Raw genomic sequence first — 55,928 nt, forward strand, 5'->3', positions numbered from 1 at the left:
CGGTCGTGAACGGAGACCGGCATCGCTTTCGGCCGTGAACGGAGGTCGGCAGCGCCCTGACAAGAATCTGACAGGAAGGCAACCCCGCGGTCTCTGGGGCCCTCTAACCCGGCGCAGCCGCGGCGTCCCGCCGTGGCCCGTCCGTCCTGTAATTGAGCTCACGGCGAAGGCCCTGGAATCCAATAAATCGGCTGAATAATTGATATCGATAGTGTCGCGAATGGTTTCGCGAATAAATTGCAGAATTGCGTTCGATGCGCGGCGTCAATCACGGGTGATGTGGCGTCAACCACGGGTGATGCTGTGGGTCACGGTAAGTGCGGTGGCCTTCGGATTCCTCGTCGCGCTGGAGATCGCCGCGCGCCACTACGGCCTGCCCGGGCCGATCACCAATCAGGCGCGAGAGGTGATCTTCGCTCCCAAATCGGGGCCGCTGCTGTACGCCAGTATGGCGTTGATGATGGTGGTATTCACCTGGCGGCAACGGTTCATCGCGGCCGGTGTCGCGATCGGTATCGACGTCGTCTTCTCGCTGGTGCGGTGGGCGGCCGATGCCAGGGTGGCCGTCGGCCATTCCTTCGGCAACGGCGCGTTGTGGGTGATTCTGGGCTGTGCGGTCATCGCCGTCACGCGCCGCACCGGCCGGGAACGTGTCCTGCTGCTGAAGGGCGTCGGGCTGGGCCTGCTGCTCGTGGCCGGCCGCAAGACGGGTGACACCTGGCTACTGATCACGTCAAAGACCCGCCCGACGGTGCTCGACCAGTACCTGGCGACCGCCGATCACGCGCTGGGCGATCCCTCGTGGCTGATGGGCCGGATCGTCAGGGCCACAGGGCCGGTCGGTACCCATGTGCTCGACTGGGTCTACATTCAACTCGCGCTGGCCGCGGTCGCCGTCGCGCTGTACCAACTGCGCCATGTGGCGGTCGAGCGCCGCTTCCCGCGCCACCATCTCGTACGCACCTTTCTGGTGGTCGGCCTCCTCGGGCCGGCCATCTACATGCTCTTCCCGGTGGTCGGACCGATCTTCGCCTACGGCGGCGGCGCCTTCGGTACCGGCGGCGAGCATTGGGCGCTGGCCAGCCTGTGGCCGGACACACCACCGCCGGTCAGCTCCCCGCACCCGATGCCGTACGACGAGATCACGCCCCGCAACTGCATGCCCAGCCTGCACACAGCGTGGGCCACCGCGATCTTCATTCATTCCCGTAAAGGGCCGAGAATTCTGCGATTCATGGGCGTGTTCTGGCTGATTGCCACGCTCGGTGCGACGCTGGGATTCGGTTATCACTACGGCGTGGATATCGTCGCCGGTGTGGTGTTCGTGTTCACGATCGAGGCGGCATTGCGTGCGCACGACCGTGGCTGGGACCGGTCAGGAATTCGGCTGGTCATTCACGGGGCGGCGGTCTTTGTCGCGCTCTTGGTGGCGTATCGCTATCTGCCGATGGAGATGGCCGAGTATCCGTGGGTGTCCGGCCCTCTTCTCATCCTGGCGATGGCCTCAGTGGTCCACGGCTACGTCCGGACCACAAAACGGTGGGAGGCCAAGCCCACCGCACCGGCGCGGCAACCGGAACCGCAGCTCGAACTGGTCTGAGGCGTGAACTGGTGTGAGGCGTGGTGCATCAGGTCCGGTAGAGGTACTTCCTCAGTCCTCGTCTCAGCCCTCGCCCCAGTCCTCGCCCCAGTCCTTGCCCCGGTCCTCTCTCCTGTCCTCTCCCATGTCCTCCGCCCGGGGCCGCCGCGCGCAGCAGGCGGAGCAGACGGGTGCGGCGCGGAATGCTGTGGCGGGCGGTCTGGTCCACCGCCTTCTCCAGCGCGTCGCAGTCCGCCCACGCGGAGGCCGCGGCCGTGGTGTCAGGTCTGCGGCCCGCGTACTCGACCTCGTTGACCAGGGTGGCCAGGGCCGGCAGGCGCAGGCCCGCGGTGTCGCCCACGCGTTCCGCGCCGAACGCGGCGATCTCCTGCGCCGTGTGCGCTCCCGTGGCGGGCAGGCCGATCTCCGTGAGGCGCTCGATGATCTGCTGCCAGGCACCGAGGACCCTGCGCCGCTCGTCCGGGTCGTTGCGCCGTCGGCTGCGCCTGTTGTGCGGCAGCCACAGCGCGTACAGCACATAGGCCGTGGTGAGGAGGAGCAGCGCGAGCGGGACCGTGAGCCAGATGGGCAGACCGGAGCCGGGCGCGCCCCCGGTGGCGGGGGCCGCCTCGTCCGGCGTGCGCGGCGGCGTCGACGGCCTCGCCGGTTCGGCGGTCTCCTCGCCCGCCTTCTGGTGTTCCTCGGGCTGCTCAGCCGTCCCGGCGGAGGAACCGCTCGGCGCGGCCTCGCCGGGCGTCGGGTGGAACGGCACCCAGCCGACACCGGCGAACTTCACCTCCGGCCAGGCCAGCACGTCCCGTCCCCGCACCTGCCAGGTGCCGGCGCCGGTCCGCGTACCCGGGCGGAACCCCACGGCCACCCGGGTGGGAAGGCCCAGGGCGCGCGCCAGTACCGCGAACGAGGCGGCGAACTGCTCGGACGTGCCGCGCCCGCCGTCCGCCAGGAAGAACTCCAGGCTCCGGTAGGTGTGGCCGGGCAGCGCCCCGGGGTCGAACCCGTAGGTCGTGCGCAGCCAGTCGGCCAGCCGCACGGCCCGCTCGTACGGGCGGGTGCTGCCCTGGGTCACCTGTTCGGCGATCTTCCTGAAGGACCGCACCGAGGGGATCGGCTGCCCGGCCGCGTCGACGCCGGGAAGCTTCACCAGCGCCGGGTCGTCGGCGGTGGCCGCGTACCGCAGCCGCTCGGCGTCGTACCCGGGGAGGTGCGAGGTCGCGGTGTAGGCGAAGCCGCGCGGGACCGCCACTCCCGTGGAGAGCACTCCGCTGTCCGGGTCGACGGACAGGGAGGTGCCCTCGGGCGCGCTCACGGACGAGGGCCGGTCGGCGGCGGGGAGCCAGATACCGGGCAACGACTGCACGGTGAAACGCTGTTCGAGCGTCTTGGTACGGCCCGGGTCGGCGCCCTTCTCCGCCGGGACCCGGCCACCGGTACGGGTCAGCCCGGCGCCGCTGGTCCAGGTCGTCCCGTCGTACCGGTCGAGGACCGCCAGCCGGTAGTTCCCGGGGGCCGCGCCCGAGGTCCGTACGGTGAAGACCTTCTCGTCGCCGTTGCGCATCCAGGCCGCGACCTGGTCCAGCGGGCTGGTCGACTGAGGCCGTACGGTCGGCGGCGTGACCGTCTCCCGGAAGTCGTGGGGGGCGCCGATACCGGGAACGTACGGGCCCAGCAGCGCCGCGACGAGGCCGGGCGCGATCACGACCGGCAGCCGGAGCGCCATCGCGCGCAGCGGAAGCCGGGCTCGTGAACGGACCAGTACGAGGAGCGCGGCGGCCCCGGCCAGCGCGCCCGCGGCCGGGTAGGCGGATCCCGGGCCGTCCGCGCCGAGCACCAGCGGGAAGCCGAAGGCGAGGACCGGGGGGAGGGCCGGGAGCAGCGGGGTGCGGGTGCGCAGGGCGAGTTCCGCGGAGACGGCGGCGGCCGTCCAGACGACGGCGTGCGGCAGCACCAGCAGTTCGGGCTCGCCGGGCGCGGGCAGGATGGTGGAGAGCAGCGCGTGCGGGGCGTCGAGCAGCGCGGACCACGCGGCGCGCAGCGCGGGCCCGCCGGGCAGGCCGTCGCTCACCTCGTGGAACAACGTCGCGCTGACGACGACGGCCCAGGCGACGACGGTCAGCAGCGCGGACGGCCAGAGGGGCAGGGTGGAGCGGCCCTCGCGGCTCTCGCGACCCTTGCCGTTCTCGCGGCCCTCGTCGTTCTTGTCGTTGTTGTTCCCGTCCTTCCCGGTCTTCTCGCGGGTGGGGCGGCGGCCGAGCAGGCCCGACAGCACCGCCGACAGGACGATCGGGGCGAACACGGCCACCGCCAGCACCGGAAGCAGCTCGGACGGCGGGAAGACCCGCTCGAACCCGTACCCCGCCGCTCCGCACATGGCCGCCACGGGCAGCAACGACCACAGCCGTCGGGCCCGGTCCGGCTCCCGGTCGGGCTCCCGGTCGGACTCTCCGGCGGTGTGGCTTGCGCGTGTGGGCGTCGCCAGGTCAGGGGCCGGCGCCGAGGTCGGGGTCGAGGGTACGGCGCCTTGGGCGGGCGGCGAGGCCACGGCGGCCGTGGTGCTCATCGCGCGGCCTCCCAGCGCCATCCGGCGAGCAGTTCGTCGAGCGACGCGACGCGCAGCTGCGGTACGCCGGAACCAGGGCCGGACCCCTCACGCGTGGCCGTGGCCGTGGCTGCGGCCTCGGCGCCGACGCGCAGCATGGTCGCGCGGTCGAAGCGGCGCCGTACCCGGTCGACGGCGCCGAGCCCCAGGGTGTCGCCGGTGCCGGTGACGACGACCAGCGTGCCGCCCCCGCGGTGGTTCTCCAGGCCGTCGAAGGCGGTGGCCGCGGACGTCAGTTCCGACTGGTGCACGACGGCCAGCCCGTCCAGGAGCGCCTCGCCGTCGCTGCCCGAGCCCTCGGTACGCAGGACCGGTCCCGCCTCGCTGACCAGGTGCACGGGGAAGTGGGAGCGGGCGGCCGCGTGCGCGACGGAGGCCGCGCAGTCCACGGCCAGCTCGAAGTCGTCCTCCGAGGCGTAGGCGCGGTGCCGGGTGTCCAGCACGAGCGTGGTGTGCGGGAGCGACACGTCGACCATCTGACGGACCATCAGCGTGCCGGTGCGGGCCGTCGACCGCCAGTGGACCCGGCGCAGGTCGTCGCCGACCACGTACTCGCGCAGCGCGTGGAAGGCCAGCGAGCCGTCGTCCGCGGTGTCCGAGGTCGGCCCCTCCACGTGGTGCGCCTGCCCGGACGGCAGCACGGGCAGCGGGCAGATCCGGGGCCGTACGAGCAACGTGGCCGAGTCGCCGTACGGGCGCATGCGGCGGGCCAGCCCGAGGGGGTCGGCGCGTTCCAGCCGCAGCGGCCCCACCTGGACACGGCCGCGGCGGGCGGTCGGCAGCGCGTACCGCAGTTCGTGGGCCGTGCCGGGGCGCAGCGGCGGTACGTCGACGGTGATGTCCCGGTCGCCGCAGCGGTCGGCGACGCGCAGGCCCCGCCGGGTGCGGCCCCCGGTGTTGGTGAGGACGAGGACGCCCTCGGCGGGATCGCCCCGGCCCACCTTGCTCGGCGCGATCCGCCGCTCGGCGCCCAGTACGGGCGCGGGCAGGGTCCACAGGACGGCGGCGGCGACGGTGAGCAGACAGGTCAGGCCGAGCGCCGCGGCCTCGCCGTACCCGAGCGCGTACCCGGTGATGGTCAGCACGGCGCCGCCGGCCAGCGTGCCCCACCCGGTGGCGGACAACAGCATCAGACGCGTGCCCCGCTGTCCAGGGGCACCGTGGCCAGTACTTCTTCGATCACGTCCGTGCCGGTGCGGCCGCTCAGCTCGGCCTCCGGGGTGAGGATCAGCCGGTGCGCGAGGACAGGCCCGGCCAGCGCCTTCACGTCCTCGGGGAACACGTACGGCCGGGACTGCGAGGCCGCCCGCACCCGGACCGCGCGCAACAGGGCGACGGAGCCGCGCGGCGAGGCGCCGAGACGTACGTCGGGCAGGGAACGGGTCGCCGCCACCACCCGCACCAGGTAGCCGTACAGCGCGTCGGCCACCTGCACCTCGGCGGCGGCCTCGATGAGTTCCGCGATCTCCCGGGCGGTGGCGACGGGGGTCAGTGACTCGGGGGTGGCGGCGTCCGTGCCCTTCCCAGTGAGGACCGCGACCTCGGAGGCGTGATCGGGGTAGCCGACGGTGATCCGCATCAGAAAGCGGTCGAGTTGGGCTTCCGGCAACGGGTAAGTGCCGCCCATGTCCACCGAGTTCTGGGTGGCGAGCACCATGAACGGGCGGGGCACCGGGTGCGTGGTGCCGTCGGCGGTGACGCGGCGCTCCTCCATCACCTCAAGCAGCGCGGACTGCGTCTTGGGGGAGGCACGGTTGATCTCGTCGCCCAGCACGATGTTGGCGAAGACCGGACCGGGGAGGAACTCGAACGCGCCCGTGTTCTGCCGGTAGACGGTGACGCCGGTGATGTCGGAAGGCAGCAGGTCCGGAGTGAACTGCACCCGCGCGAAGTCGGCCTCGATGGAGGCGGCCAGACAGCGGGCGAGGGTGGTCTTGCCGGTGCCGGGCACGTCCTCGATCAGGAGATGCCCTTCGGAGAACAGGCTGGTCAGGGCCAGTTCGATGGTGTCGCGTTTCCCCTTCACGACCCGCTCGACGTTGTCGGCGAGGGCGTGGAAGCACTTGGCGAGGCGGGCGGTGGTGTCGGTGCTGTCTGTGAGGGGATTGGTGGGGGGACGGGTCATTCGCATTCCCAGACTTTGGGGTTGAGACGGGCGTGGACATAGGCGTCGAACGTGTATCCGCTGATGCCCAGGTAGGTGATGCGGGCCCAGATGTTGGTCGTCTCACCGACCTGCGTGAGTTCCTCGCCCTTTGTGAAACAGCCGACGGTGACTTGGGGGCTCGACATGCCGGGGATGCTGCTTGCCCGTTCGCCGGCCGCGGTGGTGGGCAGCGTACGGATCCCGACGGTGGAGGGGTTGTTCTGATTGTTCACGATGTTCATCTTCTGGGGGCGTGGGATCAGGTCGAGCGTCCCGATCGCCGCGCCGCCCGACCCGGCGGGGTTGCGTGCCGTCACCGACACCGCATAAGTCTCGCTGTTCTTCAGGTTCGCGTACGCGTGACTGGTCTCCCCGGTCTCCACCGTTCCGTCGGGTCCGCTGACGGTGTACGTCACCGGGCCGCTGATGTCCTGCGGCGGCTGCCAGGTCACCGTGCCGCCGTGTCCTCCCTCGGCGGGAGTCACGGTGAACTCCCGCAGCGCCCCCGGCGCGATGCACGGCCGCGCGCGTGCCGACGGCGCGGACTCCTTGCTCGGCCTGCCCCCGGCGTACTCCGCGACCACGGTGAAGCTGTACTGCTCCTCGCACGAGCCGCCCTTGACCTCGAAGGTGAACGGGCCGTCGGGTCCGATCTCGTCCGGGGTGACGGTCTGGTCCGGCGCAACTCCCTTGAGGACATAGCGCTGTGGGGTCGCCCCCACCGCCTCGGCGAAGGTGATCCGGATGGCGCCCGACCGCGACTCCGCCTGCGGTGACCCCGGGGCCCCGGGCTCCGGGCAGCCGGTCTCCCACTGGGCTTCGCAGTCCTGGGTCGGCGTGGGTGAGGGGCTCGTCTCCGTCGGTCCGGGCTCGGATCCCGGCCCCGGTGTCTGTCCGGGCGGGCCGTTCGGAGGTGTGACGGTCGCGCCCGGGGCCGTCACCGTCACTCCCGGAGCGGGCGCCGCGGGCGGAACCTGCGCGGCGGGGCCGCCCGTCGGGACGGTGTCCTCCGGCCTGTCCCCGGGCTTGCGCGCGGACGGCACATCCTTCTCGTACTTGCCGATGTGCCTGACCTCGCCGTCGGCGTCGATCACCGCGGCGGCGGCACCGTCCTGGTCGTTCACCCACAACAGGCCGTCGCGTACGAAGAGTTCGAGCTCGCCCGCCCCGTCGGTGATCTGGACCGGTTCGGCGAGCGCGGAGAGGGACGTGTCGTACACCAGCAGCCTGCCGACGGACTCGTCCGGTACGTAGACCCGCTTGCCGAGCAGTTGGGGTGCTCCCAACTCCTGGCCCTGTACGCCCTGTACGGGTATACGGGCGCGCAGGGTGTGCCTGCTGCGGACGTCCACCACCACCAGATCCCCGCTGTCGGCCCCGCTGTCGGCCCCGCTGCCGGCGGCCAGCACCGGCACCTCGGAGCCGTCGGTGCCCGCCGGGACCAGGACCTCGGCCGGGTCGGCCCCGGCGAACGCGTCGCCGAGGTCGAAGGTGTTCCGTACGCCCGTGACCGTCAGCACCTTCATCGCGGCGGCGGTCCTGTCGGTCACCACGGGCCGGCCGTCGGCCAGGGTCAGCGTCAGATCGTGGCCCGCGTCGGCGACCTTGACCGCCGTGCCCTTCCTGCCCTTGACGAACGGCACCACCGTGCCCTTGTCCGGCAGCGGCACCCACAGCGTGCCGTCCCCGTCGACCACGGCGGCTCCCGGCTTCCCGCCCAGCCCCACGGGCGGGTTCTTGGCCGTCGTCATCGCCGGGTCGATCCGCTGGACGGTGCCCTGCGCGGGGTCGAGGACGTACGCGTACGCGCCGCCGGAGACCAGTTGCAGACCGGCCGCACCGTAGTCGGCGGACTGTTCGGCGGTCAGCTGGGAGGCGTCGATCCGTACGACCCGGCCGGTCTGTTCGTCCAGTACCAGCGTGGTCCTGCCGTTCTGCGCGACCGAGACCGGGTGGCCCGCCATCCCGTCCGGCAGGGTGGCCTTGCCGTCCACAGCGCCGGTCAGGCCGTGGGCGTGGGCGACCTCGCCCTTCGCGCTGCTCGCCAGCCAGGCGCCGATGTCGGCGAGCGCGGGCCGGGTGCCGGACGCGCCGGCTCCGACGGCGAGCGAGGTGCCGATGAGCGCGCCGACCGCGCCGACCGCGACGTAGCCGGTGACGCGGTTGCCGGTCGGCCGCAGCCGTGCCCGGGCAGCCGTGGTCAGCGCCGCACAACGTTGTCGGACCCCCGGCCGTCGCCCTGGAGCGGGCGTTTTGGTGTTCGCGGTGGTGGAGCTGCGCGGACGCTGGTCAGGCGTCCTGGTCTTCCTCGGCATTCCTGCCCCCCGGGTGCCGGAACCCAACTGTGCTTGTTGGAAGGGTAGTTGACGATCGGAGAGGTGTCAGTTGCAACTAGGACACGTGTGGTGCGGTGAAGGCGTCCCCAGCAGCGCGGGGTGCACCGTGACCGCCGCGTCGTGGGAAGCGCGTGTTCAGACGTGACTTTTCAGCGGCCGGGAGGCGGGCCCTCGCCCTTCCCGTCGAGGATGCCGAAGAGGGTGACGTCGAGCGCGCTGTCGAGGCGGTCGCGCAGGTCGAACGGTGCGGGCTCCACCCGGATCCAGCGCAGGACCGTGGAGAAGTAGCAGGCGGCCAGCATGGTGCCGACCTGGTCGGCGTCGACGCCGGTCCGGAGCTCTCCGCGCTGCCGCCCCCGCTCGACGATCTTCGCCAGTTCGATTTCGAGGGACCGGTCGTGCAGGAGGCTGCCGACCCGGGCGGCGGCGTCCATCAGGATGGTGGTCTCCGGCCGGGAGGCGATGTTGAGCTCGGCCATCTCCCGTAGGTAGCGGCGCAGTTGGTCGCCTGTCGACAGGTCCCCCAGCTGGGACGAGCCGATGAGCTCCGCGACGCGCGCCCGGCGGTGGGCGCCCCACTCCTCCAGGAAGCCGACCTTCTGGGAGAAGTGGTTGAAGACGGTGGCCCGGGCGACATCGGCGGTCTCGGCGATCTGCTCCATGGTCGTCGTCTCGTATCCCTGGGAGACGAACAGGTCCAGCGCGGCGGCGTAGAGCTGATCGCGCACCTGTCGGCGTTTGCGCTCGCGGCGTCCGGTCGGCCGGGCGTCCGCTGCGGCTGTGGCTGCTGCCTCCGGGATCTGCATGGCCCCCAGTACAGCACGGGCGTGCACGGGTATTGACCCGCCCGGCCCCTTCTCTTTAGATTGCCATCCATTGGTGGACTCCAGTCCATCAATGGACTGGAGTCTCGCACCTCGGAGTGCTTCGCGGGAGTGCACCGCAGGAGTGCGTCGGAGGCGTTCGGGACCCGGTCCGGGATCTGGAACACATGCGAACTGGAGGCAGCGTGGCTTCCCTGATTTCTCCCGTGGGCCTGGTCGACCTGGGCCGTGGCTGTCATGCCTGGATTCCGCAGGCCGGCGGCTGGGGGATGAGCAATGCCGGGCTGGTCACCGGCAGGGGCGAGTCCCTGCTCGTCGACACCCTCTTCGACCTGCGCCTGACCCGGACCATGCTGACCGTGATGGCGTCACTGACGGACACCGCGCCCATCTCGACCGTGGTCAACACCCACGGCAACGGCGATCACTGGTTCGGCAACCAGCTCGTGGCCCACGCGGAGATCATCGCGGCCCGCGGATCGCTGACCGACATGCGGCAGGCGGGCCCGGCCGAGGTGCGGGCCCTGCTGGCCGCGGACAGCGGCGCCGGGCGGTTCGCCCGCCGGATCTTCGACCGCTTCGACCACCGCCATGTCCGGCCCGTCCTCCCGAACCGGGTGTTCGACGGCGAGACGGTCCTCGACATCGGCGGGACGGAGGTCCGGCTGATCGACGCGGGGGCCGCGCACAGCGCCGGGGACACGATCGTCCATGTCCCGGGCGCGCGGACCGTCTACACCGGTGACATCGTCTTCGTCGGCTCCACCCCCATCGTGTGGGACGGTCCGATCGCCAACGGGCTGGCCGCCTGCGACCTGTTGCTGGGCCTCGACGTGGACACCGTCGTGCCCGGACACGGCCCGGTCACCACCAAGGAGGCCGTCCGGACCGTCCGCGACTACCTGTCGTACGTCCATGAAGAGGCCACCGCCCGCTTCACCGCCGGGATGCCGGCCGCGGACGCCGCGCGGGACATCAAGCTCGGCCCCTTCGCCGACCTGGAGGAGAGCGAACGCCTCGCGGTCAACGTGTACACCGTCTACCGCGAACTCGATCCCGGCCTGCCCTCGCTCGACGGCCCCGAGTTCTTCGGCCGCATGGCCTGCCTCGCCCACCCCTGAGCCGCGTCCGCCGGGCGGACCGCCGCGTTCGCCCGGCCTTCCCCTTCCCCTTCCCTTTCCGCAGCCGCATCCCCTCGGCTGTGAGCCGCCGCACCCACCAAGGAGGAGACATGGTCTCCAGCCCCGCCTACGATCCGCCCGCTGCCGACCCATCCGCCGCCCCGACCGGCAAGCCGGCCGCCGTCCAGCACCGGGGCACGATCGTCGCCGGCTGTCTGGCGGTCTGCCTCGCCCAGATCGGCCTCGTCCTGCCCGCCGCGATCAACGGCGTCATGCAGCGCTCCCTGCAGACCTCCGGCGCCGAACTCACCTGGATCACCGACGCGTTCCTCGTGCCCGCCGCGGTCCTGGCACTGACCTTCGGTGTCGTCGGTGACCTGTACGGCCGCAAGAAGCTCCTGGTGGGCGGCGCTCTCCTGGCCGCGGTCGGCTATCTCGTCTCCGCCACCTCCGACTCGGCGGCGCAACTGATCACCGGGCAGGCGCTGTCCGGCATCGGCGCCGCGGCCCTCTTCCCCGCCTCCCTCGCCGTGATCATCGCCGGGACCCCGACACCGGCGGCGCGCGCCCGAGGCCTGGCCTCCTGGACCACCGCACTGTCCCTGGGCGCCCTCATCGCTCCGCTGCTGTCCGGAACGGTCGTCGAACACACCTCCTTCCACTGGGCGTTCGCGGCCACCGGCGTCCTGGCGGTCGCCACCGCGGCCGTGGCCTGGTGGCTGACCGCCGAGTCGAGCGCACCCGATGGCCGCTCACTGGACTGGCCGGGACAGATCACCATCGCCCTCGCCATGCTGGCCCTGCTCTACGGCATCATCCAGGGCCCCACCGACGGTTGGGGGTCGGTGACGGTCGTCGGCTGCTTCGTCGTCGCCGCGGTGATGCTGGGGGCGTTCATCGCGGCCGAGTCGCGCAGCAAGTCACCGATGCTGCGCCTGGAACTGTTCCGCAACCCCGCGTTCGCGGCCTCGGCCGCCATGGCGGTGATCGGCATGTTCGGCTTCCTGGGCGGCGCGTACGACCTGAGCATCCGGCTCGGCGTCATCCATCACCAGAGCCCGCTGCGGGTCGCGGTGTCGTTCCTGATCATCCAGGCCGTCACCCCGCTCATCTGGCCGTTGTTGGTCCGCCTGCTCCAGAAGGTGGGGCCGGGTCCGATGCTGGTCGCCGGCTTCGTCTCGCTGGCCGTCGCCCAACTGTGGCTGCGTGCCGTGCCGATGCACGAGACCGGCATACCCGCCCTGCTGGGGCCGCTCGTGCTCAACGGGATCGGCTTCGGACTCGTCGTCGCCGCCATCACCGCAGCGGCCGTCAACGTCGTACCGCTCCACCTCACCGGCATGGCCGCCGCGACCACCAGCCTGGTCCGCGACCTCGGCCAGACCCTCGGCCCGGCGATCGTCGGCGCCGTCGCCCTCGCCACGGCCACCGACCAGCTGACCGGCAGCCTCCGCTCGGCGGCCCTCACTCCCGCCGAACAGGGCACGGCCACGGCCGTCCTCGACGGAGGCGGCCCCCTCGCGCTGCACACCGCCGACCTGGGCCCGCTCAGCGCCAAGATCGCCCCGCTCACCGAACGGGCCCTGACAGACAGCTACGGCGATGTCCTCCTGCTCACCGCCGCCGCCTGCGCGACCGCCGCCGTTATCGCCGCCGTGTTCCTGGGCATCAGGCCGCGCGCCGCCGCCCCCGCCTCGACGGAAGGGAGCCGGGCATGAGGTTCGCGACGTTCCTGCACGGCGGCCGACGGCAGTCGGGAGTCGTGGTGGACGACAAGGTCCACCCCTTCGAAGTCCCCGCCGAACTCCAGGAGTTCATCAAGGCGGGAGAGGACATGCTGCGTACGGCGGCCGAGGACGCCCTGGCCCGGACAGCGCCCCTGCCGCTGGCCGACGTACGGCTTCTGCCCCCTCTCCAGCCGCCCACGGTGCGGGACTTCGTGACCTTCGAGCGCCATGTCGAGGGCATGGCGCGGGGACACGGCGACACCGTCCCCGAAGAGTGGTACGCGGCCCCCACGTTCTACTTCGGCAATCCCTACGCGGTGATCGGCGCCCACGACGACGTGCCCGTCCCGCCCGGCTGCGAGCGCTTCGACTTCGAACTCGAAGTCGCCGCCGTCATCGGCAAGGCGGGCCGCGACCTCAGCCCGGAGCGGGCCCGCGAGCACATCCTCGGCTACACGATCTTCAACGACTGGTCGGCCCGCGATCTGCAAGGCCGCGAGATGCGCGTCGGACTGGGCCCGGCCAAGGGCAAGGACTCCGCCACCACCCTCGGCCCCTGGCTGGTCACCGCGGACGAACTCGAACCCCACCGCACCGCCGACGGCTTCCTCGACCTCGGCCTCACCGTCGAGGTCAACGGAGAGACCGTCGGCCACGACCGGCTCGCCAACATGGCGTGGACCTTCGAGGAGATGGTGGCCTACGCCTCCCGCGGCACCTGGGTCCGGCCCGGCGACGTCCTGGGCTCCGGAACCTGCGGCAACGGCGGCTGCCTGGCCGAACTCTGGGGCCGCCACCTAATCCCGGAACCGCCGCCGCTCACTCCCGGAGACACGGTCACCATGACCGTGCAGGGCATCGGCTCCATCAGCAACACCGTCGTCGACGGCGTACCGCCCACCCCCGTACCGCCCGCCCGGCGCAGACACTGACCGGGGCGAGGCACGCGCATGACACGCCCCCGGATGGTCGATCCGGGCTGTTCACGAACTATTGGGTCGTACCGTACGGAACGTGACGAAACTTCATATTGCCTACCTGGCTTGTACCGCGGCGATCATCGGGGCGGGGCTCGGGGCCGCCCCGCCGATTGCCGCCGACCAGCACACGACCCACGTGGTCTTCCCAGGAGAGTCGATCCAGAAAGTGGTGGACGCCGCCGAATCGGGAGACACCGTTCTCCTGACCCCCGGCACGTACCGCCAGAGCGTCAAGGTGAGCACGCCCGGACTCACCCTGCGCGGCATGGGCCGCGGCACAGTGATCAGACCGGCCGTGAAGAAGGCGGTCAACAGCTGTGCCGAGGTCGGCAACGGCATCTGCGTGGTCGGGACGAAGGACCGCAGCGTCGAGGGTGTCACGGTCGCCTCCCTGACCGTGACCGGCTTCACCGGGTCCGGAGTGCTCGCCCAGGCGACCGACGGTCTGACCGTGCGGAACGTGACCGCGGTGAAGAACGGGGTGTGGGGGATCGCCCAGGAGGGTTCGGTCCGCGGTGTGTTCCGGATGAACACCGCCCGGGACAACGGCGACGCGGGTCTGTTCCTCGCGAACACGATCAAGGCCGAGGCGGGCGCCGCCGACACCGGGGGAACGGTGATCGAACGCAACCGCCTCGAAGGCAACCGGATCGGCATCACCGTCCGGCGCCTGCGGAACCTCACCGTCTCGGACAACCACATCACCGGCAACTGCGCGGGCGTCTTCGTCGTCAGCGACGAGAACAAACCGAGGGCCGGCGCCCTGACCGTGCGCGACAACCGCATCGCGCGCAACAACAAGTCCTGCCCGAAGTCCTCACGGCTGGAAGCACTGCAGGGCTCCGGCATCGTGCTGACCGGCGCCGAGGACACCCTGGTGACGCGGAACCGGGTCACGAACAACGTCGGCACCTCCCCGCTGTCGGGCGGCATCGTCCTGTGGAAGAGCTTCGTGGGCGCCACCAGCGAGCGGAACCGGATCACCGGCAACGTGCTGGAGGGCAACGGCCCGGCGGACCTCGTCAACACGGACACGGCCGGCAAGGGCAACACCTTCGAACGCAACACCTGTCGGGCGTCCCAGCCCGCGGGACTGTGCTGACCGCCGGTGGTCACGCATGAACTCGACGAAGGAAGACAGCGCATGACGACCACTCAGACCGTGCCGCCGCCGGCCATGCGGCTCAGGGAGCTGGTGTTCGGGGCGGCATGTGCGGCCGCCCTCCGCGCGGCCGCCCGGCTGGGGGTCGCCGACGCCCTCGGTGACAGCCCGCTGGCCGTGGCGGACCTCGCGGCGGCGGTGAAGACCGAGCCGAAGCCGCTGCGGCGGTTGCTGCGGGCCCTGTCCTGCTACGGCGTCTTCGCGGAGCGGCCGGACGGGACGTTCACGCACACCGGCATGTCCCGGCTGCTGCGCGAGGACGACCCGAACAGCCTGCGCGACATCGCGCTGTGGTGCACCGAGCCGTGGACCTGGGACGCCTGGCCGAAGCTGGACGAGGCGGTGCGCTCCGGCCGCAATGTCGTCCAGGACCTGTACGGCAAGGAGTTCTTCCCCTACCTGAACGAGGACGCCCCGGAGTCGGCCGACGTCTTCAACCGCGCCATGACGACCTCCAGCGTGCAGTCCGCGCGGGACGTCGCCGAGTTCCTCGACCTGTCGGGGAGCAAGTCGGTCGCCGACATCGGGGGCGGCCAGGGGCATGTGGTGGCGAGCCTGCTGGAGAAGTACCCGGCGCTCCACGGCACCCTGCTCGACCTGCCGCGCGTGGTGGACAACGTCGACCCACGGCTCCGTGAGGGAGGCGCGCTCGCGGACCGGATGCGCCTCGTGCCCGGTGACTGCCGTACGGCCGTCCCGGTCCAGGCCGACGTGTACGTCATCAAGAACATCCTGGAGTGGGACGACGACAGCACGACCCGCACCCTGCGCAACGTCATCGAGGCGGGCGGTCCCGGCGCACGGGTCGTGGTCATCGAGAACCTTGTCGACGACACGCCCTCGATGCGGTTCAGCACCGCCATGGACCTGCTGCTGCTCCTCAACGTCGGAGGGGCCAAGCACACCACCGACAGCCTGGTCGGCAGGCTGACGGACGCGGGGCTGGTCATCGACGACATCCGCCCGGTCAACCCGTATCTGCACGCGTTCGACTGCACCGTCCCCGGCTGACGGCTGACGCCTGATGCCTGACGGCTGACGCCTGACGCCTGACGCCTGATGCCTGACGGCTGACGGCTGACGGCTGACGGCAGACCACCGGTCGCCGGGCACGCAACCCTCGCGTGCCCGGCGATCAGGGGATGGGTACCTCGTACCTCGTACTGTCCGCCGTCCGGACTTCCGGACTTCCGGACTTCCGGACTTCCGGACTTCCGGATCAGTCGGACAGCATCGGCACGCGCCGGCGTTCCGTGGCGGCCCGCTCGATACGGTCCCGGATCAGGGCCATCTGGACCTTGGAGTTCCGGTTGATGTTGTCCGTCATCCAGTCGTCGTCGACCGGAGCGTCCGGCTTCATCTCGAAGTCCTGCGTCCACACCATCCGGGTGCCGTCGAGCACCTTCTCGTACTCCCAGACGATGTTCATGTAGGCGAAGGGGCCGGTCTCGACGCGGCGGGCCCGCACACTGAGCGTGTCGCGGTCCGTTTCCCGTTCCGAGACCCAGCTCCACACCTTGCCGTTGTCGTCGGGGTGCATGGTCAGCCGGAAGGTGGTCTTGTTCCCCTCCCTGGACATGATCTCGGCGGAGGCGTACTCGCTGAACAGCCCCGGCCAGCCCGCGACGTCGTTGGTGATGTCCCAGACCAGGTCGACCGGCGCGGCGATGGTGATCTCGTTCTGCGTGTGTCCGGCCATGTCACGCACCCGCCAGAAGCGCGCTGTTGGCGAGTTCGAGGAACTGCCGCGGGCTCTTGCTCTTCTCCGTGTCGGTAGGCATCGGCGTGCCGTACCGGTTCTCCAGCTCGCCCACGATGCCGAGCAGACCGAGCGAGTCGATACCGAGGGCGCCGAAGTCGGATTCGTACCGCTCCTGGAGTTCCTCCGGGGTGACGGTGACTCCGGCGGACTTCTTCATGAGCTCGGACAGCTCTTCCACGGTGATGCGGTCACTCATGCGATGTCTCTCCTTGTGTGGTGGGTGACGTGTGGGTGGGTGACTTGTTGGGCGGGTGACGTCTCGCTACGAGGCGTCGTCGGCGCCGAGCCGGAGCACGAGCGCCGAGTTCGACCCCATGAGTCCTCGGCTGAGGACCAGTGCCGTGCGCGGCTCGGCGGCACGGGCGCGGGTGGTGACGAGGTCGAGGTCGTGGCAGACGTCGAAGACGTTGGGGGTGGGCGGGATCACGCCGTGCTCCATCGCGAGCACCGCGGCGGCGACGTCCAGGACGGGGGCCGCCCCGTACCCCCGGCCGAAGGCGGTCTTCGGCGCCGTGACGGGGACGCGCCTGCCGTGCGTGCCCAGGGCGTCCGCGATCGCCAGCGCTTCGGCCCGGTCCGCCTCCGGTACACCGAGGGCGTCGGCGAAGACCACGTCGATCTCCTCGGGCGCGCAGCCGGCCTCGCGCAGGGCGCCCCGAATGGCCTGGGCCAGTCCCTCCCGGGACTCCTCCCAGCGGGAGGCGCCGGTGAACGTCGCCGCGTGTCCCGCCAGGATGGCCCGCACGGGCACGCCCCGCTCCCGGGCCGATTCCTCGGCTTCCACGACGAGCATCGCGCCGCCTTCGGCGGGCACGAATCCGCAGGCCGCGGCGGTGAACGGGCGGTAGGCCCGCTCCGGGTCGTCGATGGTGCTCAGCTCCTCGTAGCCGAGCTGGCAGACCATCGAGTAGGGGGCGAGCGGCGCCTCGGTCGCGCCGGCCACCATCACGTCGGTGCCGCGCCGCACGGCCCGTACCGCATGCGCCAGGGCGTCCAGGCCGCCGGCCTCGTCGGCGGCGACCACCGCGCAGGGGCCCTTGAAGCCGCGGCGGATGGAGATCTGGCCGGTGCTCGCGGCGTAGAACCAGGCGATGGACTGGTACGGCCCGACGAAGCGGCTGCCCTTGCCCCACAGCTGCTGGAGCTCCCGCTGACCGAACTCACCGCCGCCGGAACCGGCCGCGGTGACCACGCCCACCGAGAACGGCGAGTCGTCGGTGTCGGTGTCGGTGCCGGGCCCGCCGAGGCGGGCGTCGTCGAGTGCGAGGTCGGCCGCGGCCATCGCGAAGTGCGTGAACCGGTCGGTCTGGACGAGGTAGCGGCCCTCGATCGCCGACGGCGGGTCGAAGCCCCGGATCTCGCCGGCCACCCGCAGCGGCAGGTGCTCGCAGCCTTCCCGGGTGACCCGGTCCAGGACGCTGATGCCCTCGCTGGTGGACTTCCAGAAGGTCTCGGTGCTGGTTCCGTTGGGCGCGACCACACCGATTCCGGTGACGGCCGCGCGCCGAGGACGTGCTGCGCTCATCGTGTCGTCTCCCTCGGCAGGGTCATGATCACCGCGGACTGGAAGCCGCCGAACCCGCTGCCCACGGAGAGCACGTTGTTCAGCCGTCGCTCGCGGGCGACGCGCGGGACGTAGTCCAGGTCGCACTCGGGGTCCGGGGTCTCGTAGTTGGCGGTGGGCGGGACGACCTGGTGGGCCAGAGCCAGCGCACAGGCGACGACCTCGATCGCGCCGATCGCGCCGAGGGAGTGGCCCACCATGGACTTGATGGAGCTCATCGGGGTGTCGTAGGCGTGCGCGCCCAGGACCCGTTTGACCGCGGCCGTCTCGTGCCGGTCGTTCTGCACGGTGCCCGACCCGTGCGCGTTGACGTAGTCGATCGCCGAGCCGTCCAGCCGGGCCTGGCCGAGGGCGTCCTCGATGGCCCGGGCCATTTCCAGGCCCTCGCTGGTCAGACCGGTCATGTGGTAGGCGTTGCCGAAGGTGGCATAGCCGCTGAGCTCGCAGTACACATGGGCGCCGCGGGCCCTTGCGTGTGCCAGCTCCTCCAGGACGAGTACGGCGCCGCCCTCGCCCATGACGAACCCGTTGCGGTCCGCGTCGAAGGGGCGCGAGGCGTGGGCGGGGTCGTCGTTGTTCGGGGAGGTGGCCTTGATCGCGTCGAAGCAGGCCATGGTGATCGGGGAGATCGGGGAGTCCGAGGCGCCTGCTATGCAGATGTCGGCCCGGCCCTCCTCGATGGTGTGGAAGGCGTACCCGACCGCGTCGAGCCCCGAGGTGCAGCCGGTGGAGACGGTCTGCACCGGCCCGCGTGCCTCGAACCGCTCCGCCACCGTCGAGGCGAGGGTGCTGGGCGAGAACGCCCGGTGCAGATGCGGTCGGGCCTCCCGGTGGTCCACGTCCCAGCGCGTGCCGCCCTCGCTGACCAGCACGTAGTCCTGCTCCAGCCGGGTGGTTCCGCCGACCGCGGTACCCAGCGAGACCCCGATGCGCCACGGGTCCTCCGCGGCGAGGTCGAGACCGGAGTCCCGTACCGCCTCGTCCCCGGCGACCAGGGCGAACTGGATGTACCGGTCGCAGCGTGCGATCTGCTCCGCGTCCAGCCCGAGGGCCGCCGGGTCGAAGTCGCACTCGGCGGCGATCCGCGAACGCAGCCCGGCCGGGTCGAAGAACGTGATGCCCCGCGTCGCCGTCCGCCCGTTGGACAGGAGATCCCAGAACGCCGGTACGCCGATGCCGCCCGGCGCGACGACGCCTATGCCGGTGACCGCCACGCGCCGCGTCATGAACGGACCTGACGTCGCTGGGCCGCCCGCCCCGCACCCGCGTGGGCCGGCTCCACCGCGATCGGTACGCCGTCGGCGTCCTCGGTGTCGACGTGGCCGAGCGGCGGGCTCGGGGCGAGCGGGCCGAGATGGAAGACCATGCGGGCCTCCACATCACCCACGTTGCGGAAGCGGTGCCGCAGGTGGGCGGGGATCAGGAGCCCCTGCTCGGGCCCCAGCGGGTGGGCTTCGCCGTCCAGGTCCACCTCGAAGTGTCCGCAGACGACGTAGACGAACTCCTCGGAGTACGGGTGGTAGTGCTCGGCGATGCGGTCGCCGGGCTGCACGATGGCCACGCCCATGAAACCGCTGGTCGAGCCGACCGTGGTGGGGGTGAGCAGCGCGCGCAGATCGCCACCGCGCCGAGTGTTGGGCTCGGCCTCGCTGAGATCGACTATTCCGGGATGACGTTTGTTCACGACGTTCCTCCGAACAGGTGATGTGTCGACAGGTGCCATCACGCGTCGGGCGCGCGGCGGTCGGTGACGAGGTCCATGCGGGAGGCCGTGAGGAGACGGGCGGGGTCGCCGTCCCCCGGCGCCGAACCGTCCGCCCCGAGGGCTCCGCCGTCGAGGAGCGCCGTCAGCTCGGCCGCCCGGCCGCGATCCGTGAGACCGAGGACGAGGCCGGGGTCGGCGTCGAGCCCGCCGCGTACGTCGACCAGCCGCACCACGACGTCGTCGCGCTGGAAGATCGTGCTGCGCAGCACCGGTCCGCGCGGATCGTCCGCCGCCTCCTCGTCGTACCGGGCGAGCAACTCGGCCAGTCGCATACCGCGGCCCTCACGGGCCGGGTAGTACAGCGCGTGCCGCACGGCGTCCGTACTCTCCTGGCCCGCCGTCACATGGTGGACGGCGGGCAGCGCCGCGCGGGTGAAGAAGACCCGGGCGGACTCGGGGTCGTCGAGGTCCCGGTCCTGCTCCAGGTAGGGGTTGATGGCCTCCTCGACGGCCCGTACCTCGGGCTGCCGGGCGACGTGGCGCAGCGCGGCGAGCAGATCGCCCCGCACCTCGACGGCGCGGACCACGCGGTTGCCGTGCATGAACAGGGAGGTGCGGCACAGCCGGGTGGTGTCGTCGACCCGCGGCTCCGGCGGCGCGTAGTCGGCGAGGATCTTGGCGACGGTGTCCTCGCTGCCCGGCTTGACCGTGAAGGTGAGCGCGTGGCGGATCAGCCCGTCACCGATCCGGGGCGACGCCTGGAGCCGGCGCTCCCCGGGCGCGGTGTCCGCCGCCGGGCCGCCGGTCTCGCGGACGACGCCGAAGCGAAGCGACCTGGTGTCCCGGACGCAGCTGTGCAGCGGCTCCACCATCCGCACGTGTTCCTCACTGTTCACCCAGGTGAGGAACGGCGGGGCGCTTTCCCACTCACTCGTGATGAGCCATTGGGAGGGATTCTCGATGGACTGGCACAACTGGTCACTGACATGTCCGGGGACGGAGGCGACCTGGTTGCACAGACCCTCGTACGCCTCCAGGAACCGCTGCTGGGCCCCGTCGTGGACGTCCACCAGCAGGACGACCCGGAGCCGGGAGCCGTCGAACACGGACTGGGAGACACACTGCGACGCATGCTGCGTCAGCGGTTCCGAAACACGTTCAGACGCGGTGGTCATCCTGCGCACATCTCCTTCGTGGGGGCAGAGACGGACGAACTCGGCCACGTCGGTGTGACGTCGGCGTGCCTCGATCCTGAGCCCGCCCCCGCGAGTGCGCGACTCGTGTGCGCTGGGCCAGTGACCTGCGGGCCTGGTGGCCGGGGCCGGTTCAGGCGAGGTGGGCGAAGACGACGAGGTTCTCCGTGTAGTCCTTGGCCGTACGGTCGTAGTCACCCGCACAGGTGATGAGCCGGACCTGGGCCCGGGCCGTGTCGCCGTACACGCGCTTGCTGGGGAAGTGCTCCTTGTCGAACGTCTCCACGCTGTCGACCACGAAGGAGGCCTTGCTCCCGTCGGCTCGTTTGACGGAGAAGGAGTCGCCCTTCGCCAGTCCTCCGAGGTTCGCGAACACGGCGGGCGACTTCGCCGTGTCGACGTGCCCGGCGATGACCGACGTGCCCGTCTCCCCGGGGGACGGCCCCTCGGCATGCCAGCCGACGAGGTTGATGTCGTCGGCGGGAGGAGGTTCGAGCTGTCCGTTGCGACCGATGGCGAGAGCCATGAAGGGGGCGTCGACGAAGATTTTCGGAATGAGCAGGCGCAGGGGCTTCGACCGAGGCAGATGCTTCCCCGCCGCCCGTCTTTCAGGCTGCCTTGCCGATTGCCCCGCCGGCTGACCGGCAGGCGGAGCCGACGCGGAGGCGTGGGCGGCGCCTGATGCGCCGGAGGCGCCGGACGGCGTGTCGTTGCCGCCGAACAGGCTCACGGCCAGGACCAGGGCGGCCGCGGCACCGATCACCATCACCTTGGTACGGGACCCCTGCTCGGTCGGGTCGGGCTCGTTGTTGACGGGTCTGCCACCGGGTTTGTCTGCGGGGGAAGAAGGACGGACTGCCATCGGACACCACCTCACCGGGGCACGGCAGCAAATCGGACGGGGGACGGGGACGGGGACGGGGGACGGGGACGGAAGCGGGACGGAGGTGGGACACGGGGAAAGCCGGCGTGGCCGCCACGCACCACGCGCGTGGCGGCCACAACGGCTATCGCACCGGGCACGGATCAGGCCACGCTTCCGGCGGTCTTCTTGCGGCGCGCCGCGTACAGACCCGTTCCGACGACCGCCAGGACGGCGAGCCCGCCCGCGGTCACGGTCGACGCGGCCAACGCGCCGCCGCCGGTGTGCATTCCGCCACTGGGCTTCGCGCGGTCACCGCTCCAGGAGCCCTCGTCCTTCTTGCCGCTCCAGGAGTCCTCCTCCTGCTTCGTGCTGCCGGACTCCTTGCCCTGCTCCTTCTCCTGGTAGCCACCCGAGTCCCGCTTGGTGTCCTTCGCGGTGCCCAGGTCGCCCTCGTCCGCCGCGGTCAGCGCACCACCACCCGTGTGCATGCCACCGCGCGGCGAGTCGTGGGTGGCCTCCTTGTCGTACTCCTTCTCCTTGCCGCTGTCCTTGTCCTGCTCCTTGCTGTACGAGGAGTCCGTGCTGTTGTCCCATTCGTCCGCGGCCGCGTAGGCACCGGGTGCGCCGAGAACGAGGACGGTCGAAGCCGCCGCAGTGGCGAGGAGCATGCGAGCAGAGCGCATCTGACGTTCCTTCCGTCGGCGGCCGGGCAGCTGGTGCTTCGTCAGCTGGTGTGGCCCGCCCCCGACGTGAACCACCGTCAGTCAGCTGTCCACCCGCCACCACTCAAGACGATCACACGGGTGAACCCGCCCGGGATCTTGGGCGTGTCGCGCCTCCTGCTGGCCGATCTCGGTCACGTTCCCTTCGCCGCAGATCCGGTTGCCCGGCGGCGACTGTGGTGGATGCAATGTCCGGCATGGCTACCGAGGCGCGCCCATCGCCCCTTGGAGGGGAGCGGACTGACGGGTCATTCGTCCTCCGGATCGGCGCTCTCGCTCCGCTGACCCGGCCCGGCCCGGCCCGGCTGGGCAGAGGCGGGCCGGCACTTGCTCGCCGGCCTGGGCGTGGCCGCCCCGGCGGGGGAGTATCACAGCGCCGTCGCCCGCGCCGCCGCCACCAGGGCCGACGCCCTCGGCCTGCCGTGCCTCTGCTGCGTTCCCACGGCACGGACCGGGTACGTACGGTACGCACCGTACGTACCGCCGAATCCTGGCCGCGCGTCGCGGTCGAAGGCACCCGCGGGCAGATCCAGTTCTCCCGCATGCCAGGCATCAGCGTGTGGCAATGGGCCGGGACGCCCATCCAGGTCGTCGACCGGGACCCGGCGAAGCCCGATCGCTTTCGGATCCTGCACACCGGCTGAGCCGATCGCGATGGCTCAGCCGGTGTGCAGGCCCCTGGTCCCGAGTCCCGAGGAGGACTCTGCGCCTGAACGCGGGAGGGCTCAGTGCTTGAGCGTGAAGGTGAAGTCGCCGGAGAGCCTGCCGCTCAGCCGGACCGCCGAGACGAGATTCCCCTCCGTGATCAGCCTCTCGACCTCGGCCCGCGAAAGACCGAAGCCTTCAGCGATGAGCCGCACCGGCCGGACGGGTATCCGCGCCGCGAAGCGAACCGATACGTCGATGGCGTAGTTCGCGTCGGCCATTTCCTTCACCTCCTTCACCTCCTTCACCTCCTTCACTTCCTTCACTTCCTTCACGTCGGTCACCTCGCGGTCCTGGTGATCCGATCCGCCGGTGTCGAGACGCCAGGCGTTGTCCCAGTCGAGGGCGATGCGATTGCGGCGCCGTACGACCGGATCCTGGAGCAGCTCGGCCGCCAGGCCGGGGTCGTTGTCATGCAGCCGGTCCAGCAGTCCGGGCCGTATGGAGCGCACGTTCATCCGTTCCATGACCGTGAGCTTCGTGGTCTCCCCGCAGGCGGTACAGAGCGCGAGGAGCCAGACATCGAGGACCTTGTGGTTGGCGTTGACGCGGAATTTGCCGCTCGTCCGGAAACGCTCGGACGCGCACGCGTGGCAACGACGGAGAACGAGGGGCAGGCAGGTGGGCATGACCACCCAGTTTTCGAGCACAGAAGTACACCGGTTTCAGTGAGAAGTCCGCAGCAAAAAGCAGCGCGGCGCACATGCGCGACGCGCGACAGATCAGCACTCGGGAGGTCTCACACGGTGTACAACGGCACGTCCTTGCCCAGACGACTTGGTCCGGCAGCACGGTAATGGCGCACGGCGGCGCTGCTCCACCGGTTTTCGAGGCCAGTGGTTTTCGAGCGCCTCACACGGTCACGGTCACGGTCACGGCCACGGTGACGGTGACGGTGACGGTCATGGTGACCGTGCGGGCAGTTCCACAGTGATACGGATCCCGCCGGCCGGGCGCGGGGTGAGGGTGAGCGTTCCGTCGTGCGCCTGGGTGATGGTCTTGACGATGGCCAGGCCGAGGCCGACGCCCGCGTGGTCGGTGTGGATGCGCTCGGTGCCGCGCTGGAAGGGCTCGGTGAGGGTCGAGACCAGCTGGGGGGTGAGCTGCTCGCCGGTGTTTTCGACGGTGAGCACCACCGTCGTGGAGCGGACGCCGGTGGTGACCCACACGGTGCCTTCCTTGGGCAGGTTGTGGACGATCGCGTTGTGCACGAGGTTCGTGGTCAGTTGCAGCAGGAGCGAGGGCGATCCGAGCGCGGGGGTGATGCCGCCGGAGGTGTCGAGGGCGACGCCCCGCCCTTCCGCGAGGGGGAGGAGGGTTTCGGTGGCCTCTTCCGCCAGGAGGGACAGGTCGACGGGTTCGAGGGTGAAGGACCGTTGTTCGGCGCGACTGAGCAGGAGCAGTGCTTCCGTGAGGTCGATGGCTCGGGTGTTGACGGTGCGGAGGCGGCCGATGATTTCGCCGGTGTCGTGGTGCGGATCGGTGCGGGCGACATCGAGCAGGGCCTTCGAGATCGCCAGCGGGGTACGCAACTCGTGCGAGGCGTTGGCCGCGAATCTGCGCTGTTCGGCGACGTGCGCTTCGAGCCGTACGAGCATGGTGTCGAAGGCGTCGGCGAGTTCGCGGAACTCGTCCCTGCGGCCCGGCAGCCGGATCCGGTGGGAGAGCGATCCGTTCGTGGCCATGCGGGTGGCGCTGGTGATCCGGGCCAGGGGGGCGAGCATGCGGCCGGCGAGGAGCCACCCGCCCACGAGGCCGAACACCAGCAGGAACGCCATGACTGCCGCCGCCCTCGGAGCGAAAACCTGGAGGAGGACGGACCGGACGGGAAAGACATCACCCGGGGGCTTGTCATCGGGGTTGTAGAGCATCGCGCGTTCGGGGACATAGCGGAGGAGGAACACCCACACCGCCGCGAGCAGCAGGGCACCGGTGAGCATGAGGAACGCGGCGTAGCTGAGGGTGAGTTTGAGCCGAACGCTCACCCCGGGCGCTCTACCCACGATCGCGTCCGTCACGGTCGCCTCCTTCCTGCCCGGTTTCCTCCTGCCCGGTTCCTTCCCTCCCGGTTTCCTCACGTCCCGTGCCGGGTGCTGTGTCGATGCGGTAGCCGACGCCTGGCACGGTGGCGATGATCCAGGGCTCGCCGAGCCGTTTGCGCAGGGCCGAGACGGTGATGCGTACGGCGTTGGTGAACGGGTCGGCGTTCTCGTCCCACGCCCGTTCCAGAAGTTCTTCGGCGCCGACGACACCGCCTTCGGCCGCGACGAGGACTTCGAGCACGGCGAACTGTTTCCTGGTCAGCGCGACATAGCGGCCGTCGCGGTAGACCTCGCGGCGGAACGGATCCAGCCGCAGCCCCGCGATCTCCCGTACGGGCGGCCGGTAGTGCACGCGCCGGCGGTCGAGTGCTCTGAGCCTGAGCACGAGCTCGCGCAGGTCGAAGGGTTTCGTGAGGTAGTCGTCGGCGCCGAGCCCGAACCCGGAGGCCTTGTCGTCGAGCCGGTCGGCGGCGGTGAGCATGAGGATCGGCAGACCGCTGCCGGAGGCGACGATGCGCTTGGCGACCTCGTCACCGGACGGTCCGGGGATGTCGCGGTCGAGGACGGCGATGTCGTAGGTGTTGATGCTCAGCAGTTCCAGCGCGGTGTCGCCGTCACCGGCGATGTCGGCCGCGATCGCTTCCAGACGCAGGCCGTCGCGGATGGCCTCCGCCATATAGGGCTCATCCTCGACGACCAACACACGCATGCCATTGAGGGTACGAGTCGCTGCATATCGTCGGCATACGGAAACCCGCATACGTGCAGGCAACACCGCGCTGCCTTGCTCGTGGGGCGTGATCCCCCTGGGGGATACGAGGGATCCCTCAGGGGGAAATGATCTACGCCCGGCCTGTCATCAGGACGTCGGAACGCCCGCCTGTGCCGCGAGGCGGTCCGGGTTGGTGGTGAGCCAGCCGTAGTCGATGCTGTTCCAGAACCCGCACTGGTGCCGGTCGGCGTACACCCTGGACTTCAGGGCCTCGCTGTCGTCACCGGGCAGCAGAGACATGTACGTGCCGCTGCCGTAGGACGGCCAGGCCGCCAGTCCCGCGGTCGTGGGGTTCGCGTGTTTCACGAAAGCGCCCCAGTAGCCCACCATCGCCGTGGACAGCTGCCGTTGCTCCGGAGTCTGCGACTTCGAGGTCTCCATGGGCCACAGGTAGCCGAGCTCGCTGGCGTGCGGGGCGCCGGAGTCGAAACCGGGCGGAGTCGTCGCGAGGGTGGGCGGGTGCGGGTCGTCGAACTGGTAGAAGTACGTCCTCGGTTGCCGAGCCGCGTACTGAGCCGTGAGGTTCTGGTACTCGCAGCCGCCCAGCCCGTAGAAGACGCTGCTGTCGTCCCACAGCGCGCTGATGGCGTACGTGCCGGCGTACGGGCGGTCGTAGGCGGTGTAGGGGTAGTGCGCGAGTACGGCGTCCGCCGTCCGCGGCCCGAACTCCAGCCTGACCGCCCGCTCGTACTGGTCCTTCGTCGCGTTCGCGAACGGCAGGGCCCATTGGCGTACTTCGTCACGGGTGCTGCCGATGAGGAGGGGAACGTGGTGGATCCGGCCGGTCCGTACGGCGACGCTCGGCGGGAGGGGCAGTTCGGGAACTCCGGACACGGGCAGGATGCCGGTCAGGATGCCGCCGGTGAACCCGCTGCCGGCGCCCAGCAGTTCGCTCGTCGGCTTGGCCCGCAGGCAGGACACGGCGGTCGTCGCAGGGTCGGAACATCCGGCGGCCACGGCGTAGTCCTTGCCCCTGGCGAGGGCCTGGGCGGTCGTGTGGCTCGGGCAGCCGCCGCTCTGGATGATCGCGCCCGCGAACAGGCCGCGGGCCGGAGGTGAGGCCAGCAGCGCGCAGACGGAGTGGCCGCCGGCCGACTCGCCCGCGATGGTCACGCGGCCCGCGTCACCGCCGAAGGCGCCGATGTTGCGCTGCGTCCAGCGAAGCGCCGCCTGCTGGTCGAGCAGGCCGTAGTTGCCCGCGCCCCGCCGGCTCAGCCCGGGCAGGTCGAGGAATCCGAACACGCCCAGCCGGTAGTTGATCGTGACGACCACGACGTTCTCGGTCTTCGCGATCTGCGAGCCGTCGTAGAGGTCACCCGAACCGCCGGCGAAGCCCCCGCCGTGGATCCAGAACAGCACCGGCAGCGGGCGGTTCGTCCGCCGTTCGGGGGTGTAGACGTTGAGATAGAGGCAGTCCTCGCTCATGCCCGGGCCGTTGCCGTTGCCGTTGCCGGCGGCCGACTGCGGGCAGCGCGAGCCGTAGGAGGTGGCCGACCGTACGCCCGGCCAGGCGGAGGCGGGCGCGGGCGGTTGCCAGCGTCCGGCACCGGTCGGCGGGGCGGCGTACGGGATGCCGAGGAACCGGCTCACCCCGTCCGCCGCGGCTCCCGCGAGGGCGCCCGTGTCGGTGGAGACCGTCAGGGAGCGAGGGGAAGGGGTCGCGGACGCGGGCACGGCGGATACGACGTTCAACAGGGCGAGCAGGCTCACCAGGGTCGCAAGCCCTCGTAGGACGACGGAGCGCACGGAACCTCCCAAGAGGCGGCAGCGGGCCGGAAGGCCACATGCTCCGCCGCCCCCGGCGGCCGGACAACACGACTGTTCCGCTCAACAGACCTGCGCCGTGCCCTCAGATACGTCATCGGCACGCGATGCCCATACATCAGTCTGGTGTATATGCATGCATTTGGTATATGTCCAGACATGCGGGTTCCCTCCGAAGAGGTCGGCTGGAGTACGGGAGGAGGAGTCAGTTCCCGGTTGGGCGCGTCAGGTCACGCACCGCCGAGTCCAGGTGCGTGTTGACGGCGTCCAGAAGGGCCTGCTCGTCCCTGCCCTGGAGCAGGGCCAGCAGTTGCTGGTGCTCGGCGACGAGCAGGTCCTGCTCCGGATAGAGGTCCATGAGGTTGGCCAGGCAGATCCGGGTCTCGGCGAGGAGGGTGGTGAACATCCTGCTGAGCCTGGGGCTCTCGGCGGCTTCGACGAGGGCGCTGTGGAAGGCCAGGTCCTGCTCGGCGATGAGGCGGGTGTCGCCCTGGCCGGCCAGGGCGCGCATCTCCTCGACCACGGCGGCGAGCCGTTCCAGGCGGTGCGGGGACTTCCCGCGGTGCAGCAGGGTCGCCGCCTCGCGTTCGATCGCACGCCGCGCGGTGTAGATGTCCTTGATGTCGGCGGCGTCCAGCTCGACGACGAACACGCCCCGGTTGGGGATGTTGACCAACAGACCCTCTTGAACCAGACGCTGGAGTGCCTCCCGCACGGGGCCGCGGCTGACGCCCAGCCGGGCCCCCAGCTGCGGCTCGATCATCCTGCTGCCTGGCGCGAACGCGCCGGAGACGATCTGTTCCCGCAGCCGGTCCGCGATGAGGGCGGGGGTGCTTCGCAGGTTGACCGGGGTGAGCTCGTCGAGTCCTGGCTGCGACACGTCTCCTGATCCCCCTCGTGGTTTGCCCCTTGTGGCGGTCCGGACCGTACTCATGACGCCGAGCGGTCCCGCACGGGTGTGGCGATGTACTTGTACTCCAGGAACTCCTCGATGCCGACCCGGCCGCCTTCCCGGCCCAGGCCGGACTGCTTGACCCCGCCGAAGGGTGCGGCCGGGTTGGAGACCAGGCCGGTGTTGAGGCCGACCATGCCGACCTCCAGGCGTTCGCTGACGTCCAAGGCGCGGTCGAGATCCTGGGTGAAGAGGTAGCCGACGAGTCCCCAGTCGGTGTCGTTGGCCAGGCGTACGGCCTGGTCCTCGTCGTCGAAAGCGATGACCGGGGCGACGGGGCCGAAGATCTCGGTGCTGAGCATGTCGCTGTCCGGGCTGACCTGGGCCAGGACGGTCGGCGGGTAGAAGTGGCCGGCGTCCTGCGGGGCGGCGCCGGCGGCGACGACCTTGGCGCCCTTGGCGACCGCGTCCTCGACGAGGGAGGTCACCTTCTGCTTGCTCGCGGCGTCGATGAGGGGTCCGACCTGGACGCCGTCGCGAGTGCCCGGGCCCACGGTGAGGGCGGCCATGCGCGAGGCAAGGCGCTCGGCGAACTCGTCCGCGACGGACCGGTGCACGAACAGGCGGTTGGCCGCCGTGCAGGCTTCGCCCATGTTGCGCATCTTCGCGGTCATCGCGCCTTCGACGGCGACGTCGAGGTCGGCGTCCTCGAAGACGATGAAGGGGGCGTTGCCACCGAGTTCCATGGAGGTCCGGATGACGGTGTCCGCGCACTGGGCGAGTAGCAGTCGGCCCACGGCGGTGGAGCCGGTGAAGGACAGCTTGCGGATGTTGCCGCCGCGCAGGGCCGGTTCGACGACGTCCTGGGCGCGGGTGGTGGTGACGACGTTGAGGACGCCGTCGGGCAGCCCGGCCTCCTGGAGGATGCGGGCCAGCGCGAGGCTGGACAGGGGGGTCTGGGGGGCCGGCTTGAGGACCATCGTGCAGCCGGCGGCCACCGCGGGGCCGATCTTGCGGGTGCCCATCGCCAGGGGGAAGTTCCACGGGGTGATCAGCATGCAGGGGCCGACGGGCTGCCGCATGACCATGATGCGGTTGCGGCCGTCGGGCGTGGTCGTCATGCCGCCGTTGATGCGGACGGCCTCCTCGGAGAACCAGCGGAAGAACTCGGCGGCGTACGCCACCTCACCGCGTGCCTCGGCGAGCGGCTTGCCCATCTCCAGGGTCATCAGCATCGCCAGCTCGTCGGTTCGCTGCACGATCAGCTCGTAGGCGCGGCGCAGGATCTCGCTGCGTACCCGCGGCGCGGTCCGGGCCCAGGAGTCCTGGGCGGCCACCGCTGCCTCGACGGCGTGGGCGCTGTCGGCCGTGCCACCGTCGGCGATCTCGCACAGCTGTGTCTCGGTGGCGGGGTTCTCCACGGCGAAGGTGCGGCCGTCGGCCGCCGGCACCCACTGGCCCGCGATGAACAGCTGCCGGGGAACGTCCGCGATGACGTCCGTCTTGGTGTCGTTGGTGTCGGCCATGTTCGTGTCTCCAGAACTCAGGAAAGCGAAGGGGGTTGGGGGTCGTCCAGCAGTTGTGCCAGGTGGGTGGCGCCGGGGCGGTCGTCTCCGGCGAGGTGCTCGATCTGCATCTGGCAGCTGAACCCGTCGGCCAGGACAGGCGTCTCGGGAGCGGCCGCTTCCAGCCGGGGGCGCAGTGCCTGGTCGGCGACGGCGAGCGAGACGTCGTAATGCTCGTTCTCGAAGCCGAAGTTGCCGGCCACGCCGCAGCAGCCGGTGGCCTCGGTGACCTTCTCGATGCCCAGGTCGCGCAACAGGTCGCGCTGCTGTCCGGCGCCGAAGACGGCGTACTGGTGGCAGTGGGTCTGGAGCACCACCTCGTCAGGTACGTGCCGGGGCTTCCACCCTGTGGCGACGCGCTCGGCGAGCGCTCCGGTGAAGGTCTGCACCCGCGCGGCGACCCGGCGTGCCGCGTCGCTGTCCACCAGCTCCGGCAGGTCCTTGGCGAGGGCGGCGGCGCAGCTGGGTTCCGTGACCACGATCGGTCCCTCGGTCGCGTCGAGGGTGGCGGCCGTACGGGCCAACACACGGCGGGCGACGCCGAGTTGGCCGGTGGTGATCCAGGTCAGGCCGCAGCAGACGTCACCTCTCGCCTGCGTGGGCAGCCCGGCGTCGGCGAGAACTCGGGAGGCGGCTCCGGCCAGTTCGGGCCGGAAGGCCCGCGTGAAGGAGTCCACCATGAGGATTGCCCCTGGTGCTTCCGCCGTCTCCGACACACCGCGCCGCCATGCGTGCCGCCCGTGGAACGCGGGCAGGCTCCGCTTCGGCGTCACTCCGCCCAGGCGGGCGATCCATGGCCCGAGACGGCTGCCCATCACCGCGTTGACCAGTTTCGGCATGCGGCCGGCGAGCGCCGTCCACAGCGGGAGCCAGCCGAGCGAGTAGTGCGACAGGGGACGCGGGCGCCACTTGTAGTGGTGGTGCAGGAACTCCGACTTGTACGTCGCCACGTCGACGCCGACCGGGCAGTCGCTGGAGCACGCCTTGCACGACAGGCACAGGTCGAGCGCCTCACGGGTCTCACGGGAGCGCCAGCCACCGGGGAGCGCACCGCGCAGCATCTCCTGCAGGGTGCGGGCCCGGCCTCGGGTGGAGTGCTGTTCGTCGCCGGTGGCCCGGTAGCTGGGGCACATGACCCCGCCGGTGTGGCTGCGGCAACGGCCCACGCCCACACAACGGTTGGCGGCCGCGGTGATGCCGTCCGGGTCCTCCAGGAGGGCGAACACCGTCGAGGGTGTGGTGGTCCGGCTGGTGTTGAGGGCGAGGTCCGCGTCCAGGGGGCGGGGGTCGACGAGGATGCCCGGGTTGAGCAGGCCCTCGGGGTCCCAGGCGTGCTTGAAGGCCGCGAAGGCGGCCAGCATCGATCGGTCGTACATCACCGACAGCAGTTCGCTGCGGGCCCGGCCGTCGCCGTGTTCGCCGGAGAGGGTTCCTCCGTGCCGTACGACGAGTCGGGCGGCCTCGGTGAGGAAGGCGCGCATGACGGTGCGGCCCTCGTCGGTGTCGGGGCGGAAGTCGAGCCGTACGTGGACGCAGCCGGCGCCGAAGTGGCCGTACAGCACGCCGGTGAGCCGGTGCTCGGCCATGAGGGTGCGGAAGTCGCGCAGATAGCCCGCCAGTTGGTCGGGGGCGACCGCCGCGTCCTCCCAGCCGGGCCAGGACGCGCTGCCGTCGGTGAGCCGGGCGGCCAGTCCCGCGCCGTCCTCGCGCACTCGCCACAGGGAGGCCCGCTCGGTCTGGTCGGTGATCAGTCGGCCGGAGACCATGCGGCCCGCGGCCTTCAACTCGTCCAGGAGGCGCTCGGCCTCGGCGGCCACCTGCTGCGGGTCGTCCCCGTCGAGGTCGACGTACAGCCAGGCGCGTCCCTCGGGCAGCCCCGTCACCGAGGCGGCGCCCCGGCGGTGGCGCATGGTGGCCACGATCGCCTCGTCCAGGCCCTCGACCGCGGCCGGGGAGAACTTCAGGATCAACGGCACATCCTCGGCCGCGTCGACGACATCGTCGTAACCGAGGGCGATGAGCAGCGCGGCAGGCGGCTTCGGCATCAGGCGGACGGTGGCGGAGACGACCGTGGCGCAGGTGCCTTCCGTGCCGGCGAGGACCCGTACGACGTCGAAGCCGTTCTCGGGCAGCAGGTGCTGGAGCTGATAGCCGGAGACCTGGCGGGGAATGCGCCCCAGCGCCAGACGGATAGTCGCCAGACCCGCGTCGACGATGCCACGCAGGTCGGCCGTCAGCCGTGCCACCCGCTCCCGGCCCGCCTCGTCCACGGCGTGCAGTCCGTCGCGGTCGGCGGTGGCGCGGGTGCCGTCGGCCAGGACCAGGTCGAGGGAGACCAGGTGCTCCCCGGTGCGGCCGTAGCGCACGGAGTGGTTGCCGCACGCGTCGTTGCCGATCATGCCGCCGATGGTGCAGCGGCTGTGCGAGGACGGGTCGGGGCCGAAGACCAGCCCGTGCGGAGCGGCGGCGTCCTGGAGGTCGTCGAGGACGATGCCGGCCTCAACGCGCGCCGTCCGGGCGGACGCGTCGATCTCCAGGACGCGGCGCATGTGGCGGGACAGGTCCAGGACGAGGCCGGTGCCCACGGCGTTGCCGGCCATGCTGGTGCCCGCACCTCGGGTGGTGACGGGCACGCCGAGGCCGTGGCAGACCTTGTGCGCGCCGGCGACTTCGTCGGCGCGCACGGGGAACACCACGGCCAGTGGCGGTACCCGGTAGTTCGACGCGTCGTAGGCGTACTGGGCACGTCGGCCGCCGGAGGTGTCGACCCGCAGGGACGGCACCTCCCTGCGCAACGCCGTCACCAGCTCTTCCACGGTGGTCATGACGTAGCGGCCGTGCCCTTGCCCACGGCGGCTCGCCAGGCGGCGAGCCCCTCGTCGACGGCGGTCTCGTCGATGACCAGTGCCGGGATCATGCGCACGACGTTGTTCCAGGGTCCGCAGAGCAGCAGAAGGAGGCCCTCCTCGGCGGCTGCCTGCTGGACCCGCGCGGCGGTGGCCGGGTCGGGCGAGCCGTCGGCGGTGACGAACTCGTTGGCGAGCATCAGGCCCAGGCCGCGGACGTCGGCGATGCCTGGCGTCGTACGGGCGACTTCCTCCAGGCCGGCGCGCAGCCGCTGCCCCATGGTGTCGGCGTTCTCAACCAGCTTCTCGTCCCGGATCACGTCCAGGGTGGCGATCGCGGCCGCGCAGGCGACGGCGTTGCCGCCGTAGGTGCCGCCCTGCGAGCCCGGGTGCACCTTGCTCATGAGCTCCTGGGAGGCGGCGATGCCGGACAGCGGGAAGCCGCTCGCCAGGCCCTTGGCGATGGTGATGACGTCGGGGCGGACGTCCTCGGCGTGGTCGTGGCCCCAGAAGCGGCCGGTGCGGCCGAAGCCGGTCTGGATCTCGTCCAGCACGAGGACGATGCCGTGGCGGTCGGCGCGCTCGCGCAGCCCGCGCAGGAAAGCGGGGTCGGCCTGGATGTAGCCGCCCTCGCCGAGGACGGGCTCGACGACGAAGGCCGCCGTCTCCTGCGGGGCGGTGACGGTCTGGAGCAGGTAGTCGAGCTCGCTGAGCGCGAAGCGGGTCGCGGTCTCCTGGTCCCAGCCGTAGCGGAAGGCCGTAGGGAACGGGGCGATGGCGACGCCCGACATCAGCGGGGAGAACCCGGTGCGGAACTTGGTGCCGGACGTGGTCATCGAGGCGGCCGCGACGGTACGGCCGTGGAAGCCGCCGTGGAAGACGACGATGTTGGGGCGGCCGGTGGCCTGCCGGGCCAGCCGCAGCGCCGCCTCGACGGCCTCACTGCCGGAGTTGGAGAAGAACAGGCTGTCCAGGCCGGCGGGCAGTACATCCCCGAGCCGTTCGACGAGTTGCTGGAGCGGCTGGTGCATCACGGTCGTGTACTGACCGTGGATGAGCCTGCCGATCTGTTCTTGCGCGGCGGCGACCACGCGCGGGTGACAGTGACCCGTGCTGGTGACGCCGATGCCGGCGGTGAAGTCCAGGTAGCGGCGGCCGTCGGTGCCGTAGAGGTGGACGCCCTCGCCGCGCTCGGCGGTGACGGGGGTGGCTTGGCGCAGGTGCGGGGACAGGCTGGTCAAGGCGGACTCCTTGTGCGGGGCGGACTGCGGGCGTGCCGGGCACCGGGGACACGTGGACGGCGCCCGGCACGGTCGGCGGCGAGGGTCAGCCGTTGAACTTTTGGTGGACCTCGTTGACGGTGGCGGCCAGGTCGCTCAGGTCGCGGCGGACGGCGTGAGCGATCGACGGGTCGTCCTTCTCGTCGAGACGGTTGATCCACACGCGGGTGATGTCGAGCCGGCCGGCGGGCACCATGTCGTGGAAGTAGCTCTGCGCCACATGCACCCAGCGGTCACGGGTGACGCCGAGGGACTTCTCGAAGTACTGGAAGTGGTTGAGGGCCGGCTTGTAGGCGCCGGAGTCCTCGGCGGTGACGATCGCGTCGAACTGGATCCCGAGGCGGCGCTGGGTCTCGCCGATGACGACGCGGTCACAGTTGGTGAGCAGGGCGAGGTTCCAGCCGGCCCCCTGCAGTTCGAGCAGGGCCTGGCGGGTCTCGGGGAAGACCGGCCAGAACGGGATGCCGGCCGTCAGGACCCGGAACTGGTCCTCCACCAGGTCGAGCTTCGCCTCGGCGGCCGTGCGCTTCAGAGCCTCCGCCAGGACGTCGCTGTAGCGCATGGCGGGGTACTCGCTCTGTACCTGCGGCTCGTGGCGGTTGTAGACGTCCAGCAGCTCCCAGCCCTTGCCGGGCGCGACGAGCTCGATGCCGGTGGCGATGCCGTGGCGCCAGTCCACGAGGGTGCCGAAACAGTCGAAGGTGACCCAACGCTTCTCGCTCATTGATCTTTCTCCGGGTTCTTGGGGTTCTCGGAAGGGAGGAGCCGGGGCGGGGTCGTGACCGCAAGCCGACCGGCATTGCCAACAGTCGGATCGTCTACGATTCCGCGCCCCGCGTCTTTCGTCAGCCGGCCAGAAAAGGCGGCGCCGACTTTCAACACGTGCACATGGTTCGCCGTCGCTGCTGCACGTGGCAGAGCTGCGCCTGCTGATCGGCGCCGCGGCCCTGTACCTCCTGGCCCGGCGCCGCCGCATGGGTCATGTGCCCTGGCAGTGGCGGGAGTTGAGGGCCGTCGCCCTCGGCTCCGTGGCCGTGTCGGGCTTCTCCGTCTGCTACTTCCACGCCGTCGAACTGTCGGGGGTGGCCACGAGCACGGTGATCGCCGTCGGCGGGGCCCCGATTCTCGTGGGCCTGATCGCCCGCTTCGTCACCCGGCGGCCCGTCGTCCGCCGTTCGGGTTCCTCGCCGTGGGCCTGAACTACTACTCCCCCGACCTCGCCTTCACCTTCCTGCTCAACTCCTCCGGAGCGGTGGCGCTGTTCGTCTGGCTCGTGGTCGCCGTGTCGCAGCTGAGGCTGCGCCGTCGGTACGAGTGCGAAGCCCCGGAACGGCTGGTGCTGCGCATGTGGGGCTTCCCGGTCCTGACGTGGGTCGCCATCGTCGGCATCCTTGCCGTCCTGGTCACGATGCTGTTCGACGACTCCGCGCGACCGCAGCTGCTGTGGTCGGTCGGTGTGGCGGCTCTGGTGCTGGTGTGCGCGTGGGTGCAGCAGACGCGGCACGGTGCAGCTCTGGTGGAACTGCCGGACCCGGAACGAAAGCCGGTCCGCTGACGTTCCTGACCGCTGACCGCCGTCTCCTCGCGAGGCGGCGGTCAGTCGTCTGTGAGCGCCCTGACCGCACTGTCCAGGTGAGCACGCATCAACTTCCGTGCCACAGCCGCGTCCTGAGTCTCCAGGGCATCGAGGATCCGGCGATGCTCGTCAGCGAGGTCGGCACGGCGCGGGTAGTGGGCCTCCAACTGGACCAGGCACATCCGGACCTCCTCCAGCAGACCGTGGAACAGCCGGTCCAGCCGCGTACTTTCCGCAGCTTCGACCAGCGCCGTGTGAAAGGCGAGATCGGCCTCCGCCACCTCGCTCCACGGGGCGTCGGCGGAAAGGTTCTGCAGATGCTCCATGGCCTGCCGCACCTGCCGCAGGCGCTGCGGTGACCGGCCGGGCGCCGACAGATGGTCGACCACATGCAGCTCTACGGCTTCCCGCGCGAAGTAGACGTCGCGCACGTCCGCACCGCTCAGCTCCGGTACGACGGCCGAGCGGCCGGTGTCGCGGCGCAGCACTCCGCGCTCCACCAGATGCTGTACAGCGGTGCGTACGGTGGGACGGGCGACGTTGAATTGCTCGGCCAGCCCGACCTCCGGGAGTTTCGAGCCGGGCGGCAGGTCACCGCTGAGGATCTGCCGGCGTAGCTCCTCGGTCAGTGCCTGCACGGCGGTGACGCGTTGCAGCACGGTGCATCCCCTTACTCCGGCCCGCGAGCGAACAGATTGTCACACAGTCTTACATGCGGGGGTATCGCGTATCCGGGCATGCTTGATGCGCCCCGGCCGTGCGTTCTGCGGGGCGCATCCAGCGGCTGCGGTCACGGCGAGGCGGGGCTTTTCACCTGGGAGGTGTCGGTAGCCGGATCCGTCGCTCGGTGCCGGCCTTTGGGGCTGAGGTCTTCGAGGGTGCGTCCCTTGGTGGCAAGTCCCAAGGACAGCACGGTCAGCACGCCCACCAGAAGGACGGCCGAGGTGACGCCGAAGACGGCGTTCAGGCCGCCCTGGGCCGCCGCGGCCGTGAAGGCGAAGGGAGCGATGATGCCGCCGATACGGCCGAAGGCCGAGGCCGTGCCCTGCCCGGTGGTGCGGATCTCGGTCGGGTAGGTCTCCGGCGTGTAGGTGTACAGCAGGGCGTAGACGCCGTTCATGAACAGCGAGAGTGCGGCGCCGAAGCCGACGATGGCGCCCTCGGAGTGGGACAGTGCCATGCCGAGTGCGGAGAGTGTGGCGCCGGAGAGATACAGGGCGATGGACCGCTTGCGGTCCAGGTACTCCGAGAGGAAGGCGGCGCTGAAATAGCCGGGGATCTGGGCCAGGTAGATGTACAGCACGAAGCTGAAGGACTTCACGACGGTCATGCCGCTGTCGGCCAGGAGCTTGGGCATCATCGTGAAGAAGCCGTAGTAGGCGAAGGTCAGGCAGAACCACATCACCCAGGCCACGAAGGTCCGTTTGGCGAAGGGGCCGCTCCACAGTACGGCGAGCTTCTTGCCCATCGAGGCGTGAGCGAGGTGGCTGGTCGCCGACGGGGCGTCCGGCTCGGCGGGGACGGGCGGCAGGGCCGTGCCGGTCTCCTTGCGCACCGACTCCTCCAGCGCGGCGACGACCTGCTCCGCCTCCTCCACACGCCCCTTGGACAGCAGGTAGCGCGGGGATTCGGGCATGGAACGCCGCCACCAGATCACGGCGAAAATGGGCAGCGTCAGGATGATCTGGGCGTACCGCCATCCGTCGTCGAACGGCGAGATCACGTACCGGCCGATGAGCGCGGACAGGACGTAGCCGAAGGAGAAGAACCCGGCGACGGCGCCGATGAACCGGCCCCGGTAGCGCCCGGGCACGAATTCGGACAGGTAGGGAGCGATGATGGCGCTCTCCGCACCGATGCCTGCCCCGGCCAGGACTCGGAAGGCGAACAGCACCCAGTAGTTGGGGGCGAACGCGGCGACCAGCGTCATGCTCGTGTACACGACGAGCGAGCCGAGCATCACCTTCTTCCGGCCCAGCTTGTCGCCCAGCGTTCCGGCGGTCAGAGCCCCGAACAGGAACCCGATGAGCAGCGCGCTGGCCAGCAGGGAGATCTGGCCGGCGCTCAGTGACCACTGCTGGGCGACCACCGGCAGGATGAAGGCGATGATCGCCGCGTCGGCTCCGTCGAAGGTGTAGCCGAGACCGCCGATGATCAGGAGTTTGCGATGGGTACGGCTCAGCGGCAGACGCTCAAGCCGTGCGATGTGGTTCATGTTCGGTCCTCGAGATCGGGGGCGCTGAGGCTGTGGGGGAGCCGAGCCCGAACGAAGGGAGAGAGGAGGTGTCTGAACCGACGGCGCGGAGCGCCGCTGGTGGGAAGGACCGTAGAACCGCCGGAAGTCCTGAACCATGTGCATCGGTTCCGAGTTCTGCTGCTGCCCTTTGGGCATCTGACGAAGAACTCCCGGTCGCCTGCGCATGGCCTTCCAGCGGCGTCGGGCCAACCCGAATCCGGGACCTGTAGCCACGCGGTGCAGCGCCGGCCGAGCGCAGTGCTCACGGCCTCCCAGCGCTCGGCCAGCACGTCCACCATGAGCAGCCCGCGGCCGTGCTCGTCGTCCGGCAGGGCGGACTCCCGCGAAGCCGTGCGCATCTCACCGGAATCGCGGACGTACAGCGTGAGGCACCGGTCGGACAACGTCATCAGCACATGGAGCTCGCTGCGGCCGTGCACGACGGCATTGGCCGTGAACTCGCCCAGGATGGCCATCGCGGCATCTCGCGTGTCGTCCGGGAGTGGCCACCGGCCGAGCGCGCAGGAGGCGAAGAAGCGTATCGGGCCGAGCCATCGGGCTTCGGCCGGGAAGGCCGCGAGGGCGGCGTCCTGATGCAGGACGCCGCCCTCGGGCAGGGAGGTGGACACGCACGCGGTCGGCCGGGAAGGGGTCGATCCCGGGGCTCGCGCGGACAGCAGTGCGGTGGTCATGACACAGCTGCTTCCGTCTCCGGCATCAGCTGCCGTATCTCCTTGGACGAGGCAGCGGACAGGCCGACCCTGTCGACCACCACCTGGCCGTCCTTGACGACGAGGTGGACGCGGCCGCTGTCCTGCAGGACCGAGATGTCGTCGAGCGGGTCCCCGTCCACGACAACCAGGTCGGCGATCTTCCCGGGCGCGAGTGTCCCGAGGCCGTCGAGACCGAGCAACTCGGCGTTGGTGCGGGTCGCAGCCACGAGGGCGTCCATCGGCCCCAGCACGGACGCCTTCAGCTGAAGCTCCAGGGCCTTGAAGGGCTGATGTGCGCCGAGGACGTCCGAGCCCGAACCGATGCGTACGCCCTTGTCCCTGAGGATGCGCAGGGCCTCGTACGCCCGCTCCAGCACATGGGCGGCCTGGGCGGCGCTGTCTGGCGTGAGCCCGTGTTCCTGGCCGTCGCGGACCAGGAGATCGAACGTGGCGATGGTCGGTACGGCGAACGTGCCGGCGGCGGCCATCGCCTCGGCGGCCTTCTCGTCGACCAGGTTGGCATGCTCGATGCTGCGCACGCCGGCCGCGACGCAGGTCCGGATCGACTCGGGGGTGTAGCCGTGCGCCATCACATAGGTGTGCCTGGCCCGGGCCTCGTGGACTATGGCCGCGATCTCCTCGGTGGTGAACTGCGTGTGCGTCACGTGGTCCGTCGGGGAGGTGCAGCCGCCCCCAGCCATGATCTTGATCTGGTCCGCTCCCCGGCGCAGCACTTCGCGAGCGCCCCACTGGCACTGCGCGACGCCGTCGACGACCACTCCCGGGTGGTACAGGCCGTCGCTGCGCCGCTGCCGGTCCTGCGCCTCGGCCGGGCGGAAGTCGCTGTGCCCGCCGGTCTGGCTCAGGGGGCCGGTCGCGAGGAACATCCGGGGACCGGGGACGAGACCGGTCTCCACCGCCTGCTTGAAGCCGTAGTCGGTGAACCCGGCGTCCCGCACTGTGGTGAAACCGGCCGCCAGGGTTTGGCGCATGTTCTCGAAGGTCTTCGCGGCCAGCACGGGGCGGGAGACGGTATCCACCAGGTTGAGCATCTCGGTGGCCGCGAGGTGCGTGTGGGCGTCTATCAGCCCCGGCAGGACGGTGCGGCCACCGACATCGATGACCTGGTTACGGCCGGTGTCGACCGGGGACCGGCCCATTCCCGTGATGCGTCGGCCCTCGACACGAATCCACCCTGCCTGGACGGGATCCGTACCGCTTCCGTCGATGGTCCGGGCATTGACCAGGTAAAGGGTGTCCACGGCGGGCTCCTTGGCGGCTGTACCAGCAGGCTGCTGTTCACGCTAGGAACCACGTACGGCAGGGACCATGGACATCCGTTGCGAAGAACGGACCCCGCCATACGGCAATCGTTCAGAGCCGGCGCACTCAGTCGGCCTTCGACTCGATCAGCCGCAGCAGCTTGATGCCCAGATGCAGGGCGAGCCGGTCCAGCCCGTCGCTCAGATCCATTCCGCACAAGGAGGCGGCTTTCTCCAGGCGGTAGTAGACGGTGCCCCGGTGCACGTGCAGACGCGCCGCCGTGGTCTGGTTGTCACAGCCGGAGTCGAGATAGGTCTCCAGGGTGTCGATCAGGTTCGCCTGGGAGGGCTGGGCCTCCTTCAGCAGCGACACCCGCGGGTCCATCAGATCCCGCAGGAGATGGTCCGGGGTACCGATCAGGACACGCAGCGCGCCGAGCAGGTCCCACGAGCACACCGGTCCTGTCTCCGGCCAGACAGTGGCGGCCCGCGCGGCCAACTGCGCATGTTCGTACGACAGGTGGGCGTCATGCAGATCTGACTGCGGGTCACCGATGCCGATGACGAGCTCGGGGAGATCGTGGCCACCGGCGAGCAGGTGATCGACGATGCGTTCCGTGTGCCCGGGCTCCGCAGGGGGCGGGACCGCCGCGAGGATCACGGCTCCCTCCGCGTCGAGACAGCGCAGGGCCCCACGAGGCAGGCCGCCATGATCACGCCACAGCCAGTGCTCCAGAGCGTCCGTGCCGGACCCTCCGCCGACAGGCCGCAGGAACACGACGGCGATCGGCCAGCCGACAGGGAACCGTCCCTGCTCACCCAGGCGATCGGCGGCCTTGCCGCGCACGGCGGCGGATCCCCGTACGAGGTCACCGAGCAGGTCGGCGTCGCTGTGCCGGGCTTGCTGATCCAGGTACAGGACCCGCCCCACCTCAGCTGCGGCTTCCATGACCGCATCCATGCGGGTTTCGTCCAGCTCCTGGTGGACGTCGAGGAGGCAGATGTACCCGCAGGTGGTCGACGCCCAGCGGGCGGGAACCACGACCCGGCCGGCCAGCTCGCGTTCCGGATCCGCCGGAATACGCACCGGGGCGGTCGCCGTGTCGATGCCGTACCGGCCGAACCACTCGCGTACCCACTCCGGGGTCGACCGAAGAAGCAGCGCCTGTCGACGCACCGTATCGATCTCCGCATCGTCGTGCGGACCGAAGACCAGGGAGTTCAACCGGGTGTCGGTGAGTGATGTCGGCACACCGACCTCGGCGGAGATGCCGTTGATGACGTCCTGCAGCTCCTGTAGCACGGCGGCCTCCCACAACGTCCCGAGAGCGAGAGAGAACGGCGTCTGCTCCTCCCACCGCTAGGAACATACTGTCAGACAGACTGACACTGCGAGGATGTCGATGTGGCGATCGGGCAAGGCGTCCGTAGCGCGTTTGGTCACTGCGACGGCCCACGCTGCCCCGGGTGATCTTGGCGTGAGTACAGGCGCGGTCCGAAGTGCTGCGTCTGAAGCGGGCGAGTCGTCGACCGGCGGGCTGCCGTCGAACGGGCTGGATGGGAGCCGCCCGGGGCAGAGAACGGTATTCACCAGGCCATCGGCGGTGGCGCCTCCCACGCCACCCTGACGTCCAGGCCAGGGACCGGCCACACCGGCACCTGTGCGAGCACGGCCCGCAGGGCCATGTCCGAGGTGCCTCCGCCGGCCGGGGCGAAGTGGTCGTGGAAGGCAATGACCAGCCGGGGGCGCTCGTTCAACAGCACGCGCGTGTTGCGTTCGAGGCCGGCCATCCGCCGCGGGCCTGAAGGCGCTCGTGCAGCGGCTCCTGCAGGTCCTCCAGCAGGACATCCGTAAGGGGAGGAGCTACCACATTCCGGAACTCGGTGCCGCATCGCTGCGGCTTCCCGTCCGAGGCATCCCGGACGAAACCCGGCACCTGTCATGCCCCAGCCCCACCCCTCCGGCGCGAACCGGCTCCCTCCAGGTGGAGCAGGCAGCGAGCAGACAGCGCCCGTGGCGGAGGCACGCGAACGCCCACGGCGTGGACCAGTCCAAAGGCCGGCGCCCGCGTCGCTCATCGACGCAGGCTGGACAAAACCTCAGCTCCACGGGTTGATCCAACTCGACTTCACCAGAGGGATCTTCTCTTGGGACACAACTCCCGCTGCCTGTGCGGGCAACGCGGTCCCGGCACAGCGCATCCAGGTCATGGCCTGGATCTCGTCCGCCAGCAGACCCGTCGCCGCCGACACGCGTTGAGCAGTCGCGGTCGCCGCCCACTACGAAGAGTCATCCTGAGGCGGCCCCGTTGAAGTCCGCTTCCTCCGGCAGGATCTCCAGGTCGATGTCCTCGCGATCGAGGAGCGGGCCCAGCGCCAGGCCGCGCTCCGGCGGCCAGAACTCGGGCTTCGCGCCGGGAACGGGGTCGTCCCCGCCTTCCAGCCACAGCCCCTCGCCTCCGCCGGGCGTGAAGAACGACACCATGTGCGCCTGTTCGCCGGTGAGGTTCCGGAACCGGTGCCGCGTACCCCTGGGTACGAAGACGAAGTCACCGGAGTTCGCCGTGAAGGTCCGGTCGCCGTTCAGGAATTCCAGCGCACCCGAAATGACGTAGAAGGATTCGTCAGCACTCTTGTGCACGTGCGCTATCGGCCCGCCGCCCGGAGGCACCCAGCAGACCGTGAAGCCGAGTGCGCCGTTGGTCGAGTCGGCCGTCGCCATGGTCTCGTAGACGTCCCCGGACATCCACTTGACCACGCCCTTCTCGGCGGGGACGTGCAGGACGCGCGGGCTGTAGTAACTCATGTTGTTTCCTCGGGAGTTGGAAGTAATGAGAGGTCAGTGGACGCCGAACTGCCGTGCCTGCCGCGTCGCGGTGCGGACGCCTTCGGCGAAGGGCTCGCCATGGCCGGGCAGCAGCAGGTCCGCGTCCGCCGTCAGTTCGTCGAGGCGGTCGAGGGCGGTGAGTGCGGCCCGGCTGTCGTGGGTGAAGCAGCGGCTCACGATCGTGGGTCCGGTGTGGTCGGAGAAGCCGTCGGCGGTGACCAGGGCGTCGCCGGTGAAGAGCAGCCCGCGGTCGGGGAAGGCGTACGCGGCGCTGCCGGGTGTGTGGCCGGGCAGGACGACGGCCCGCGGGGCGCCGGGGACGTCCTTCAGCACCTGGTCGGCGCCGAAGACCCGCGCACCCCGCACCGCGGGTGCGGTGAAGGCGCCGGAGCGGGCCAGCCCGAGGGGGAGGGCGAGCGCGGAGGGCCTGCGCAGCAGATACGGGAGCATCGAACGCTCCGGCTTGGCGTGCCGCATCGCGCTGCGCGGGCCGTCGCGCAGGATGGCGGCGTCCCGCTCGTGGATCCAGAGGTCGGCGCCGGCTTCCTGGAGGGAGTGGGCCAGCCCGGTGTGGTCGGGGTGGCCATGCGTCAGGAGTACGGCACGGACATCGGCCAGGGAGCGGCCGAGGCCGGTCAGCAGCGTGCGCAGCTGCTTCAGATGGGCGGGCGTTCCCGCGTCGACCAGGACGAGACCGTCGGGGTCCTCGATCAGGTAGAAGTTGACGCCATGATCGCCGAGGCGGTGAACGCCGGGGGCGACCTGCGTGGGCGCGGGACGGGACATACGAGCCTCCGGCGACCGAACAGTATTCGATACAGTCGACTGTAACAGAATTGGAGGGTGTGCCGATGGCAGCCGGAACGCCACGTCGGTCCTACAACTCCGAGGGCCGGCGCGAGGCCGCGCGCCGCAACCGCGCGGCGGTGCTGGAGGCATGCCGCGAGCTGCTCTTCCGGGAGGGCTACCACGCCACGACCGTGCGTGCGGTGGCCGAGCGGGCGGGTGTCTCCGCCGAGACGGTGTACAAGTCGTTCGGCGGCAAGCCGGGCATGGTCAAGGCCCTGTGGGACATCACGCTGGCCGGGGACGACGAACCGGTTCCGATGGGGGACCGCCCCCAGGTGCGGGAGATCCTGGGGACAAGGGAGTTGGGCGCCAAGCTCCGGCTCTACGCCGCGTACGTGCGCGGCATCCATGAACGGGTCACCCCGCTGTTCGCCCTGCTGACCCAGGCCGGGCCGGACGTCGGAGAGGTCCTGGAGACCGCCGAGCGGGAACGGCTGACCGGCGTCACCGCGTTCGTCACGCACCTCGACGAGTCCGGCGCGCTCGGCCCGGAGGCGGATCCGGCCCACCTGATGGACGCCGTCTGGGCCCTGGCCGGTCCCCAGTTGTACACGCAGCTCACTGCGGGACGGGGCTGGTCGGCCGACACGTACGAGAAGTGGCTGGCCGACATGCTGACGGCCATGCTCGTGCCCCCTCCGCCCCAGCCGCCCCAGCCGCACCAGCCGCTCCGGACGCGGTGAGCGCCCACCGCATCTGCCGCGACGACGAGATGGCAAGCGGGGCCGTTCACTTGGCAAGAAGGGACGGGCGGATTGGAAGCATCCGCCAGGCGTATCAGGTCTGTGCCGCGCCCGTGGTGTGCGCGGGCACGGGGTCCGGCAGTGGCTGTTCGGTCCATATGCACTTGCCGTCGAGCGTGTAGCGGACGCCCCAGCGCTGGCTGAGCGCGGCGACCAGTTGCAGTCCGCGCCCGCCTTCGTCGGTGTCCCGGGCGCGGCGCATGCGGGGAGTGGTGAGGCTGCCGTCGGAGACCTCGCAGATGAGGCTGCGGCTGCGGACCAGGCGCAGTCGCAGGGGTCCCCTGGCGTGGCGCACCACGTTTCCCACCAGCTCGCTGGCGAGCAGTTCCGTCGTCGTCACCAACTCGTCGAGCTGCCATTCGGCGAGTCGGCGACGGATGTGGGAGCGGGCCTGGCCGGCCGCGACCGGATCCTCCGGGAGCGTCCAGACGCTCATGTCCTCGGGGCGCAGAGCGCGGACCCGGGCGACGAGCACGGCCGCGTCGTCGCCGGTCTGCTCGCCCTCCGGCAGCAGGGCCGCGGTGAGCGAGGCGCACAGCCGGTCCAGGCGGCCGGCCTCGTCCGTCTGCTCCTGCTCCCGCTCGTCCGGCCGCGGCCACGGTCCGGTGGCGGGGGTCGGGGGCGCGGTGTCCGCCGTAGTGGTGAGGGCGGTGGTCAGCTGCACGATGCCGGTGTCGATGTCGCGGCGGGCGGACTCGACGAACCCGTCGGTGTAGAGCACCAGGAGGCTCCCCTCGGGCAGCACCAGTTCGGTGGTCTCGAAGGGGGGTGTGGCCGCGCCGAGGGGCGGGTCGGCCGCCAGGTCGAGGAGACGGACCGTGCCGTCGGGGCTGACGAGGACCGGTGGCGGGTGTCCCGCGCTGGAGACGGCGCAGCTGCCGGTGGCCGGGTCGTACACGGCGTACAGGCAGGTGGCGTAGAAGTCGTCGCCGAGATCGCTGACCAGGTCGTTGAGGTGCGAGAACAACTCGTCGGGGGGCAGTTCGAGGCCGGCGAGGGTGTGTACGGCGGTACGCAGCCGCCCCATGGTGGCCGCCTCGGAGAGGCCGTGGCCCATGACGTCGCCGATCACCAGCGCGACCCGGTCGCCGGACAGCGGGATGACGTCGTACCAGTCGCCGCCGAGCATGCCCTCGCTGGCCGGGAGGTAACGGGCGGCGGTGGTGACGGTGGGCAGCAACGGCAGGGCGCGCGGCAGCAGACCGCGCTGCAACTCCTGCGCGCGGTGGTGCTCGGCGTCGTACAGCCGGGCCCGCTCCAGGGTCTGCGCGATCAGTCCGCTCAGCGCGATCAGCAGTCCGCGCTCGTCGTCCGCGAGGCGGCGGGGCCGGTCGAAGGAGATGACGCAACCGCCCACGACGCGCCCGGAGACCATCAGCGGGAGGAAGGCCCAGGAGTGTTTTCCGCCGAGGGCGGCGAAGGCGGCCAGCCCGGGATAGCGGGCCTCCAGTTCCTGCGGCGAGTCGACGAACCGCGGTACGCCGTCGCGCATCGCCTGGTCGAGCGGGTTGTTCTCGGGCCCGTCGGGGAGCCGGTCGATGTACGAGCGGGGGTAGCCGACGGACTGGAGCGTCCAGTCGCCGCCGGGGCCGGCCGCGTGCACGATCAGCCCCGTGGCCCCGACGAGCGGCAGCAACCGCTCCGCCACGGCGTTGATCACGTCCTGCACGGTGAGCGCCTCGGCGAGTGCCCTCGTCAGGCCCCCGATACGGGAGGTGCGCTCGGCGGCGGCGCGCTCCTCGGCGGCCCGTCTGGCCTGTATCTCCCGCTGCTCGGTGACATCGGTCAGATAGACCGTCAGCCCGTCGGGCACCGGGATGATCCGCAGGTGGTACGAGCGCCCGTCGGTCGGCGACCTCACGTCGATACCGGTGGCGACGCGGTCCGCCATGGCACTGCGGCACCGTGACGCGAGGGCGGGCACGGCGACCGCGGGCAGTTCCCAGAGCACGCGGCCGATGAGGTCGTCCGAGGGACCGACAAGCTGCTGGGCCCGCCCGTTGACGTACATGATCCGTCCGTCGGAGTCGACGGCGAGGAAACCGTCGCTCATGTGCTGCAGGGCACGGCCGACCGAGTCCATGGCCGCGCGCGTCTCGCTGGTCTCCCACAGCCGGCCCACCATACGGGCCGGACGGCCGTCGTCCCCGTTCACGATCCGGCCCCTGGCCTCCACCCACCCGACGGTGCCGTCGGGCCGGAGCACCCGGTGCCTGACGCCGTACTCCCCGCCCTTGCGCAGCGACTGCTCCGCCTGGGTCACCACGGCCGGCAGATCCTCGGGATGGACCAGTGCGCGCCAGGTCTCGATCCGTCCGTCGAAGTGGTCCGGGGGGATGCCGAGCACGAGCGCCATCTCCTCGTCCCAGAGGATGTCGCCGGTACGGATGTTCCAGTCCCACGCGCCGACCCGTACGGCCTCCCGTGCCGCGCGGAGGGGTGACGCGGCGGGCCGGGCCGCGGAGCCGGAATCCACCAGGTCGGCGACCAGGCCGGCGATCCACCGCGCGGCCACTTCGAGAAGGCCTCGCTCCGCGTCGGTGGGCGGCCCGGGCCGGCTGGTCACGACGGACAGCACCCCGAGGGTGTCCTCCTCGTGACACAGCGGAACGGCCGCGACGCCGGTGTACGGGGCGGTGTACGGACCGGTGTCCGTACCGGTGCGCGGGCCCGTGTACGGGGTGGAGGTCCGGTCGGGGGACGCCGGCAGCCACACCACCGCGCGCTCTCGGATCGCCTGGGCGGTGGCCGCCTCGGTCAGGGCGTCGACCTCCTGTCGGCCGAGGCTGAGGCCTTCCGGGTTTCCGCTGGTCAGCGCGGGGTGCAGGCGAAGACTGCCGTCGGGGCCCCCGGGGCCGTCGAAGAGGTACACCATGCCGATCGGGGCGCCGACAGCGGTCACCGTCTGCCGCAGCGCCGAGCTCAGCGTAGAGTTTTCTGACGTTTCGCCCACTTTCATATCCTCCCACCGGACGGGCGACGCGGCGGTGGGTTCACCCCCTCACGGGCTGCGCGCCGGGCCGGTGGGCCCGGCCGCTCCCCGACTGCACGGCCGACACGATCGTCCGTACAGCCGACACGGTCGTCCGCCCGCGGCACAGCCGACGGCCGTCCGTCGACGGCGGGCCGCTGCCGCCCGGCCGCCGCGGCCACCCACAGCTGCCACCCGGGCCGGGCCTCTCGGCGACGCCCGCCCGGGTCACCGAGAGGCCCGGCTGGGCGACACCCACCCGGGTCGCCGCCCGCGTTCCTCCGCCGGTACCGGGAGAGCTGTGCGCCACCGGGGCCTGCGGGCCTGCGCCGGGCTGCCGGACCTCAGCCGACCGCGGCGAAGAACCGTTCCAGGCGCGGTTCGCCGGACTTGTCGAAGACCGTCTCCGGCGGGCCCTGGACAAGAACGCGGCCCTGGTCCATGAAGACCACCCAGTCCGCGACCTCGCGCGCGAAGCGCATCTCGTGGGTGACGACGACCATGGTCGTACCCTCGGCGGCGAGTTCGCCCATCACCGACAGGACCTCGCCCACGAGCTCGGGGTCGAGGGCGGAGGTCGGTTCGTCGAAGAGCAGCACGCTGGGGTCCATCGCCAGGGCGCGGGCGATGGCCACGCGCTGCTGCTGGCCCCCGGAGAGCTGGTGGGGGTACTTGTGGGCGTGGGCGTCCATGCCCACCTTGCGGAGCAGTTCGCGCGCCCGCACCTCGGCGGCCAACCGGCTGCGGTACTGCCGCTGCTGGAGCGGGGCGAGGGTGATGTTCTGCAGGGCGGTTCTGTGCGGGAAGAGATTGAACCGCTGGAAGACCATGCCGACGCGACGGCGCTGGGCGGCGAGTTCACGGTCCCGGCCGCCCATGGGCAGCCCGTCGATCTCCACACTGCCGTGGTCGGGCTGTTCCAGGTGGTTGAGGGTGCGTACGAGGGTGGTCTTGCCCGAGCCGGAGGGGCCGATGACGGCCACCACCTCGCCGCGGTGCACATCGAGGTCCACCCCGTCCAGGACGGACACCGGGCCGAACGACTTCCGCAGGCCCCGGGCGCGTACGACCGCCTCGCCCTCGTGCGCGGTGCGGGCACGGGTCCGCCGCACCGGTTCGGCGGGGACCCCGTCCTCCGGGGCGTCGTCGATGGGTGCCGCGGCCTTCGTACGGCGCTTACGGACGTCGAGGCGGCGTTCGGCCAGGGCGCGGAGCCGGTCGAAGAGGGTGACCAGCATGACGTAGTAGACCGCGACGGCCAGCAGGGTCTCCAGGACCAGGAAGTTCTGGGTGTAGAGGCGCTGGCCGACCAGCAGCAGCTCGGCCAGGGAGATGGAGCTGACCAGCGAGGTCAGTTTGAGGATGCTGATGAACTCGTTGCCCAGCGTGGGAAGCGCGACCCGGAACGCCTGCGGCACCACCACATGCCGCTGCACCCCCGCGTACGGGATGCCCAGCGCCTGCGCGGCCTCGCCCTGGTCCTTGCTCACGGACAGCAGGCCGCCGCGGTGGATCTCGGCGATGTACGCGGTCTCACTGAGCACGAGCGCGACCAGGCCCGCGGCGAAGGGGCTCGACAGCAGGGGCCTGAGGCCGGGGAAGAGCTGCGGCGAGTTGTAGACGAAGATCAGCAGCACCAGCAGCGGCAGACTGCGGAAGAACCAGACGTACGCGGAGGCCAGCAGCCGCAGCGGACGCAGCCGGGACTGCTGGGCGAGGGCGACGAGCAGGCCGAGCGCGGTGGAGATCACCCAGGCGGAGACGGCGAGTTCGACGACGAGCAGCGCCGCCCGCCACAGGTCGGCATCGGCGAACAGACCGATGGTGTAGTGCCAGTCGAAGCTGCCCATCATCCATCAACTCCCTTCGGCGCGGCCGAGGTTGTACTTCTTCAGCAGCTCGGTGTAGGTACCGTTCTTCGTGAGCTCGTCCAGCGCGGTGGTGAGGGTCTTCTTCAGGGCGGTGTTGCCCCGCTTGACCGCCAGCCCGGACTGGACGGGATAGATCAGGGACTTGCTGGAGATGGTGAGCCGCCCGTTCGTCTTGTCGGCGGCTGCCTTCGCCACGGCACCGTCGGTGACCTGGGCGTCGACCTGGCCGGACAGCAGCGCCTGGGTGCCTTCGGGATCGGTGCCGAACTCCCGTACGTCGACGGCCTTTTCGCCCTCGTCCGTGCACTGCTTGCTCGCCTCGTCGCGCAGCTTCTGGACGATCTGGCCGCCCTTGATCACCGCGACGGACTTTCCGCACAGGTCGGTGACCACGGCCGGCCGGTCGCCGCCCGAGGTCTGCACGACGATCGAGTTGCCGGTGGTGAAGTACGGGATGAAGTCGACCTGCTTCTTGCGCTCGTCGGTGATGTAGAGGTCGGAGGCGATCACGTCGAAGTGACCGGTGCCGAGCCCTGCGATGAGCTGCTCGAAACGCGTGTCGACGAAGGTCGTCTTCAGCCCGGAGGCCCCGGCCAGGGCACGGGAGATGTCCGGGTCGAAGCCCGCCGGGGTCTTGCCGTCCAGATAGGCGTACGGGGGATACGTCAGGTCCGATCCCACGGTCAGGGTGCCGGCGGTCATGGTGCCCGAGCCGCCCGAAGCGCCCGAACCGCCCGCCTCGCCGGTCGAGGAGGAACCGCTCGAACAGCCGGACAGGGCGAGGAGCGCGGCGGCGGCCCCGAGGGCCGTGGCGGAGCGGACCGATGTGGAGTGCATGAGGGGGCCTCTCGACCGGGAGACTGGAACTGATCCTGAAACTGTTGAACAATCTGGCTGCTGATGATGGTGACGGGTTGGTGTTTCAGTCAAGTAAAAGGTCGAAATTTCCTGGATGACGCACATGGAGCAGGTGGACCATGCCCCTGTTTTGTTCAACAGATCGTGCGTTAGGGTGGGGGCCATGTCGACTCTGAACGGCGCGGCTGAGACCGCGGGACGGCCCGTCCTGGTGACCGACGTGCTGCGCGAACGCATCGTCGAGGGAGAGCTGCCGCCCGGTACCCCGCTGCGGGACGTGGCGCTCTCCGCCGAGCTCGGGGTGTCCCGGAACACCCTGCGGGAGGCCCTGCGCACCCTGCACGACGAGGGCCTGGTGGTGCAGCGCCTGCACAAGGGCACAGCGGTGAAGACCCTGTCCGCCGAGGACGTGACGGACATCTACATCGCCCGCCGCACGCTCGAACTCAGCGCCGTCGACGCGAGCCCGCTCGCCCCGGAACCGCTGCTCGACGCGATGGAGGCCAAGGTCGCCGCCGCCGAACTCGCCGTCGACGTCGAGGCGTGGGACAAGGTGGGCACCGCGTCACTGCGCTTCCACCAGTCGCTGGTGGCCCTGCTGGGCAGCGCCCGCCTCGACGGCTTCTTCCGGGTGACGATCGCCCAACTGCGCCTGGCCTTCGCGGTGATGGCGGACCAGGGCGCCTTCCAGGCACCGTGGGTCGCCCGCGACCGCGAGATCTGCGACCTGATCCGCGGCGGCCGGCGCATGGACGCCACGGCCGCGCTGCGGCTCTACCTCGACGACTCCGAGCGGACGGTACTCGACGCCGTACGCGCCAACTCCCGTACGACCAACTCCCGTTCGGCAACGAAAACGGCAGCGACCAAGGCAACGGCAGCGACCAAGGCAACGGCAGCGACAACAGCAGTGACAACGGCAGCGAAGGGCAAGCGATGAACTCCCGCACAGCATCGGCGGCGAAGGCGGCGAAGGCGGCGACTCAGGCGACTGCGGTGACTGCGGTGACCGCGGCAACCGCGCAGTCCAAGGCGGCGCCCGCCTACCAGGCCACCCAGGGCGGCGCCCTCGACGTCGACCGCGCCTTTTACGACCGCTTCGCCGCCGCACGCCACGAGCTCGTGGACTCCTTCGAGATCCCGATCCGCTCGGGCCGCGCCTGGACCGTCCCGCAGGGGCACCTGTGCCGGATCGTCACCGTCGAGGGCCCCCAGGTCGGCGACTTCAACGTGTGGAACCTCCACGACCCGCGCGAGCGCATGTGGGCCGCCCGCACGCGCCAGTTGCAGCGCGCGCACATCTCCACGTACGACCGGATCTGGTCCACGCTCCCCTTCCTGCGCCCCCTGCTCACCGTCACCGCCGACACGCTCGCGGACTACGGTGTGGACGCCGACGGCGGACGTGTCCACGACCTGCTGGGCACCCGCTGCGACCCGTACGTCAACCGCATGCTCACCGGCGAGGACTTCGACTTCCACTGCCACTCGAACCTGGTCCGGGCCGTACTGCCGTACGGACTCACCGAGTTCGACGTCCACGACGTACTCAACGTCTTCCAGTGCACGGGCCTCAACGCCGACGACCAGTACTTCATGAAGGACTGCCCGGCGCGCGAGGGCGACTATTTCGAGTTCTTCGCCGAAACGGACCTGCTCTGCGCCCTGTCCACCTGCCCGGGCGGCGACCTCTCGGTCCCCCTGTGGGGCCCGGACGCCCGAGACCCCCTGGACGTCTGCCGCCCCCTGGGCATCGAGGTCTACCGCCCCGACCCCACCCTCCTGAACGACTGGACCCCACCCGCCAGGGCCGCCTACCGCAACCTCCATGGCATGGGCCGACCGGATTTCCTCAAGACCGTCGGCTGAAGCGCGTCTTCATCGCCGTCGTCGTGGCCTTCAGTCCTCGTGCGGGGTCTCCCCCTCCAGGAGTCGTTCACCGATGTCGTCGGCCCACGACTGTGCCCACCGACGCAGCTCAGTGATCGCTCGCTCGTCGAGCCCGTAGGCGGCAAACTCCGTGTCGTCGATCCAGTCGGCCCCGCCCAAGCGTGCTTGAAGCTCGTGCAGGTCGAAGGAGTCGCGGGCGTGGCGACGTCCAAGCTCTTCCAGCTCGATGTGGCTCCAGCGGTCCGCCGCGGCCAGTACGTCGATCAGATCCCTGGCGAGTCCCCGGTCGGCCAGTGCACGAACCTTGGTGCCGACGACATCTTCGAGGGACAGCACCAACCCGTGCTCGGTATGCACAGGGGGCCGCCAGAGTGTCTCCTTGAGGACATCGACCTCGCACTCCTCATGGCTGGCGGGATCGGTGACGATGAGCCGCGCCGACAGCGGATCCGTCTCCAGCGCTCTCACGCGCCACCCACGCTCTTCCAGGCCGGTACGCACGGCAGCGGCGATATCCTCCATGCGCTCCGGGTTCTCGGTCGCGACATCGAGATCCTGGCTGAGCCGGTCGACCAACCCATGTGCTTGGACCGCATAGCCACCGGTGAGCGCCAGAGGGTAGACACCGCCGACATCGAGGACATCCGCAAGCAAGCGACGGTGCAGGTCCGTGAGGTTCACGCAGCGGCCCGGGCTCCGTGAGCCAGCTCGTCGAAGGAGCTCTCCCACACCTCCCGGACATCACGGCTGACCAGCGTGCGCAGTGTGGGCCACAGGCTGACCAGAAGTTCGCGATGGAGATACCGGACCAGATCGTCGTGCAGACCCTCGGCCAGGACGATCCGGTAGTAGCTCATCCGTAGCCGGGGCTGATCGAGATCGAATGTGGTCAGCCCCGACCACGCCAGATGCAGCGGCAGGGTCACTGTGCCGTGCTGAGGGCCGACGAGCTCGGAGAGCGCGGCAGGTGCACGCCGAGCGAACTTCGCACGGCGAAGATCAGAGAGACCGGGCTGTGTTGCCATACGTCGATTATGGGCCACCAGGCCGACCTGATTCTGACCAATCCGCCATTCAACGCTCTCGGGGCCATGCCGAAGCCGCGTGAGGGCATCGACTGGCCGTATGGACCGCCTCCACCGGGTAGCCCTGCCTTCGCCTGGCTCCAGCACGTCCTGGTGTCGCTCAAGGGCGAGGGCCATGCAGCCGTGGTGATGCCGGTCAGCGCGGGCGCCTCCGCGGACAACCGGGACCGCGGCTTCGGTTCCTGGGACTGCGACTGGTCGAGCGACGACGGCAGCCGCGCGGTGGAGATCCAGTTCAGCCGGGACAACTCCCTGGACGCCGACGACGGAACGCCGGTGAACGTCGTCGGCACGAAGAGCTACTTCGTCGCGGACGAGGCCGAGGACGACAGCTGCACCGTACGGACTCCGCACCGCACCTACCGGAACTCGGTCGGCGACCCCACCACCGAACTCTTCCAGCTGACCGTGTACGCCCCGCAGCCGGACAGGCAACTGTGCGACACCGCAACGGAGTTCGCCGCCGTCGTCGTACGGAACATCGCGAAGCGACTGCCGGAGGCGTGACATGACCGAGCCGGGAATGGCACGGAGACGGCCGGGGGAGCGGGGGCCGGGGGACCGACGGCCGGGGGAGCGGGGGCCAGGGGAGCGGGGGCCAGGGGAGCGACGGCCGGGCGAGCGGGGAATGCCCGCTTCGGGCGGCGGCCGGTTCCTGCCCGCCACCCACGGGAGCCTCGCCCGGGGCGCGTCCGCGCCGCTGCCCGGCACCCTCTTCGCCCTCGCACTGACCGGAGGCATGACGCTGGGACCCGGGGACGGGCGCGAGGTCCTGTTCGGCCGCAACCGGCCCGAGGTGCACGTCTGCCTCGGCGAGGACGACCCCCAGCTCAGCCGCCACCAGGGCACGCTCACCCACCGGGACGGCCGCTGGTGGGTGAGCAACGCCGGGCGGCTGCCGATCCGGTGCGCCGGGGCCCGCCTGCTGTTCCGGGGCGAGGAGCCACTGGCGCTCGACATCGGCTACACCCCGCTGTTCGTGGGCGGTTCACGTGGCCGCGAGCACTTGTTGGAGGTCTTCGTCACCGGCCCCGAGGGCGAGCGGCCACTGCCGCGACACGGTGACGTCACCCGCCCGCCCCGGGTGTGGGTGCTGACCGAGCAGGAGAAGCTCGCCCTCGTCGTGCTGGGCCGGCGGTACCTGCTGCACGAGCCCCGGCCGCAGCCGCTGACCTGGAGACAGACCGCCGCCGAACTCGCCGAGTCGCAACCGCACGCGGGCTGGACGGACAAGCGCGTCGAGCACCTGGTCAACGGCGTCCGCACCCGGCTGTCCCGCGACGGAGTGCCCTGGCTGACCCGCGAGGAACTCGGCGAGCCCCTGGGCAACGCCCTCAACGACAACCTGATCCGCGCACTGCTGTCGTCGACCACGCTCGTACCGATGGACTTGGCCCTGATCGACGCCGCCTGACGCGTGCTCACGGTGCCTCGTGTCAGGTCTCGGGTGCCAGGTCTCGGGCGTCAGGTGTCAGGTCTCGGGTGTCAGGTGTCAGGTGTCATTTCCGCGTGGGGCGTCGAGTGGGCAACCAGGTGTCGATGACGGCTGCCAACTCGTCGCGGTCGGTGAAGACGTGTCCGTTCATACCCACGGCTTGCGCGGCGCGTACGTTCTCCTCGCGGTCGTCGACGAAGAGGAAGTCGGCCGGGGCGGCCCGCAGGGCGATGACGCAGTGATGGAAGGCTGCCGGGGCCGGCTTGGCCGCCTTGATCTTCCCGGAGAAGGCAACGTGGTCCAAGGTGTGCAGCCAGGGCTGTGCTGCGAGGAAGGCGTCCGCGTGGTCCGAGGGGATGTTGGACAGCAGGGCGACCTCGGTGACGGCGCGGAGGGACTGGGCGTAGGCGACCATCCGGTTGTCCACGCGCGACCAGCTGTCGATGTCGGTGAGGCGCAGTTCCTCGATCGTGTCGGCGTCGATGGACAGGGACGGGGACAGAGACAGGGACAGGGGCGGGGACGGGGACAGTGATCGCAGTACGGCGGTCCAGTACTCGGGCGCGGACTGCTGACCGGCGTCGTAGGGCGGGCGGCAGGCCCAGTAGGCCGTGGTGAAGGCGTCGGTGGGTGCGTGACAGCGGGCGGCCATCTGTGCCAGGGCGCCCGGGCGTTGGAGGCGGGCGATGACCCCGAAGAGGTCGAACAGCACGATGCGTCGGTCGGTGGGCATGGTGAGGGTTCCTCCGGGTTCTGGCGGCCGGGGCGGGAGGAAAAGCCTGTGCGGCACGGAGTGAGCCGTGCCGCACAGGCGGTCAGTGGCTGCCGTGTGCCATCTCGCGCGTGCGGCGCGTGCGGTCGGAATCGGTGCGCAGGATCCCGGCGGCCACAGCGGTGATCGCACACAGCAGGATCAGCAGTACGAAGGTGTGGTTCAGGGCGGTGAAGTGGGTCAGCCAGCCGATGACGGCGGGGCCGGCGAGCATGCCGACGTAGCCGAGCCCGGCGACGCGGGAGACATTGGCCCCCGCGGCGGAGGGGTCGGCGTGCCCGGCCGCGCTGAACAGCTGCGGGACACAGCCGGACAGCCCCAGACCGAACAGCGCCCACCCCGCGAACGCGGCCCACGTCCACGGGAAGACGGTCACGATCGCGATGCCGACGGCAGCCGTCGCCGCGCCGTAGCGCAGGATCGCCATGGACCCGAACCGGGCGACGAGGCGGTCGGCGAGCAGCCGGCCGATGGTCATGGTCGCCGCGAAGGTGCCGTACGCGAAGGCGGCGGTGCTCGCGGGCGCGCCGAGGACGTCCTTCAGATGCAGCGCGCTCCAGTCGTTGGCGGCTCCCTCGCACAGCATGACCATCAGAGCCAGGACGGCGAGGATCCAGATGCGCCCGCTGGTGCCGCGGCGCACGGCGGCCGCCGCCTCTGGCCCGGCCTCC

52 protein-coding genes and 1 pseudogene (1 of these 53 only partly in view) are annotated in these 55,928 nt (G+C 70.6%); 14 read left to right on the forward strand and 39 right to left on the reverse strand.

What is annotated here, in order from left to right; all coding sequences use genetic code 11:
* Nucleotides 1-298 precede the first annotated feature (298 nt).
* Nucleotides 299-1,600 carry a phosphatase PAP2 family protein gene (locus tag OHA11_RS24400; protein ID WP_266507418.1) on the forward strand — a complete coding sequence of 434 codons (1,302 nt, stop codon included), beginning with the start codon at nucleotides 299-301 and terminating at the stop codon, nucleotides 1,598-1,600.
* A gap of 28 nt (nucleotides 1,601-1,628) precedes the next feature.
* Here OHA11_RS24400 and OHA11_RS24405 read toward each other — a convergent pair whose 3' ends face one another.
* The 5 genes from OHA11_RS24405 to OHA11_RS24425 form a co-directional block, all read right to left on the reverse strand.
* Nucleotides 1,629-4,157, reverse strand: coding sequence for a DUF3488 and transglutaminase-like domain-containing protein (locus tag OHA11_RS24405; RefSeq protein ID WP_266499686.1), 2,529 nt, complete (start codon nucleotides 4,155-4,157; stop codon nucleotides 1,629-1,631).
* Entirely contained in the window at nucleotides 4,154-5,326 is a 1,173-nt protein-coding gene (locus OHA11_RS24410; protein ID WP_266499687.1) for a DUF58 domain-containing protein, read from the reverse strand. Before OHA11_RS24410 ends, OHA11_RS24405 begins: the two co-directional genes overlap by 4 nt.
* On the reverse strand, nucleotides 5,326-6,321 hold the full coding sequence (locus tag OHA11_RS24415; RefSeq protein WP_266499690.1) for a MoxR family ATPase: 996 nt from the start codon (nucleotides 6,319-6,321) through the stop codon (nucleotides 5,326-5,328). Before OHA11_RS24415 ends, OHA11_RS24410 begins: the two co-directional genes overlap by 1 nt.
* Complete coding sequence (locus OHA11_RS24420; RefSeq protein WP_266499692.1) at nucleotides 6,318-8,657, reverse strand: hypothetical protein; 2,340 nt, start codon at nucleotides 8,655-8,657, stop codon at nucleotides 6,318-6,320. Before OHA11_RS24420 ends, OHA11_RS24415 begins: the two co-directional genes overlap by 4 nt.
* A 170-nt stretch (nucleotides 8,658-8,827) precedes the next feature.
* Nucleotides 8,828-9,484, reverse strand: coding sequence for a TetR/AcrR family transcriptional regulator (locus tag OHA11_RS24425; RefSeq protein ID WP_266499694.1), 657 nt, complete (start codon nucleotides 9,482-9,484; stop codon nucleotides 8,828-8,830).
* Nucleotides 9,485-9,687: 203 nt separating this feature from the next.
* Between OHA11_RS24425 and OHA11_RS24430 the strand changes: the two genes are divergently transcribed.
* From OHA11_RS24430 to OHA11_RS24450, 5 genes are all read left to right on the forward strand, one after another.
* Nucleotides 9,688-10,623: an MBL fold metallo-hydrolase gene (locus OHA11_RS24430; RefSeq protein WP_266499695.1), complete on the forward strand. Its 936-nt coding sequence runs from the start codon at nucleotides 9,688-9,690 to the stop codon at nucleotides 10,621-10,623.
* Nucleotides 10,624-10,733: 110 nt separating this feature from the next.
* Nucleotides 10,734-12,341: an MFS transporter gene (locus tag OHA11_RS24435; protein ID WP_266499697.1), complete on the forward strand. Its 1,608-nt coding sequence runs from the start codon at nucleotides 10,734-10,736 to the stop codon at nucleotides 12,339-12,341.
* A complete protein-coding gene (locus OHA11_RS24440) occupies nucleotides 12,338-13,282 on the forward strand; it encodes a fumarylacetoacetate hydrolase family protein (protein WP_266499699.1) in 945 nt (314 codons plus the stop codon). The genes OHA11_RS24435 and OHA11_RS24440 overlap by 4 nt, the downstream gene beginning before the upstream one ends.
* Nucleotides 13,283-13,364: 82 nt before the next feature.
* Nucleotides 13,365-14,432 carry a nitrous oxide reductase family maturation protein NosD gene (locus tag OHA11_RS24445; protein ID WP_266499701.1) on the forward strand — a complete coding sequence of 356 codons (1,068 nt, stop codon included), beginning with the start codon at nucleotides 13,365-13,367 and terminating at the stop codon, nucleotides 14,430-14,432.
* 42 nt (nucleotides 14,433-14,474) lie between these two features.
* Nucleotides 14,475-15,503 (forward strand): methyltransferase, encoded by a 1,029-nt coding sequence (locus OHA11_RS24450; RefSeq protein WP_266499703.1) that lies wholly within the window; start codon nucleotides 14,475-14,477, stop codon nucleotides 15,501-15,503.
* Between the two features lie 208 nt (nucleotides 15,504-15,711).
* Here the strand turns inward: OHA11_RS24450 and OHA11_RS24455 are convergent, their stop codons facing one another.
* The 8 genes from OHA11_RS24455 to OHA11_RS24490 form a co-directional block, all read right to left on the reverse strand.
* The gene (locus OHA11_RS24455; RefSeq protein ID WP_266499704.1) at nucleotides 15,712-16,191 is read right to left on the reverse strand and encodes an SRPBCC family protein; all 480 of its coding nucleotides are present in this window, start codon (nucleotides 16,189-16,191) and stop codon (nucleotides 15,712-15,714) included.
* A gap of 1 nt (nucleotide 16,192) precedes the next feature.
* Complete coding sequence (locus OHA11_RS24460) at nucleotides 16,193-16,450, reverse strand: acyl carrier protein (RefSeq protein ID WP_266499706.1); 258 nt, start codon at nucleotides 16,448-16,450, stop codon at nucleotides 16,193-16,195.
* A 66-nt stretch (nucleotides 16,451-16,516) separates the two neighbouring features.
* A complete protein-coding gene (locus tag OHA11_RS24465; protein WP_266499709.1) occupies nucleotides 16,517-17,779 on the reverse strand; it encodes a ketosynthase chain-length factor in 1,263 nt (420 codons plus the stop codon).
* Nucleotides 17,776-19,044, reverse strand: a complete 1,269-nt coding sequence (locus OHA11_RS24470) for a beta-ketoacyl synthase (protein WP_266499710.1) — start codon at nucleotides 19,042-19,044, stop codon at nucleotides 17,776-17,778. The genes OHA11_RS24465 and OHA11_RS24470 overlap by 4 nt, the downstream gene beginning before the upstream one ends.
* Entirely contained in the window at nucleotides 19,041-19,541 is a 501-nt protein-coding gene (locus OHA11_RS24475; protein WP_266499712.1) for a cupin domain-containing protein, read from the reverse strand. Before OHA11_RS24475 ends, OHA11_RS24470 begins: the two co-directional genes overlap by 4 nt.
* Nucleotides 19,541-20,698, reverse strand: coding sequence for a SchA/CurD-like domain-containing protein (locus OHA11_RS24480; RefSeq protein WP_266499714.1), 1,158 nt, complete (start codon nucleotides 20,696-20,698; stop codon nucleotides 19,541-19,543). The genes OHA11_RS24475 and OHA11_RS24480 overlap by 1 nt, the downstream gene beginning before the upstream one ends.
* 151 nt (nucleotides 20,699-20,849) lie before the next feature.
* The gene (locus OHA11_RS24485) at nucleotides 20,850-21,578 is read right to left on the reverse strand and encodes a class F sortase (protein ID WP_266499715.1); all 729 of its coding nucleotides are present in this window, start codon (nucleotides 21,576-21,578) and stop codon (nucleotides 20,850-20,852) included.
* 164 nt (nucleotides 21,579-21,742) lie between these two features.
* Complete coding sequence (locus OHA11_RS24490) at nucleotides 21,743-22,264, reverse strand: hypothetical protein (protein ID WP_266499716.1); 522 nt, start codon at nucleotides 22,262-22,264, stop codon at nucleotides 21,743-21,745.
* A gap of 467 nt (nucleotides 22,265-22,731) precedes the next feature.
* Here OHA11_RS24490 and OHA11_RS24495 point away from each other — a divergent pair.
* Nucleotides 22,732-22,947: pseudogene (locus OHA11_RS24495) on the forward strand (amino acid ABC transporter substrate-binding protein); the annotation flags it as partial.
* 81 nt (nucleotides 22,948-23,028) lie between these two features.
* Here the strand turns inward: OHA11_RS24495 and OHA11_RS24500 are convergent.
* The 9 genes from OHA11_RS24500 to OHA11_RS24540 all read right to left on the reverse strand — a co-directional run bounded on the left by OHA11_RS24500 (nucleotide 23,029) and on the right by OHA11_RS24540 (nucleotide 34,893).
* A complete protein-coding gene (locus tag OHA11_RS24500) occupies nucleotides 23,029-23,658 on the reverse strand; it encodes a DUF1062 domain-containing protein (protein ID WP_266499718.1) in 630 nt (209 codons plus the stop codon).
* A gap of 252 nt (nucleotides 23,659-23,910) precedes the next feature.
* Nucleotides 23,911-24,993 carry a HAMP domain-containing sensor histidine kinase gene (locus OHA11_RS24505; RefSeq protein ID WP_323186777.1) on the reverse strand — a complete coding sequence of 361 codons (1,083 nt, stop codon included), beginning with the start codon at nucleotides 24,991-24,993 and terminating at the stop codon, nucleotides 23,911-23,913.
* A 10-nt stretch (nucleotides 24,994-25,003) separates the two neighbouring features.
* Nucleotides 25,004-25,759, reverse strand: a complete 756-nt coding sequence (locus OHA11_RS24510) for a response regulator transcription factor (RefSeq protein WP_266499719.1) — start codon at nucleotides 25,757-25,759, stop codon at nucleotides 25,004-25,006.
* A 150-nt stretch (nucleotides 25,760-25,909) separates the two neighbouring features.
* On the reverse strand, nucleotides 25,910-27,568 hold the full coding sequence (locus OHA11_RS24515; RefSeq protein WP_266499721.1) for a carboxylesterase/lipase family protein: 1,659 nt from the start codon (nucleotides 27,566-27,568) through the stop codon (nucleotides 25,910-25,912).
* Nucleotides 27,569-27,791: 223 nt separating this feature from the next.
* On the reverse strand, nucleotides 27,792-28,466 hold the full coding sequence (locus tag OHA11_RS24520; RefSeq protein ID WP_266499723.1) for a GntR family transcriptional regulator: 675 nt from the start codon (nucleotides 28,464-28,466) through the stop codon (nucleotides 27,792-27,794).
* A gap of 50 nt (nucleotides 28,467-28,516) precedes the next feature.
* Nucleotides 28,517-30,004 (reverse strand): NAD-dependent succinate-semialdehyde dehydrogenase, encoded by a 1,488-nt coding sequence (locus OHA11_RS24525; protein WP_266499724.1) that lies wholly within the window; start codon nucleotides 30,002-30,004, stop codon nucleotides 28,517-28,519.
* A gap of 17 nt (nucleotides 30,005-30,021) precedes the next feature.
* Nucleotides 30,022-32,868: an FAD-binding and (Fe-S)-binding domain-containing protein gene (locus OHA11_RS24530; RefSeq protein WP_266499725.1), complete on the reverse strand. Its 2,847-nt coding sequence runs from the start codon at nucleotides 32,866-32,868 to the stop codon at nucleotides 30,022-30,024.
* Entirely contained in the window at nucleotides 32,865-34,130 is a 1,266-nt protein-coding gene (locus tag OHA11_RS24535; RefSeq protein WP_266499726.1) for an aspartate aminotransferase family protein, read from the reverse strand. The genes OHA11_RS24530 and OHA11_RS24535 overlap by 4 nt, the downstream gene beginning before the upstream one ends.
* An 85-nt stretch (nucleotides 34,131-34,215) precedes the next feature.
* Entirely contained in the window at nucleotides 34,216-34,893 is a 678-nt protein-coding gene (locus tag OHA11_RS24540; RefSeq protein WP_266499728.1) for an HAD family hydrolase, read from the reverse strand.
* A gap of 187 nt (nucleotides 34,894-35,080) precedes the next feature.
* Between OHA11_RS24540 and OHA11_RS24545 the strand changes: the two genes are divergently transcribed.
* Both OHA11_RS24545 and OHA11_RS24550 read left to right on the forward strand, forming a co-directional pair.
* Nucleotides 35,081-35,368 (forward strand): hypothetical protein, encoded by a 288-nt coding sequence (locus tag OHA11_RS24545; protein WP_266507886.1) that lies wholly within the window; start codon nucleotides 35,081-35,083, stop codon nucleotides 35,366-35,368.
* Nucleotides 35,359-35,724: a hypothetical protein gene (locus OHA11_RS24550; RefSeq protein WP_323186625.1), complete on the forward strand. Its 366-nt coding sequence runs from the start codon at nucleotides 35,359-35,361 to the stop codon at nucleotides 35,722-35,724. Before OHA11_RS24545 ends, OHA11_RS24550 begins: the two co-directional genes overlap by 10 nt.
* A gap of 41 nt (nucleotides 35,725-35,765) precedes the next feature.
* Here OHA11_RS24550 and OHA11_RS24555 read toward each other — a convergent pair whose 3' ends face one another.
* From OHA11_RS24555 to OHA11_RS24600, 10 genes are all read right to left on the reverse strand, one after another.
* Nucleotides 35,766-36,404 carry a GntR family transcriptional regulator gene (locus OHA11_RS24555; protein ID WP_266499730.1) on the reverse strand — a complete coding sequence of 213 codons (639 nt, stop codon included), beginning with the start codon at nucleotides 36,402-36,404 and terminating at the stop codon, nucleotides 35,766-35,768.
* A gap of 131 nt (nucleotides 36,405-36,535) precedes the next feature.
* Nucleotides 36,536-37,960 carry an MFS transporter gene (locus tag OHA11_RS24560; RefSeq protein WP_266499731.1) on the reverse strand — a complete coding sequence of 475 codons (1,425 nt, stop codon included), beginning with the start codon at nucleotides 37,958-37,960 and terminating at the stop codon, nucleotides 36,536-36,538.
* On the reverse strand, nucleotides 37,957-38,673 hold the full coding sequence (locus OHA11_RS24565) for an ATP-binding protein (protein ID WP_266499733.1): 717 nt from the start codon (nucleotides 38,671-38,673) through the stop codon (nucleotides 37,957-37,959). The genes OHA11_RS24560 and OHA11_RS24565 overlap by 4 nt, the downstream gene beginning before the upstream one ends.
* The gene (locus OHA11_RS24570) at nucleotides 38,670-39,956 is read right to left on the reverse strand and encodes an amidohydrolase family protein (RefSeq protein WP_266499735.1); all 1,287 of its coding nucleotides are present in this window, start codon (nucleotides 39,954-39,956) and stop codon (nucleotides 38,670-38,672) included. Before OHA11_RS24570 ends, OHA11_RS24565 begins: the two co-directional genes overlap by 4 nt.
* A gap of 127 nt (nucleotides 39,957-40,083) precedes the next feature.
* A complete protein-coding gene (locus tag OHA11_RS24575) occupies nucleotides 40,084-41,259 on the reverse strand; it encodes a CdaR family transcriptional regulator (protein WP_266499737.1) in 1,176 nt (391 codons plus the stop codon).
* A 284-nt stretch (nucleotides 41,260-41,543) separates the two neighbouring features.
* Complete coding sequence (locus OHA11_RS24580; protein WP_266499738.1) at nucleotides 41,544-41,747, reverse strand: hypothetical protein; 204 nt, start codon at nucleotides 41,745-41,747, stop codon at nucleotides 41,544-41,546.
* A gap of 73 nt (nucleotides 41,748-41,820) precedes the next feature.
* The gene (locus tag OHA11_RS24585) at nucleotides 41,821-42,066 is read right to left on the reverse strand and encodes a TniQ family protein (RefSeq protein ID WP_266499740.1); all 246 of its coding nucleotides are present in this window, start codon (nucleotides 42,064-42,066) and stop codon (nucleotides 41,821-41,823) included.
* A complete protein-coding gene (locus tag OHA11_RS24590) occupies nucleotides 42,057-42,209 on the reverse strand; it encodes a hypothetical protein (RefSeq protein WP_266499741.1) in 153 nt (50 codons plus the stop codon). The genes OHA11_RS24585 and OHA11_RS24590 overlap by 10 nt, the downstream gene beginning before the upstream one ends.
* Before the next feature lie 37 nt (nucleotides 42,210-42,246).
* Nucleotides 42,247-42,762 carry a cupin domain-containing protein gene (locus tag OHA11_RS24595; protein WP_266499744.1) on the reverse strand — a complete coding sequence of 172 codons (516 nt, stop codon included), beginning with the start codon at nucleotides 42,760-42,762 and terminating at the stop codon, nucleotides 42,247-42,249.
* Between the two features lie 33 nt (nucleotides 42,763-42,795).
* Nucleotides 42,796-43,569, reverse strand: coding sequence for an MBL fold metallo-hydrolase (locus OHA11_RS24600; protein ID WP_266499747.1), 774 nt, complete (start codon nucleotides 43,567-43,569; stop codon nucleotides 42,796-42,798).
* A gap of 65 nt (nucleotides 43,570-43,634) precedes the next feature.
* Between OHA11_RS24600 and OHA11_RS24605 the strand changes: the two genes are divergently transcribed.
* On the forward strand, nucleotides 43,635-44,315 hold the full coding sequence (locus tag OHA11_RS24605; protein ID WP_266499748.1) for a TetR/AcrR family transcriptional regulator: 681 nt from the start codon (nucleotides 43,635-43,637) through the stop codon (nucleotides 44,313-44,315).
* 94 nt (nucleotides 44,316-44,409) lie between these two features.
* On the opposite strand, the gene OHA11_RS24610 is transcribed toward OHA11_RS24605, so the two are convergent.
* The 3 genes from OHA11_RS24610 to OHA11_RS24625 form a co-directional block, all read right to left on the reverse strand.
* Nucleotides 44,410-47,328, reverse strand: a complete 2,919-nt coding sequence (locus OHA11_RS24610; RefSeq protein WP_266499750.1) for a SpoIIE family protein phosphatase — start codon at nucleotides 47,326-47,328, stop codon at nucleotides 44,410-44,412.
* Between the two features lie 362 nt (nucleotides 47,329-47,690).
* On the reverse strand, nucleotides 47,691-49,199 hold the full coding sequence (locus tag OHA11_RS48375; protein ID WP_323186626.1) for an amino acid ABC transporter permease/ATP-binding protein: 1,509 nt from the start codon (nucleotides 49,197-49,199) through the stop codon (nucleotides 47,691-47,693).
* 3 nt (nucleotides 49,200-49,202) lie between these two features.
* Nucleotides 49,203-50,054: an ABC transporter substrate-binding protein gene (locus OHA11_RS24625; RefSeq protein WP_266499752.1), complete on the reverse strand. Its 852-nt coding sequence runs from the start codon at nucleotides 50,052-50,054 to the stop codon at nucleotides 49,203-49,205.
* Between the two features lie 184 nt (nucleotides 50,055-50,238).
* Between OHA11_RS24625 and OHA11_RS24630 the strand changes: the two genes are divergently transcribed.
* Together OHA11_RS24630 and OHA11_RS24635 are read left to right on the forward strand one after the other, a co-directional pair.
* Entirely contained in the window at nucleotides 50,239-51,015 is a 777-nt protein-coding gene (locus OHA11_RS24630; RefSeq protein ID WP_266499754.1) for a GntR family transcriptional regulator, read from the forward strand.
* Nucleotides 51,012-51,944 carry a DUF1989 domain-containing protein gene (locus tag OHA11_RS24635; protein WP_266499757.1) on the forward strand — a complete coding sequence of 311 codons (933 nt, stop codon included), beginning with the start codon at nucleotides 51,012-51,014 and terminating at the stop codon, nucleotides 51,942-51,944. Before OHA11_RS24630 ends, OHA11_RS24635 begins: the two co-directional genes overlap by 4 nt.
* A 30-nt stretch (nucleotides 51,945-51,974) precedes the next feature.
* Here the strand turns inward: OHA11_RS24635 and OHA11_RS24640 are convergent, their stop codons facing one another.
* Nucleotides 51,975-52,646 carry a nucleotidyl transferase AbiEii/AbiGii toxin family protein gene (locus tag OHA11_RS24640; RefSeq protein WP_266499759.1) on the reverse strand — a complete coding sequence of 224 codons (672 nt, stop codon included), beginning with the start codon at nucleotides 52,644-52,646 and terminating at the stop codon, nucleotides 51,975-51,977.
* Nucleotides 52,643-52,990: a transcriptional regulator gene (locus OHA11_RS24645; RefSeq protein WP_266499761.1), complete on the reverse strand. Its 348-nt coding sequence runs from the start codon at nucleotides 52,988-52,990 to the stop codon at nucleotides 52,643-52,645. Before OHA11_RS24645 ends, OHA11_RS24640 begins: the two co-directional genes overlap by 4 nt.
* Nucleotides 52,991-53,056: 66 nt before the next feature.
* Here OHA11_RS24645 and OHA11_RS24650 point away from each other — a divergent pair, with 66 nt between their 5' ends.
* On the forward strand, nucleotides 53,057-53,557 hold the full coding sequence (locus OHA11_RS24650) for a hypothetical protein (protein ID WP_266499763.1): 501 nt from the start codon (nucleotides 53,057-53,059) through the stop codon (nucleotides 53,555-53,557).
* A gap of 121 nt (nucleotides 53,558-53,678) precedes the next feature.
* Complete coding sequence (locus tag OHA11_RS24655; protein WP_266499765.1) at nucleotides 53,679-54,464, forward strand: FHA domain-containing protein; 786 nt, start codon at nucleotides 53,679-53,681, stop codon at nucleotides 54,462-54,464.
* Between the two features lie 85 nt (nucleotides 54,465-54,549).
* Here OHA11_RS24655 and OHA11_RS24660 read toward each other — a convergent pair whose 3' ends face one another.
* Together OHA11_RS24660 and OHA11_RS24665 are read right to left on the reverse strand one after the other, a co-directional pair.
* On the reverse strand, nucleotides 54,550-55,218 hold the full coding sequence (locus OHA11_RS24660) for an HAD-IA family hydrolase (protein WP_266499767.1): 669 nt from the start codon (nucleotides 55,216-55,218) through the stop codon (nucleotides 54,550-54,552).
* An 82-nt stretch (nucleotides 55,219-55,300) separates the two neighbouring features.
* Nucleotides 55,301-55,928 carry the 3' portion of an MFS transporter gene (locus tag OHA11_RS24665; RefSeq protein WP_266499768.1) on the reverse strand. Its footprint extends 611 nt past the window's final position, so the window shows 628 of its 1,239 coding nt (coding positions 612-1,239); its start codon lies beyond the right edge, outside the window — the gene reads right to left on this strand; its stop codon occupies nucleotides 55,301-55,303.

Origin of the sequence: Streptomyces sp. NBC_00878 (assembly GCF_026341515.1) — a bacterium.
Lineage (GTDB): Bacteria > Actinomycetota > Actinomycetes > Streptomycetales > Streptomycetaceae > Streptomyces.

Excerpts from the sequence above, each read along its gene's own strand:
- OHA11_RS24455 (WP_266499704.1), bottom strand. The coding sequence starts at position 16,191 with ATGGCCGGACACACGCAGAACGAGATCACCATCGCCGCGCCGGTCGAC.
- OHA11_RS24425 (WP_266499694.1), bottom strand. The coding sequence starts at position 9,484 with ATGCAGATCCCGGAGGCAGCAGCCACAGCCGCAGCGGACGCCCGGCCG.
- OHA11_RS24465 (WP_266499709.1), bottom strand. The coding sequence starts at position 17,779 with ATGAGCGCAGCACGTCCTCGGCGCGCGGCCGTCACCGGAATCGGTGTG.
- OHA11_RS24660 (WP_266499767.1), bottom strand. The coding sequence starts at position 55,218 with ATGCCCACCGACCGACGCATCGTGCTGTTCGACCTCTTCGGGGTCATC.
- OHA11_RS24580 (WP_266499738.1), bottom strand. The coding sequence starts at position 41,747 with ATGGCCGGCCTCGAACGCAACACGCGCGTGCTGTTGAACGAGCGCCCC.
- OHA11_RS24470 (WP_266499710.1), bottom strand. The coding sequence starts at position 19,044 with ATGACGCGGCGCGTGGCGGTCACCGGCATAGGCGTCGTCGCGCCGGGC.
- OHA11_RS24565 (WP_266499733.1), bottom strand. The coding sequence starts at position 38,673 with ATGACCACCGCACTGCTGTCCGCGCGAGCCCCGGGATCGACCCCTTCC.
- OHA11_RS24655 (WP_266499765.1), top strand. The coding sequence starts at position 53,679 with ATGCCCGCTTCGGGCGGCGGCCGGTTCCTGCCCGCCACCCACGGGAGC.
- OHA11_RS24605 (WP_266499748.1), top strand. The coding sequence starts at position 43,635 with ATGGCAGCCGGAACGCCACGTCGGTCCTACAACTCCGAGGGCCGGCGC.
- OHA11_RS24490 (WP_266499716.1), bottom strand. The coding sequence starts at position 22,264 with ATGCGCTCTGCTCGCATGCTCCTCGCCACTGCGGCGGCTTCGACCGTC.
- OHA11_RS48375 (WP_323186626.1), bottom strand. The coding sequence starts at position 49,199 with ATGATGGGCAGCTTCGACTGGCACTACACCATCGGTCTGTTCGCCGAT.
- OHA11_RS24650 (WP_266499763.1), top strand. The coding sequence starts at position 53,057 with ATGCCGAAGCCGCGTGAGGGCATCGACTGGCCGTATGGACCGCCTCCA.
- OHA11_RS24525 (WP_266499724.1), bottom strand. The coding sequence starts at position 30,004 with ATGGCCGACACCAACGACACCAAGACGGACGTCATCGCGGACGTTCCC.
- OHA11_RS24475 (WP_266499712.1), bottom strand. The coding sequence starts at position 19,541 with ATGGCACCTGTCGACACATCACCTGTTCGGAGGAACGTCGTGAACAAA.
- OHA11_RS24410 (WP_266499687.1), bottom strand. The coding sequence starts at position 5,326 with ATGCTGTTGTCCGCCACCGGGTGGGGCACGCTGGCCGGCGGCGCCGTG.
- OHA11_RS24420 (WP_266499692.1), bottom strand. The coding sequence starts at position 8,657 with ATGCCGAGGAAGACCAGGACGCCTGACCAGCGTCCGCGCAGCTCCACC.
- OHA11_RS24400 (WP_266507418.1), top strand. The coding sequence starts at position 299 with ATGCTGTGGGTCACGGTAAGTGCGGTGGCCTTCGGATTCCTCGTCGCG.
- OHA11_RS24440 (WP_266499699.1), top strand. The coding sequence starts at position 12,338 with ATGAGGTTCGCGACGTTCCTGCACGGCGGCCGACGGCAGTCGGGAGTC.
- OHA11_RS24635 (WP_266499757.1), top strand. The coding sequence starts at position 51,012 with ATGAACTCCCGCACAGCATCGGCGGCGAAGGCGGCGAAGGCGGCGACT.
- OHA11_RS24485 (WP_266499715.1), bottom strand. The coding sequence starts at position 21,578 with ATGGCAGTCCGTCCTTCTTCCCCCGCAGACAAACCCGGTGGCAGACCC.
- OHA11_RS24595 (WP_266499744.1), bottom strand. The coding sequence starts at position 42,762 with ATGAGTTACTACAGCCCGCGCGTCCTGCACGTCCCCGCCGAGAAGGGC.
- OHA11_RS24625 (WP_266499752.1), bottom strand. The coding sequence starts at position 50,054 with ATGCACTCCACATCGGTCCGCTCCGCCACGGCCCTCGGGGCCGCCGCC.
- OHA11_RS24415 (WP_266499690.1), bottom strand. The coding sequence starts at position 6,321 with ATGACCCGTCCCCCCACCAATCCCCTCACAGACAGCACCGACACCACC.
- OHA11_RS24540 (WP_266499728.1), bottom strand. The coding sequence starts at position 34,893 with ATGAGCGAGAAGCGTTGGGTCACCTTCGACTGTTTCGGCACCCTCGTG.
- OHA11_RS24600 (WP_266499747.1), bottom strand. The coding sequence starts at position 43,569 with ATGTCCCGTCCCGCGCCCACGCAGGTCGCCCCCGGCGTTCACCGCCTC.
- OHA11_RS24510 (WP_266499719.1), bottom strand. The coding sequence starts at position 25,759 with ATGCGTGTGTTGGTCGTCGAGGATGAGCCCTATATGGCGGAGGCCATC.
- OHA11_RS24460 (WP_266499706.1), bottom strand. The coding sequence starts at position 16,450 with ATGAGTGACCGCATCACCGTGGAAGAGCTGTCCGAGCTCATGAAGAAG.
- OHA11_RS24480 (WP_266499714.1), bottom strand. The coding sequence starts at position 20,698 with ATGACCACCGCGTCTGAACGTGTTTCGGAACCGCTGACGCAGCATGCG.
- OHA11_RS24405 (WP_266499686.1), bottom strand. The coding sequence starts at position 4,157 with ATGAGCACCACGGCCGCCGTGGCCTCGCCGCCCGCCCAAGGCGCCGTA.
- OHA11_RS24645 (WP_266499761.1), bottom strand. The coding sequence starts at position 52,990 with ATGGCAACACAGCCCGGTCTCTCTGATCTTCGCCGTGCGAAGTTCGCT.
- OHA11_RS24630 (WP_266499754.1), top strand. The coding sequence starts at position 50,239 with ATGTCGACTCTGAACGGCGCGGCTGAGACCGCGGGACGGCCCGTCCTG.
- OHA11_RS24435 (WP_266499697.1), top strand. The coding sequence starts at position 10,734 with ATGGTCTCCAGCCCCGCCTACGATCCGCCCGCTGCCGACCCATCCGCC.
- OHA11_RS24530 (WP_266499725.1), bottom strand. The coding sequence starts at position 32,868 with ATGACCACCGTGGAAGAGCTGGTGACGGCGTTGCGCAGGGAGGTGCCG.
- OHA11_RS24560 (WP_266499731.1), bottom strand. The coding sequence starts at position 37,960 with ATGAACCACATCGCACGGCTTGAGCGTCTGCCGCTGAGCCGTACCCAT.
- OHA11_RS24450 (WP_266499703.1), top strand. The coding sequence starts at position 14,475 with ATGACGACCACTCAGACCGTGCCGCCGCCGGCCATGCGGCTCAGGGAG.